The 54,396-nt window shown below is 70.5% G+C and carries 57 protein-coding genes, 1 tRNA gene and 1 pseudogene (2 of these 59 only partly in view); 43 read left to right on the top strand and 16 right to left on the bottom strand.

Annotation, left to right across the window (positions count from 1 at the left end):
* From JNB61_RS16050 to JNB61_RS16035, 4 genes are all read right to left on the bottom strand, one after another.
* A protein-coding gene (locus JNB61_RS16050; RefSeq protein ID WP_223214902.1) for a LuxR family transcriptional regulator crosses the window boundary here: on the bottom strand, positions 1 to 733 show its 5' portion. 1,502 nt of this gene lie to the left of the window's left edge; 733 of the gene's 2,235 nt are visible here — the first part of the coding sequence; the start codon lies at positions 731 to 733; its stop codon lies beyond the left edge, outside the window.
* 142 nt (positions 734 to 875) lie between these two features.
* On the bottom strand, positions 876 to 1,037 hold the full coding sequence (locus JNB61_RS16045; protein ID WP_159842293.1) for a hypothetical protein: 162 nt from the start codon (positions 1,035 to 1,037) through the stop codon (positions 876 to 878).
* 2 nt (positions 1,038 to 1,039) lie between these two features.
* Complete coding sequence (locus tag JNB61_RS16040) at positions 1,040 to 1,498, bottom strand: DUF6325 family protein (protein ID WP_220340270.1); 459 nt, start codon at positions 1,496 to 1,498, stop codon at positions 1,040 to 1,042.
* Between the two features lie 157 nt (positions 1,499 to 1,655).
* Positions 1,656 to 2,132: a winged helix-turn-helix transcriptional regulator gene (locus tag JNB61_RS16035; RefSeq protein WP_220340269.1), complete on the bottom strand. Its 477-nt coding sequence runs from the start codon at positions 2,130 to 2,132 to the stop codon at positions 1,656 to 1,658.
* Between the two features lie 103 nt (positions 2,133 to 2,235).
* Here JNB61_RS16035 and JNB61_RS16030 point away from each other — a divergent pair, with 103 nt between their 5' ends.
* The 5 genes from JNB61_RS16030 (at position 2,236) to JNB61_RS16010 (ending at position 5,713) form a co-directional block, all read left to right on the top strand.
* A complete protein-coding gene (locus JNB61_RS16030; protein ID WP_220340267.1) occupies positions 2,236 to 2,763 on the top strand; it encodes an SRPBCC family protein in 528 nt (175 codons plus the stop codon).
* Between the two features lie 9 nt (positions 2,764 to 2,772).
* Entirely contained in the window at positions 2,773 to 3,603 is an 831-nt protein-coding gene (locus JNB61_RS16025; RefSeq protein WP_220290788.1) for a zinc-ribbon domain-containing protein, read from the top strand.
* A 59-nt stretch (positions 3,604 to 3,662) separates the two neighbouring features.
* Positions 3,663 to 3,869 carry a hypothetical protein gene (locus tag JNB61_RS16020; RefSeq protein ID WP_220290786.1) on the top strand — a complete coding sequence of 69 codons (207 nt, stop codon included), beginning with the start codon at positions 3,663 to 3,665 and terminating at the stop codon, positions 3,867 to 3,869.
* Between the two features lie 75 nt (positions 3,870 to 3,944).
* Complete coding sequence (locus tag JNB61_RS16015; protein ID WP_220340266.1) at positions 3,945 to 4,178, top strand: hypothetical protein; 234 nt, start codon at positions 3,945 to 3,947, stop codon at positions 4,176 to 4,178.
* A 164-nt stretch (positions 4,179 to 4,342) separates the two neighbouring features.
* Complete coding sequence (locus tag JNB61_RS16010) at positions 4,343 to 5,713, top strand: MFS transporter (RefSeq protein WP_223214890.1); 1,371 nt, start codon at positions 4,343 to 4,345, stop codon at positions 5,711 to 5,713.
* 72 nt (positions 5,714 to 5,785) lie between these two features.
* Here the strand turns inward: JNB61_RS16010 and JNB61_RS16005 are convergent, their stop codons facing one another.
* Both JNB61_RS16005 and JNB61_RS16000 read right to left on the bottom strand, forming a co-directional pair.
* A complete protein-coding gene (locus JNB61_RS16005; protein WP_220290783.1) occupies positions 5,786 to 6,208 on the bottom strand; it encodes a hypothetical protein in 423 nt (140 codons plus the stop codon).
* Positions 6,209 to 6,212: 4 nt separating this feature from the next.
* Positions 6,213 to 6,965 carry a CDP-alcohol phosphatidyltransferase family protein gene (locus JNB61_RS16000; RefSeq protein WP_220340265.1) on the bottom strand — a complete coding sequence of 251 codons (753 nt, stop codon included), beginning with the start codon at positions 6,963 to 6,965 and terminating at the stop codon, positions 6,213 to 6,215.
* 20 nt (positions 6,966 to 6,985) lie between these two features.
* Here JNB61_RS16000 and JNB61_RS15995 point away from each other — a divergent pair, with 20 nt between their 5' ends.
* The 8 genes from JNB61_RS15995 (at position 6,986) to JNB61_RS15960 (ending at position 14,156) form a co-directional block, all read left to right on the top strand.
* Positions 6,986 to 8,017: a zinc-dependent alcohol dehydrogenase gene (locus tag JNB61_RS15995; protein WP_222855485.1), complete on the top strand. Its 1,032-nt coding sequence runs from the start codon at positions 6,986 to 6,988 to the stop codon at positions 8,015 to 8,017.
* Positions 8,014 to 8,409: a 6-pyruvoyl trahydropterin synthase family protein gene (locus tag JNB61_RS15990; RefSeq protein ID WP_220340264.1), complete on the top strand. Its 396-nt coding sequence runs from the start codon at positions 8,014 to 8,016 to the stop codon at positions 8,407 to 8,409. The genes JNB61_RS15995 and JNB61_RS15990 overlap by 4 nt, the downstream gene beginning before the upstream one ends.
* Positions 8,406 to 9,422, top strand: coding sequence for a glycosyltransferase family 4 protein (locus JNB61_RS15985; protein ID WP_220340263.1), 1,017 nt, complete (start codon positions 8,406 to 8,408; stop codon positions 9,420 to 9,422). Before JNB61_RS15990 ends, JNB61_RS15985 begins: the two co-directional genes overlap by 4 nt.
* Positions 9,419 to 10,255 (top strand): SAM-dependent methyltransferase, encoded by an 837-nt coding sequence (locus JNB61_RS15980; protein ID WP_220340262.1) that lies wholly within the window; start codon positions 9,419 to 9,421, stop codon positions 10,253 to 10,255. The genes JNB61_RS15985 and JNB61_RS15980 overlap by 4 nt, the downstream gene beginning before the upstream one ends.
* Positions 10,243 to 11,196, top strand: a complete 954-nt coding sequence (locus JNB61_RS15975) for a lysylphosphatidylglycerol synthase domain-containing protein (RefSeq protein WP_220340260.1) — start codon at positions 10,243 to 10,245, stop codon at positions 11,194 to 11,196. Before JNB61_RS15980 ends, JNB61_RS15975 begins: the two co-directional genes overlap by 13 nt.
* On the top strand, positions 11,193 to 11,936 hold the full coding sequence (locus JNB61_RS15970; RefSeq protein WP_159842318.1) for a RibD family protein: 744 nt from the start codon (positions 11,193 to 11,195) through the stop codon (positions 11,934 to 11,936). The genes JNB61_RS15975 and JNB61_RS15970 overlap by 4 nt, the downstream gene beginning before the upstream one ends.
* Entirely contained in the window at positions 11,933 to 13,573 is a 1,641-nt protein-coding gene (locus JNB61_RS15965) for a CDP-alcohol phosphatidyltransferase (RefSeq protein WP_220340258.1), read from the top strand. Before JNB61_RS15970 ends, JNB61_RS15965 begins: the two co-directional genes overlap by 4 nt.
* A gap of 88 nt (positions 13,574 to 13,661) precedes the next feature.
* Complete coding sequence (locus JNB61_RS15960) at positions 13,662 to 14,156, top strand: GNAT family N-acetyltransferase (RefSeq protein WP_220340254.1); 495 nt, start codon at positions 13,662 to 13,664, stop codon at positions 14,154 to 14,156.
* A 21-nt stretch (positions 14,157 to 14,177) separates the two neighbouring features.
* Here the strand turns inward: JNB61_RS15960 and JNB61_RS20550 are convergent, their stop codons facing one another.
* Complete coding sequence (locus tag JNB61_RS20550) at positions 14,178 to 15,560, bottom strand: alpha/beta fold hydrolase (RefSeq protein WP_308291282.1); 1,383 nt, start codon at positions 15,558 to 15,560, stop codon at positions 14,178 to 14,180.
* 268 nt (positions 15,561 to 15,828) lie between these two features.
* Here JNB61_RS20550 and JNB61_RS15945 point away from each other — a divergent pair, with 268 nt between their 5' ends.
* From JNB61_RS15945 to JNB61_RS15920, 6 genes are all read left to right on the top strand, one after another.
* Positions 15,829 to 18,015: a copper-translocating P-type ATPase gene (locus tag JNB61_RS15945; protein ID WP_220340296.1), complete on the top strand. Its 2,187-nt coding sequence runs from the start codon at positions 15,829 to 15,831 to the stop codon at positions 18,013 to 18,015.
* An 87-nt stretch (positions 18,016 to 18,102) separates the two neighbouring features.
* Positions 18,103 to 18,816 carry a DUF2510 domain-containing protein gene (locus JNB61_RS15940; protein WP_220290771.1) on the top strand — a complete coding sequence of 238 codons (714 nt, stop codon included), beginning with the start codon at positions 18,103 to 18,105 and terminating at the stop codon, positions 18,814 to 18,816.
* On the top strand, positions 18,813 to 19,652 hold the full coding sequence (locus JNB61_RS15935; protein ID WP_220340253.1) for a sulfite exporter TauE/SafE family protein: 840 nt from the start codon (positions 18,813 to 18,815) through the stop codon (positions 19,650 to 19,652). The genes JNB61_RS15940 and JNB61_RS15935 overlap by 4 nt, the downstream gene beginning before the upstream one ends.
* A gap of 9 nt (positions 19,653 to 19,661) precedes the next feature.
* A complete protein-coding gene (locus JNB61_RS15930; RefSeq protein WP_220340251.1) occupies positions 19,662 to 20,111 on the top strand; it encodes an FAS1-like dehydratase domain-containing protein in 450 nt (149 codons plus the stop codon).
* Positions 20,108 to 20,521 (top strand): MaoC/PaaZ C-terminal domain-containing protein, encoded by a 414-nt coding sequence (locus JNB61_RS15925; protein WP_220340249.1) that lies wholly within the window; start codon positions 20,108 to 20,110, stop codon positions 20,519 to 20,521. Before JNB61_RS15930 ends, JNB61_RS15925 begins: the two co-directional genes overlap by 4 nt.
* A 3-nt stretch (positions 20,522 to 20,524) precedes the next feature.
* Positions 20,525 to 21,661 (top strand): UDP-N-acetylmuramate dehydrogenase, encoded by a 1,137-nt coding sequence (locus JNB61_RS15920; RefSeq protein ID WP_220340247.1) that lies wholly within the window; start codon positions 20,525 to 20,527, stop codon positions 21,659 to 21,661.
* A 335-nt stretch (positions 21,662 to 21,996) separates the two neighbouring features.
* Here the strand turns inward: JNB61_RS15920 and JNB61_RS15915 are convergent, their stop codons facing one another.
* A complete protein-coding gene (locus JNB61_RS15915) occupies positions 21,997 to 23,199 on the bottom strand; it encodes a pyridoxal phosphate-dependent aminotransferase (protein ID WP_220290762.1) in 1,203 nt (400 codons plus the stop codon).
* A gap of 151 nt (positions 23,200 to 23,350) precedes the next feature.
* Here JNB61_RS15915 and JNB61_RS15910 point away from each other — a divergent pair, with 151 nt between their 5' ends.
* The 5 genes from JNB61_RS15910 to JNB61_RS15890 all read left to right on the top strand — a co-directional run bounded on the left by JNB61_RS15910 (position 23,351) and on the right by JNB61_RS15890 (position 27,492).
* Positions 23,351 to 23,689, top strand: a complete 339-nt coding sequence (locus JNB61_RS15910; RefSeq protein WP_220290760.1) for a hypothetical protein — start codon at positions 23,351 to 23,353, stop codon at positions 23,687 to 23,689.
* Positions 23,690 to 23,810: 121 nt separating this feature from the next.
* On the top strand, positions 23,811 to 24,704 hold the full coding sequence (locus JNB61_RS15905; RefSeq protein ID WP_220340246.1) for an ABC transporter ATP-binding protein: 894 nt from the start codon (positions 23,811 to 23,813) through the stop codon (positions 24,702 to 24,704).
* On the top strand, positions 24,701 to 25,567 hold the full coding sequence (locus tag JNB61_RS15900) for an ABC transporter permease (RefSeq protein WP_220340245.1): 867 nt from the start codon (positions 24,701 to 24,703) through the stop codon (positions 25,565 to 25,567). The genes JNB61_RS15905 and JNB61_RS15900 overlap by 4 nt, the downstream gene beginning before the upstream one ends.
* Positions 25,568 to 25,597: 30 nt before the next feature.
* Positions 25,598 to 26,860 carry a sensor histidine kinase gene (locus tag JNB61_RS15895; protein WP_220340244.1) on the top strand — a complete coding sequence of 421 codons (1,263 nt, stop codon included), beginning with the start codon at positions 25,598 to 25,600 and terminating at the stop codon, positions 26,858 to 26,860.
* Entirely contained in the window at positions 26,857 to 27,492 is a 636-nt protein-coding gene (locus tag JNB61_RS15890; protein ID WP_220290752.1) for a response regulator, read from the top strand. The genes JNB61_RS15895 and JNB61_RS15890 overlap by 4 nt, the downstream gene beginning before the upstream one ends.
* A gap of 74 nt (positions 27,493 to 27,566) precedes the next feature.
* Here JNB61_RS15890 and JNB61_RS15885 read toward each other — a convergent pair whose 3' ends face one another.
* A complete protein-coding gene (locus JNB61_RS15885; protein ID WP_220290751.1) occupies positions 27,567 to 29,162 on the bottom strand; it encodes an isocitrate lyase in 1,596 nt (531 codons plus the stop codon).
* A 112-nt stretch (positions 29,163 to 29,274) separates the two neighbouring features.
* Positions 29,275 to 30,939 (bottom strand): malate synthase A, encoded by a 1,665-nt coding sequence (aceB, locus tag JNB61_RS15880; RefSeq protein ID WP_374226644.1) that lies wholly within the window; start codon positions 30,937 to 30,939, stop codon positions 29,275 to 29,277.
* 207 nt (positions 30,940 to 31,146) lie between these two features.
* Between aceB and JNB61_RS15875 the strand changes: the two genes are divergently transcribed.
* A complete protein-coding gene (locus JNB61_RS15875; protein ID WP_222855484.1) occupies positions 31,147 to 32,625 on the top strand; it encodes a helix-turn-helix transcriptional regulator in 1,479 nt (492 codons plus the stop codon).
* A gap of 123 nt (positions 32,626 to 32,748) precedes the next feature.
* Here the strand turns inward: JNB61_RS15875 and JNB61_RS15870 are convergent, their stop codons facing one another.
* Entirely contained in the window at positions 32,749 to 34,140 is a 1,392-nt protein-coding gene (locus JNB61_RS15870) for an NAD(P)/FAD-dependent oxidoreductase (protein ID WP_220340243.1), read from the bottom strand.
* An 88-nt stretch (positions 34,141 to 34,228) separates the two neighbouring features.
* On the bottom strand, positions 34,229 to 35,758 hold the full coding sequence (locus JNB61_RS15865) for a PucR family transcriptional regulator (protein ID WP_220290748.1): 1,530 nt from the start codon (positions 35,756 to 35,758) through the stop codon (positions 34,229 to 34,231).
* Between the two features lie 93 nt (positions 35,759 to 35,851).
* Between JNB61_RS15865 and gabT the strand changes: the two genes are divergently transcribed.
* From gabT to JNB61_RS15840, 5 genes are all read left to right on the top strand, one after another.
* Positions 35,852 to 37,228, top strand: a complete 1,377-nt coding sequence (gene gabT / locus JNB61_RS15860) for a 4-aminobutyrate--2-oxoglutarate transaminase (RefSeq protein ID WP_220290746.1) — start codon at positions 35,852 to 35,854, stop codon at positions 37,226 to 37,228.
* A gap of 87 nt (positions 37,229 to 37,315) precedes the next feature.
* On the top strand, positions 37,316 to 38,677 hold the full coding sequence (locus JNB61_RS15855) for a flavin monoamine oxidase family protein (RefSeq protein ID WP_220340242.1): 1,362 nt from the start codon (positions 37,316 to 37,318) through the stop codon (positions 38,675 to 38,677).
* Positions 38,674 to 39,558 carry a universal stress protein gene (locus JNB61_RS15850; RefSeq protein WP_220290742.1) on the top strand — a complete coding sequence of 295 codons (885 nt, stop codon included), beginning with the start codon at positions 38,674 to 38,676 and terminating at the stop codon, positions 39,556 to 39,558. Before JNB61_RS15855 ends, JNB61_RS15850 begins: the two co-directional genes overlap by 4 nt.
* Positions 39,555 to 41,120 (top strand): APC family permease, encoded by a 1,566-nt coding sequence (locus JNB61_RS15845; RefSeq protein WP_220290740.1) that lies wholly within the window; start codon positions 39,555 to 39,557, stop codon positions 41,118 to 41,120. Before JNB61_RS15850 ends, JNB61_RS15845 begins: the two co-directional genes overlap by 4 nt.
* Positions 41,121 to 41,161: 41 nt before the next feature.
* The gene (locus JNB61_RS15840; protein WP_220290738.1) at positions 41,162 to 42,523 is read left to right on the top strand and encodes an NAD-dependent succinate-semialdehyde dehydrogenase; all 1,362 of its coding nucleotides are present in this window, start codon (positions 41,162 to 41,164) and stop codon (positions 42,521 to 42,523) included.
* A gap of 3 nt (positions 42,524 to 42,526) precedes the next feature.
* Here the strand turns inward: JNB61_RS15840 and JNB61_RS15835 are convergent, their stop codons facing one another.
* The gene (locus tag JNB61_RS15835; protein WP_220340241.1) at positions 42,527 to 43,150 is read right to left on the bottom strand and encodes a hypothetical protein; all 624 of its coding nucleotides are present in this window, start codon (positions 43,148 to 43,150) and stop codon (positions 42,527 to 42,529) included.
* A 63-nt stretch (positions 43,151 to 43,213) separates the two neighbouring features.
* On the opposite strand from JNB61_RS15835, the gene JNB61_RS15830 reads away from it, so the two are divergent.
* From JNB61_RS15830 to JNB61_RS15780, 11 genes are all read left to right on the top strand, one after another.
* A complete protein-coding gene (locus tag JNB61_RS15830; protein ID WP_220340239.1) occupies positions 43,214 to 43,651 on the top strand; it encodes a pyridoxamine 5'-phosphate oxidase family protein in 438 nt (145 codons plus the stop codon).
* A 174-nt stretch (positions 43,652 to 43,825) separates the two neighbouring features.
* A tRNA-Trp gene (locus JNB61_RS15825) sits at positions 43,826 to 43,898 on the top strand.
* A gap of 90 nt (positions 43,899 to 43,988) precedes the next feature.
* Positions 43,989 to 44,261: a preprotein translocase subunit SecE gene (gene secE / locus JNB61_RS15820; RefSeq protein WP_116197035.1), complete on the top strand. Its 273-nt coding sequence runs from the start codon at positions 43,989 to 43,991 to the stop codon at positions 44,259 to 44,261.
* A gap of 83 nt (positions 44,262 to 44,344) precedes the next feature.
* On the top strand, positions 44,345 to 45,463 hold the full coding sequence (gene nusG / locus JNB61_RS15815) for a transcription termination/antitermination protein NusG (protein WP_220340237.1): 1,119 nt from the start codon (positions 44,345 to 44,347) through the stop codon (positions 45,461 to 45,463).
* A gap of 269 nt (positions 45,464 to 45,732) precedes the next feature.
* On the top strand, positions 45,733 to 46,563 hold the full coding sequence (locus tag JNB61_RS15810; protein WP_220340236.1) for an endonuclease domain-containing protein: 831 nt from the start codon (positions 45,733 to 45,735) through the stop codon (positions 46,561 to 46,563).
* A 396-nt stretch (positions 46,564 to 46,959) separates the two neighbouring features.
* A complete protein-coding gene (rplK, locus tag JNB61_RS15805) occupies positions 46,960 to 47,391 on the top strand; it encodes a 50S ribosomal protein L11 (RefSeq protein ID WP_159842365.1) in 432 nt (143 codons plus the stop codon).
* Positions 47,392 to 47,405: 14 nt separating this feature from the next.
* Positions 47,406 to 48,098 carry a 50S ribosomal protein L1 gene (gene rplA, locus JNB61_RS15800; protein WP_109211513.1) on the top strand — a complete coding sequence of 231 codons (693 nt, stop codon included), beginning with the start codon at positions 47,406 to 47,408 and terminating at the stop codon, positions 48,096 to 48,098.
* A gap of 112 nt (positions 48,099 to 48,210) precedes the next feature.
* A complete protein-coding gene (locus JNB61_RS15795; protein WP_220340234.1) occupies positions 48,211 to 49,257 on the top strand; it encodes an NAD(P)H-dependent flavin oxidoreductase in 1,047 nt (348 codons plus the stop codon).
* Between the two features lie 115 nt (positions 49,258 to 49,372).
* Positions 49,373 to 50,173, top strand: coding sequence for an amino acid ABC transporter substrate-binding protein (locus JNB61_RS15790; protein ID WP_220340232.1), 801 nt, complete (start codon positions 49,373 to 49,375; stop codon positions 50,171 to 50,173).
* 71 nt (positions 50,174 to 50,244) lie between these two features.
* Positions 50,245 to 50,913 carry an amino acid ABC transporter permease gene (locus JNB61_RS15785; RefSeq protein WP_159842371.1) on the top strand — a complete coding sequence of 223 codons (669 nt, stop codon included), beginning with the start codon at positions 50,245 to 50,247 and terminating at the stop codon, positions 50,911 to 50,913.
* Positions 50,900 to 51,715, top strand: coding sequence for an amino acid ABC transporter ATP-binding protein (locus JNB61_RS15780; RefSeq protein ID WP_159842373.1), 816 nt, complete (start codon positions 50,900 to 50,902; stop codon positions 51,713 to 51,715). Before JNB61_RS15785 ends, JNB61_RS15780 begins: the two co-directional genes overlap by 14 nt.
* 5 nt (positions 51,716 to 51,720) lie before the next feature.
* On the opposite strand, the gene JNB61_RS15775 is transcribed toward JNB61_RS15780, so the two are convergent.
* On the bottom strand, positions 51,721 to 51,996 hold the full coding sequence (locus tag JNB61_RS15775) for an acylphosphatase (protein WP_159842375.1): 276 nt from the start codon (positions 51,994 to 51,996) through the stop codon (positions 51,721 to 51,723).
* 62 nt (positions 51,997 to 52,058) lie between these two features.
* Between JNB61_RS15775 and JNB61_RS15770 the strand changes: the two genes are divergently transcribed.
* Positions 52,059 to 52,436, top strand: a complete 378-nt coding sequence (locus JNB61_RS15770; protein ID WP_159842376.1) for an iron chaperone — start codon at positions 52,059 to 52,061, stop codon at positions 52,434 to 52,436.
* Between the two features lie 22 nt (positions 52,437 to 52,458).
* On the opposite strand, the gene lysE is transcribed toward JNB61_RS15770, so the two are convergent.
* The gene (lysE, locus tag JNB61_RS15765) at positions 52,459 to 53,199 is read right to left on the bottom strand and encodes an L-lysine exporter (protein ID WP_220340230.1); all 741 of its coding nucleotides are present in this window, start codon (positions 53,197 to 53,199) and stop codon (positions 52,459 to 52,461) included.
* A 71-nt stretch (positions 53,200 to 53,270) separates the two neighbouring features.
* Between lysE and JNB61_RS15760 the strand changes: the two are divergent.
* A pseudogene (locus JNB61_RS15760) lies at positions 53,271 to 54,161 on the top strand (LysR family transcriptional regulator ArgP).
* A 99-nt stretch (positions 54,162 to 54,260) separates the two neighbouring features.
* On the opposite strand, the gene JNB61_RS15755 reads toward JNB61_RS15760, so the two are convergent.
* Positions 54,261 to 54,396, bottom strand: the 3' portion of a protein-coding gene (locus tag JNB61_RS15755) for an NADP-dependent oxidoreductase (RefSeq protein WP_220290717.1). Its footprint extends 890 nt past the window's final position; 136 of the gene's 1,026 nt are visible here — the last part of the coding sequence; its start codon lies beyond the right edge, outside the window; it ends in the stop codon at positions 54,261 to 54,263.

Raw genomic sequence — 54,396 nt, 5'->3', positions numbered from 1 at the left:
CGCCTGTGCGCGCGACGAGGGCAGAGAGGTACAAGCCGGTGGGCCAGCCTTCGCATTTCGCGACGATGCCGGCGAGCTCGCTCGCGGCGACATCGGTGGCTCCGGCCTCGTCGAACAGCACTCGAGCATCGTCGACGTCGAGCGACAGATCCGCGGCCGAGACCTCCCAGACGACACCCTGGGCGCGCAGCCGCGCGAGAAGCGGAGGTGCCTGCCGGCCGGCGAGGACGACCTGCGAACCGGCCGGCACCCGCGCCAGGATCACTTCGAGGGCGTCCTGGCATGCCGTCGACGCGACCAGGTGCAGGTCATCGATGAACAGGACGAAGTCCTCGGGTGCGGAGGAGACGGCTGCGGCGAGCAGCGGGGCGGAGCGTCCGAGCGCGGTCGCGCCGATGCCGCGCATCTCGTCGACGACCGCCTCTGCAACCGAGGAGAAGCTGGCACACGCCGATGCGACGATCGGCAGCAGCGACGCGGGATCGTCGTCGGTGCGCTCCAGTGAGGCCCAGGCGACCCTCCGCGTCTCCGTGGCTGCCCACTCGGCGAGCATCGTGGACTTGCCATATCCGGCAGGAGCGGCGATCGAGACGACGCGGGCACCGCTCGCCCGGGCGTCGGCGATCTGGCGTCGTCTGCTGACAGCGTTGGTTCGCCAGGGTGGAACCCGGGTCTTGCTCTCGAGCAGCACCGCCTGCAGATCGCGTCCCCCCAGGAGCGACTCACGGAGCATGTCCGGCACGGTCGGCATCCTATGGGGGAAGGCGAAACCACCACAAACCGGCCGACGGCGAACGGCCGGGGAACGTCAGGTGCCCGTCGCATGACGAGGCCGCACGCACCTCGAGCGCGCGTGCGGCCCCCCTCGTGTCGCGTCAGCGGCGGTCGTGACGATCGTCGCGACGGTCCTGCCGCCGATCCTGACGCCGGTCCACGCCGTTCGAGACGACCTTCGCCGTGCCGACCACTGCTGCGGTGCGCGCGACGGGCGCACCGATCACTCCGCGGCGTCCCACGCGTCCGATTCCGATGGGCATCGTCATTCTCCTTCACTCGTCAGCGCAGCGATCAGGGCTTGCGTCGGGATCCGTCCCGACGCGATCAGCTGACCGCCGTTGCGCCGGACCGCGGCGGCGAACGGCGCCGCCCACGTGTTCTCCCAGACCAGGATCCCGGCGCTGCTGCCGGGCTCCATCGCCGCCGCGACGTCGAGGAGGTCCTGCTCGGCGAGCACCTCTGCGAAACCTGCGGCCAGCGCTCCCAGCGCGCCGAGGTCGTCGTGATCCTCGATCTCGTCGACCTCGATCGATCCGTCCTCGCCCTTGTGAACGATGACCAGATCGAGCACCCGGATGGTGCCGTCGGCTGCGAGAGCTGCGAGCTCCGCCAGGGCGTCGCCGGTGATCCTGCGCTCCCCGGCCGGGAACTCCACGACGATGTAGTCGATCGGTCCCAGCTCGTCGTCGGCGTCGTACGCCACGTCGGCGGTCGCGCTCATGTCAGTCATTCTTCGCCCCTCCTGTCAACTCCCCGATGCTGCGGCAGGGCGGCGCTCGCCGTGGCGTTCAGCGCATCGAAGTCGCAAGGACGATACGGCGGGCGTCGCGCGCGCCACATCATGCGAATCGCATGACTTCGCGGGACGGATGCTGCGCCTATGACGAGGCGCGGAACCCGCCGCGTCGTGCGGCCAGGTACTCCGCCGGCATGCCGGGCCCGATCTTGACCGCGACCTCGTCCGCCGGCACGGCGCCGCACGCGTCGCACGTCGTCGTCGCGTGGACTGCGTTGTCGCACACCGAGTGGCGGTAAAGGATCGGAGGATCGACCGGTGACGCCCACTCATCGCCCCACTCGGTGAGCGCGATCAGCGAGACAGCCAGCGCACGCCCTTTCGGCGTGAGCACGTAGTCGGCCCCGCCGGCACGCTCCATGATGCCGGCCGCGACGAACGACTCCAGTCGCGAGGTGAGGACGTTCGTCGCGATGCCGAGGTTGTGCTGGAAGTCGCCGAACCGCGTCACGCGCGCGAACAGTGCGTCGCGGATGATGAGCAGGCTCCAGCGTTCCCCGACCATCTCGAGGGAGCGTGCGATCGAGCACACCTGCGTGTCGTACGTCTTGCCGAGCATGTCCCCGAACATACCACTTGCGTGATGCAAGTAGCAGGGCTACGGTGACTTGCATCACGCAAGTCACCGACTCGAACGGGTCGCGAGCAAGGGAGCAGGAAGCATGACCGCGAGCTTCACAACGACGATCACCGTCGAGGCCTCGGCGCAGGACGCCTTCGACGCCATCAACGACGTCGCAGGATGGTGGGGTCGGACCACCGGTTCGACCACCGAGGTGGGCGGCGAGTTCGTCTACGTCGTCCCGGGCCTGCACTACACCGGATTCCGGGTCACCGAGCTGGAGCCGGGCCGGCGCGTGGCATGGCTGGTCACGGGCAGCCATCTGGACTTCGTCGCCGACAAGCAGGAGTGGAACGGCACGACCGTCCGATTCGACATCCTCGAGGAGGAGGGCGGCACGCGTGTCGTGTTCACGCACGACGGGCTGACGACCGACGACGACTGCTACGACATCTGCACCAACGCGTGGGGCATGTTCGTGAACGGCAGTCTCAAGGCGCGCATCGACACGGGCAAGGGGGCGCCCTACGTGTTCGGCGGTGACGAGGAGTTGACTGCTGCCGACCACGACGAGCTGCACAGCCAGGTCGCCGCCGCGGCCGCCGATCGTGTCGGGGGTGCCGCCTAGAGTGCGCCTATGCCCGAGCGCGTGGAACTGTGGTGGGCGAGACGCCAGTTCTCGAAGGGCGTCGAAGTGCCGTATCCGGTGGGAACCTACCGGTCGCAGTGGGCCGCGTATCCGGCGCTCGTTCGGCAGTATCACCCGGATCTGAACGCCGGCATCGCGCTGACCCAGGTTCCGCCGGCCGCCGATGTGCTGCTGCTCTGGCAGTGCGAGTCAGGTCACATGTTCGCCGCCACTCCGTCCGAGCAGCGCGAGCGTCCCGGTCGCGAGCGGCGTCGATCGGCGTGGTGCCCGGAGTGCTCGGTGCTGGCGAATCCTCCGCGCATGGCGGCGCGGGCCCCCGGCGCCGAGCGCGCGCCGCGGCGGAAGCCGCAGCGCACGCTGTGCGCCAAGACCCCCGAGCTGCCGACGGGGGAGCCGTTCGTCAGTGCGTGCGCGCCGAAGCCGGCGTCGGCGGTCGAGGCGCGGATGCGCACCGATGTCTTCGCGAAGCTCGCGGTCACGGCGGGCTTCACCGCGATCCGGACCGCGCGGCCCTTCTTCGAGCACCTCGAAGTGTGGCCCGACATCCTCCTTCCGGAGCTTCGGATCGCGCTCGAGTACGACACCGTCGGCAAGCACGGGCTGGAGCACGTGGGCAAGCGCGAGGAGGCGGACCGGCGCAAGGACCGCCTCATCCGCGCGTCCGGGTGGGAGGTGGTGCGGGTGCGGACCGGAAAGCTGCAGCCGATCGGTCCGCACGACATCGTGATGTCGTCGTGGACCACGCGCAGCGCGGAGCTCCTGGTCGACGCGCTGCGCAGCATCCGTGGTCCGCTTCTCGTCGACGCGTACCTCAGGTGAGTCCGCGCGTGCCGCGAGCGCGTGTCGGAGGTCGTCGTTACGGTGGTGGCGGAGGGGACATGAAGACGAAGAGACTCGCCCGCACTGCGTCGCGTCTGCCGCGCCGAGGCCACGTCCTGGTGACGGTGTCGGTGGTCGACGAGAACGGTTTCACGTCCCAGTACGAGACCGTCGAGGTGCCTGTCGGGGCGCTGCGCGAGGGTGTCGCCGCGATCCACCTCGCAGCGGTGGATGCCGCCGATGAGGCGGACAGTCGAAGCGCATAGTCCGAACGCATTCACCCTTGCGCCTCGGCTGCGCACGTCCTACCATCGAACATAGATTCGATGAAGGAGGGCATCATGCGGATGTTGGCACGTGAGGATGTTCAGGTCTGGTGCGAGCAGGGACGACCGGTCCGTCTCGTGGTCGACCGTGAGCGCTGGCGGATCATCGATTCCCCGACCCGGAGCGATGGCGGGCGGCTGTTCCAGAGCTGGCGCTTCACCGCGCGCAGCGACGTCGACCACCGCACGCGTGTCATGGATGTCGAAGAGGTCGACGGCCATTGGATGCTCGTCGCCGCTTGGGAGTGAGCAGGGCCCTGGGGTAGGCGCCCCATTGTCGAAACCGTGAAGATCGGCGGAACTTCACGTCCCGATGTCGGTCAACCCTCTTGAGACCTGAATCGTGCGTCAGGTAACGTCCCGCAGGGCGGTTCCCCCGAACCGCTACCGCGCTCTACAAGGAGGTACCGCGCATGGCATCACCCCAGACACCCCCGGTCTCGATGAAGCAGTCGAGCCTGAGGCGCGTGGTCACGGCGTCGATGGCGGGCACCGTCGTCGAGTGGTACGAGTTCTTCCTCTACGCCACAGCCGCGACGCTCGTCTTCAACAAGATCATGTTCCCGCCGTCGGACGACCCGTACGCCCCCATCATCGCGGCGTTCATCACCTACGCGGTCGGCTTCATCGCCCGACCGCTCGGCGGCATCGTGTTCGGCCACTTCGGCGACAAGTACGGGCGCAAGAAGCTGCTGCAGTTCGCGATCATCCTCGTGGGCGTGGCGACGTTCCTGATGGGATGCCTGCCTACGTTCGACACGATCGGCTACTGGGCTCCGGCTCTCCTCGTGGCGCTGCGCTTCGCGCAGGGCTTCGCTGTCGGCGGGGAGTGGGGCGGAGCCGTCCTGCTCGTCGCCGAGCACTCGCCGAACAAGACACGAGGCTTCTGGGCGTCGTGGCCGCAGGCGGCGGTGCCGATCGGAAACCTGGTGGCGACGGTCGTCCTGCTCGTGCTCAGCCGCACGCTCACCGAGGAGCAGTTCCTCGCGTGGGGCTGGAGGATCGGCTTCTGGCTGTCGGTCGTGATCGTCGCGATCGGCTACTACGTCCGCACGCGCGTGACCGACGCGCCGATCTTCCTGGAGGTGCAGAAGGAGGTCGAGCAGTCCAAGGCGCTGCGCTTCGGCGTGCTCGAGGTGCTCAAGCGCTACCCGCGCGGCGTGCTGACGGCGATGGGGCTCCGCTTCGCGGAGAACATCATGTACTACCTCGTCGTGACGTTCTCGATCACGTACCTGGCGGTGGCTCTCGAAGTCGACACGGCCGAGATCCTGGGTCTGCTCGTCATCGCGCACATCGTCCACATGATCGTCATCCCGCTGATCGGCGGCCTGACCGACAAGATCGGCCGCAAACCGGTGTACCTCATCGGCACGCTCGGCGCCGCCGCCTGGGGCTTCATCGCCTTCCCGATGTTCGATACGCGCAACCCGGCGATCATCGTCGCGGCGATCTGCCTCGGCCTGTTCATCCACGCGTTCATGTACGCGCCGCAGCCGGCGATCATGTCGGAGATGTTCCCGACGCGCATGCGGTACTCGGGCGTCTCGCTGGGCTACCAGGTGACGTCGATCGTCGCCGGCTCGCTGGCGCCGATCATCGCGACGGCGCTTCTGGCGAACACAGGTTCGTATATCCCGGTCGCCGTCTACCTCGCGATCGCCGCGGCGATCACCTTGATCGCGGTCATCTCGATGCGTGAGACGAAGGGCTCGTCGTTGCACGACCTCGACCGTCTCGACGAGGAGAAGCTCGCGGCCGAGCAGGTGCCCGCCGGCGCCTGAGCCCCATCCGGACCGCCTCGCCATCCGGTGGCGGGGCGGTCCGCCGTTCGCGTCGCAGAGTCGGCCCGGTGGCTATGCACTCGTGGGATGCCGACGCACCCCCGGCACCGGCTGCGGACGCATCACCATCGCGGTCGTGATCCCGAGGATGACGATGCCGATCGACTCGATGACCACGGTCTGCGGCACGAGCGTGAAGTCCCAGGTCTGGTGGATGCCGAACAGCCCCACGGTGAGGGCGAGGACGAGCGCACCCAGCGTCGCGATGAGGAACAGCAGGCTCAGGACCGTCACGAGCTGGAGCAGGCGACCGCGCAGGAGCAGCATCCCCGCAGCCAGGACGAGCCCTGCCACGCCGTTGAGGATGAACATCACCCCCAGGAAGCCACCGACGCCGTTCAACGCGAGATAGAAGTGGATGCCGCCTGCGCAGAGGAGGGCGATCGCGCTCAGGATGCGCATGGTCCACAGCGCCCGGACGCCGGATTCCGTCATGGTCCTACCTGCTCTCTTCCGGAGGGGAGATGGTCGACGCCTTCTCGAGGGAAACGAGCCGGGCGCCCGCCAGGTTCACACGCGCGAGCCAGATCACGTCGCGTCCGAAGGACTCGAGCGCCAGCAGAAGCGCCGCCAGAGCAACGACGGTGTTCACCGGGGCCGGCAGCAGCTGCGACGCGACGATGGCGAGCGCGACGCCGCATGCGGCGGTCACCACCTTTCGCCAGTACCGCGGGGGCAGCGTCCGCTGCATCCAGGGCAGGACGAACCCCAGGGCGACGAACGCATACCTGAGCAGGCCGATCGCGAGCACCCACCAGCCCACGTATCGCGCGTCGTACACGCACAGCACCAGCAGCAGGAACGCATCGACCTCCATGTCGAAGCGCGCGCCCAGGTCGCTCTCGCTGCGGGTCCGGCGGGCGACGTATCCGTCGACGCCGTCGAGGGCCAGCGCTACGGCGACGAGTGTGACCAGCAGTGCAGTCGAGACCTCGCCCGTGAATGAGACCACGACGAGGGCGGTCACGAGTCCTACGAGCATGGACCGTGTTGCGGTGACCGCGTTCGCCGGTCCGAAGCGCTCTACCCGTCCCTGGCGGATACCCCTCATCAGCAGCGCCGTCGACACCACGAGGTAGCCGATGCCTGCCGCCCACCCCGCCGCGGTCAACGGCGTCACCGAGCTGATCGCCGCCATCCCGGCCGATCCGGCCGCGACCCACCACCAGGGCACCCACTGAACTTTTCCCATGCGCGCTCCGTGTACTCCTCATGGCGGTCACGGGGAACACGACACAGGGACCCGCTGAGGTTCACCACGAGATTCCGGATGCTGCGACCGCATGGTGGTCGATCGGCCCGGGGCGGGGCGAGTTCCGCCGCGAACCGCTGCCCGATGTCTCCGACGGTGAGGCGTCGGTGCGCACGCTCTATACCGGCGTCAGCCGCGGCACCGAGTCGCTGGTCGCACGGGGCGAGGTGCCGGCGTCGGAGCGCGAGCGCATGCGCGCGCCGTTCCAGGAGGGGGAGTTCCCCTTCCCGGTGAAATACGGGTACCTCAACGTCGGAACCGTCGAACGCGGGCCCGTCGAGCTTCGCGGCCGCACGGTGTTCGCGCTGTTCCCGCACCAGTCGCGCTTCGTCGTGCCCGCCGACGCACTTCATCCCGTGCCGGATGGCGTCCCCGCGCGGCGGGCGGTGCTCGCCGGGGCGGTCGAGACCGCCGTCAATGTGCTCTGGGACGCCGCCCCGCTGGTCGGTGATCGGGTGGTCGTCGTCGGCGCGGGCATGATCGGCTGCGCGATCGCGCGCGTGGCGCGCAGCATCCCGGGTTGCGTCGTCACCCTCGTCGATGTCGACCCGGCGCGTGCGGCGACCGCGCAGGCGCTGGGGGTAGGTTTCGCGCTCGCGGCGGAGGAGGTCCCGCGAGCCGACGTCGTGATCGAGGCGAGCGGCGCCGGTGCCGGGCTGCAGCTCGCGCTCGGCATCGCCCCGACCGACGGCGAGGTGATCGTCGCCAGCTGGTACGGCAGTCGGCCGGTGTCGCTCGATCTCGGAGGGGACTTCCACTCCCGCCGCGTCGCCCTCCGTCCGAGTCAGGTCGGTGCGGTGGCCCAGCGCCGGAGAGGTTCCCGCACGGCGGGCAACCGTCTTGCGCTCGCACTGCGACTGCTCGAGGATCCGGCATACGACACGCTGCTCGGCGGCACCTCGTCGTGGCGGCAGCTGCCCGAGGTCACCGCAGGGCTCGCCGACGGCACCGCCGGCGAACTGTGCCACACGATCGATTGGAATGCCGAGTGAGCTTCAGCATCACCGTCCGCGACCACATCATGGTCGCTCACAGCCTGCGCGGCGACGTCTTCGGGCCGGCGCAGCAGCTGCACGGCGCGACGTTCCTCGTCGACGCGACGTTCCGTGCCGATGAGCTCGACGCGCACGGCGTGGTGGTCGACATCGGGCGCGCCGGCCAGGTGCTCCGCGAGATCGTGGGTGCGCTCACGTATCGCAACCTCGACGACGAGCCCGACCTGCAGGGCGTGAACACCACGACTGAGCGGCTGTGCCAGATCATCGGCGACCGCCTCGCCGCGCGTGTGCGCGACGGCGATGTCGGCGAGGCGAGCCTGAGCGGGATCGTCGTCACGCTGCACGAATCCCATGTCGCGTGGGCGTCCTACGAGGTGGCGTTGTGACGGATCCCCCGTCCCTCCGCTTCGTCGTCCCCGCGGGGGTCGACGATCCCCTGCGCGTGAGCGGGGGCAATGTGTACGACCGACACATCCGCGACGGGCTTCGCCGCCGCGGCTGGGACGTGGAGGTCTGCGAGGCGGCGGACGCGGGGGCCGCAGCATCCGTGCTCCGTGGTGCGCCCGACGGCTCGCGGGTGCTGGTCGACGGGCTGGTCGCGGGGTGGGCGCCGGCAGCGGTGGAGGAGGCGGCGAGGCGGTTGCGCCTCACGGTGCTGGCCCACATGGTGACGGCTTCCTTCCCGGACGCCACGGGTGCCGCGATCGAGGCCGAGCGTCGCGCCCTCGCATCGGCTCACGGTCTGATCGTCACGAGCGACTGGACGGCGGCGGAGTTGGCCCGACGGGAGCTGGCGGAACCGGGTCGCACCGCCGTCGCCGCCCCGGGGACCGTCGCCGCGGAACCCTGCCCACCGCCGGCCGACGAGGGGCAGCTGCTGTGCGTCGGCGTGATCGCCCCGCACAAGGGGCAGGACACGCTCCTCGCCGCGCTCGCCCGGCTGCGCCGCGAGGAGTGGAGCTGCACGATCGCCGGGTCGAGCGAGGCGTCCCCGCAGTTCGCGGCGCGGATCGCCCGGCAGGCGAGCGCGCTCGGCGGCAGGGTCCGGCTCACCGGAGTGCTCGACGACCGAGCGCTCGACGACGCCTACCGCCACTGTGCGCTGCTGATCGCGCCGTCCCGCGTCGAGAGCTCGGGCATGGCGATCGCCGATGCGCGGGCACGGGGCATCCCGGTGCTCGGCGCCGAGACCGGGGGCATTCCCGACGCGCTCGCGGCGGGTGGAGGAATGCTCGTCCGCCCGGATGACCCCGCCGCGCTCGCCGCCGCGCTGGACGCATGGCTGTCGGATCCTGCGCTCCGGGCGCGACTGCGCCGTGAGGCGCTCGCGGCGCGAGCGACCCTGCCGACCTGGGACGACACGGTGACCCGCGTCGCCGACGTGCTGGAGGCGGCATGACCTCGATCTCGACGACGACGGCGGACTGGCTCGCGCTGCGGGCGCCCGCCGACGACGACGCGCGCTCGGCCGACCTCGCACGCGAGCTCGCACGGCTGCTCGCACCGGGCTCGACGTCGGCGCCCCTGGTCCTGCACGACCTCGGCGCCGGCACCGGATCGATGACCCGCTGGCTCGCACCTCGGCTCCCGGGTCCGCAGCGGTGGGTGCTCCGCGACGGCGACGCCGACATCGTCGAGCACCTCGACCTGCGCACGGTCGTCGACGCGGCGGGCAGCCCGGTCGTCGCGGACATCGTCGTGGAGCACCTGGCCTCCCTCCCGATCGACGCCTTCGACGGTGCCGCGGCGGTGACCGCGTCGGCTCTCCTCGACGTGATCACCGAAGCCGAGGCCGCCCATGTCGTCGCCGCCTGCGTCGCGGCGGGCACGCCGGTGCTGTTCAGTCTCTCGGTCACCGGCGCGGTGCGCCTTCGTCCTGCCGAGCGGCACGGCGCGCTCGAGCGCGCCATCGAGTCCGCCTTCAACGAGCATCAGCGGCGCGAGGCTTCCGGGCGACGGATGCTGGGGCCTGCCGCGGTCGCCGTGGTCCAGGCGGCCTTCGCCGACGCCGGGTGGAACGTCCGCACCGCGGCGACCCCGTGGCGCCTCGCGCGTCATGACACCGCGCTGATGGGAGAGTGGCTGGACGGCTGGATCGGCGCCGCGGTGGAGCAGCAGCCGGAACTCGGGCCTGACGCCGCGGGGTACCGCGAACGTCGTCTCGCGGAGGCCGCGGCCGGACGGCTGCGCGTCACCGTCTCCCACGAGGATCTCCTGGCATGGCCGCGCTGAAGAGGATCCCCCCGCGCCTGCGGCCCGCGCTGCGGATCGCCGCTGCGCTGGCGGTCGTGGCGGGAACGGTCGCCGTCGTGGGCGTCGGCCCGTTCCTGCGCGGCCTGACGTCCATCTCGCCCGCCACCATCCTCGTCGCCGTCGCGCTCGCCGCTGTCGCCACGGCGGCCGCCGCGTGGCGCTGGCGCATCGTCTCCATGGGGTTCGGACTGACGCTCGGCTGGAGCGAGGCGCTCACCTCGTACTACCGCTCGCAGTTCCTCAATATGGTGCTTCCCGGCGGAGTCGTTGGCGACGTCCATCGGGCGTACGTCCAGGGGCAGCAGCACGAGCGGGTCGATCTCGCCGCCCGCGCGGTCGCCGCGGAGCGCGTCGCGGGGCAGCTCGTCCAGATCGTGCTCACGCTCGCGATCCTGCTGCCCCTGGGGCTGGCGTCTCGGCTCACGCCCCTGGCCTGGATCAGCGGTGCGATCGCCGGGCTGGCGATCGCGGTGGTCGGCCTCGTCGCGGCCACAGGGCGCGGGCGCGCTGTGCTGCGGCGGGAGTATCGCATGCTCCGCCCCGTCCTCGTGCGGCCGATCGCGCTGATCGCGATCGCGGCGGCGTCGGTGGTGGTGGTCGCCGCCCACGCCGCCACCTTCGTGGTCGCGGGGCTGGCGGCCGGCGTGCATGCCGGCGCGGACGAGCTCGCCGTGGTGGCGCTGATCGTCCTCGGCGCGGCCGCCCTCCCCGTCAACGTCGGCGGCTGGGGGCCGCGCGAGGCGGTCGCCGCCTCGGCGTTCGCGCTCGCGGGGCTCGGTGCTGGTGCGGGGGTCGCCGTGTCCACCGCGTTCGGCGTGCTCACGGTGGTCGCGGTTCTTCCCGGATCCTTCGCACTGCTCGCGGACCGCTTCCGAACACTGTCCGCAGGGGGCATCATCGGGGGGAGGAGATCCGCATGAGCGAGCGACCCTACGTCACCCTCAGTTGCGCGATGTCGATCGACGGCTACCTCGACAGCCTCGAGCCGGCTCGGCTAGCGATGTCCAACGCCGCCGACCTCGATCGCGTCGACGATGTGCGCGCGCTGCACGACGCGATCATGGTCGGCGCGTCCACGGTGCGCCGCGACAACCCCCGCCTGCTGGTGAGGGATGCCGCACGTCGCGCTCGGCGCCTGGCCGCGGGACGTCAGGAATCGCCGGCGAAGGTGACCGTCACCGCGAGCGGCGATCTGTCACCGGAGGCCGCGTTCTTCACGACGGGGGAGGGACCCCGGATCGTGTACTGCCCGCGCGATCGCGCCGCGGATCTCGGCGCACGGCTCGGCCACCGTGCAGTCGTCGTCGGGCTCGGCGACGGGTGCGTCACGATGGATGCCCTGCTCGACGACCTCGGCACCCAGCGCGGGGTGCAGAGCCTGATGGTCGAGGGTGGCGGCACGGTGCTGACTCAGTTCCTCGGCGCCGACCTCGTCGACGAGCTGCACCTGGTGGTCGCGCCATTCTTCGTGGGCGAGACGGGCGCCCCGCGCGTGGTGGGCCCGGGTGCCTTCCCGTGGACGGCGTCGCGGCGGGCGCACCTCGCCGACACCCGCCAGATCGGCGATGTCGTGCTTCTGCGCTACGCCCTGTCGGACCGTTTCGGGCTGCTGGACGCAGAGCCGACGGGAGCCGGACGCTCGGTCGCCGAGCGTCCGTGAGCGCGGGGGCCGGCGTGCGCGGCGTCCCGCCGGGGCGCCGGCGGCTCGCCCTCGGCGGGGCGATCGCCGCTCTCGTGGTGCTGCCCCTCGTCTCCGGGGCGCTGGCAACGGCGTCGATCGTCGGTCTCGTCCGCATCCCGGCCGAGTCGATCGTGGCGCTGCTGGTGCTCGCCCTGATTCCATGGCGGATGCTGCGCCTCGCCGTCGCGACCGCGTTCGGCGCGCTTGTGGCCGTCGCCGTCCTCGTGGCGGGCATCGATCGCGGCTATCAGGCGGCACTCGGCATCCACTTCGTGCCGCTGGACTGGCCCCAGCTGGGCGACGCGTACGGGGTCGTCGCGTCGGCGATCGGATCGGCGGCCGCAAGCGCTGTGTTCACCGTGGCCGTCATGCTGGTCGTCGCGGTGGGTGTCACGGCCGGCTGGGCCGCGTTGCATGTCGATGCCGCGCTGCGACACCGGGGCGATCACGGACGAGCCGCGCTCGCCACCGTCACCGTCGCGTGGATCGTGATGGCTGTGGCGGCGCCGCCGCTGCGCCTGCCGGATCCGGTCGCGGTGGCAGCATCCGCGTCGTCGCTCGGCTCTGCCGTGTCCCGGGCCGTGTCGGCGCTCGAGACGCGGGCCCGGGTCGCCCGGCAAGTCGCCGCCGACCCGTACGCGGGTGTGCCTGCGACAGACCTGCTGACGGCCCTCGAGGGCAAGGACGTGCTGTTCGTCTTCGTCGAGAGCTACGGCCGGGTCGCGCTCGAGGGCGACGACATCTCGGACGGCGTGCACGACGTGCTCCGCCGTGGCGAGGAGACGCTCGGGGGCGACGGCTACGCGTCGCGGAGTGCCTGGCTGACATCGCCGACCTTCGGCGGGGTGAGCTGGCTCGCGCATGCGACGCTGCAGACCGGGGTGTGGATCGACGCGCAGGCGGTGTACGACCTGGTGGTGCGCACCGACCGCCTCACGCTCAGCGCGGCGTTCGGCCGGGCCGGCTGGCGCACCGTCAGCGACGTGCCGTCGAACCGGCATCCGTGGGACGTCGGATCGTCGTTCTATCGGTACGACACGATGCTCGACGCGACGAACGTGGGCTACCGCGGCCCGTCGTTCGGGTACGCACAGATTCCCGACCAGTACACGCTCAAACACTTCGCCGACCAGGTGCTCGCGGCATCGGAGCGGCCGGTGATGGCCGAGATCGACCTGGTATCGTCGCACACGCCGTGGGCGCCGCTGCCCCGGCTCTTGCCGTGGGCCGACGTCGGCGACGGATCGATCTACGACGCCCAGCCGGCACAGAGCGAGCAGATGAGCGAGGTCTGGAAGGACCCTCGCACGGTTCAGCGCCACTACGGAAGATCGATCGAGTACGCGTTGGGGTCGGTGCTCTCGTTCCTCGAGAACGTCGACGACCCGAACCTCGTCGTGATCATGCTCGGCGACCACCAGCCGGCGGCGATCGTGAGCGGCGAGGACGCCGACCGCGACGTGCCGATCAGCATCATCGCGCGGGATCCGGCGGTGTTCGACGAGATCGCCGAGTGGGAGTGGACCTCGGGGCTGCGGCCGTCGGACGCGTCGCCGGTGTGGTCCATGGATGCCTTCCGCGACCGCTTCTTCGCGGCGTACCGGTCCGCCGGCTGACGCCCGGCTCACCCGGTGCCGTCGGCCCCTGCCGATCGCGATCGTGATGCACCTGTCCGCACGCCGCGGCCGCTGGCAGGATGACGGCATGACGTTCACTCTGCGCGTGCCGGGGCCGCGCGACGCGGCCGAGATCGCCGCGCTGCACGTGGCGACGTGGCGAGAGACGTACACGCACCTGTTGCCTGCCGGCTTCTTCGACGACGAATTCGTGCAGGGGCGACGGAGTATGTGGACCCGCATCCTCGACAACCCCCGCGCCGAGTGGCGCGTCTGGATCGCCGAGAGCGAGGGGCGCATCATCGGCTTCGCCACCTCCGGGCCGGGCCTTGAGTTCGACGGAGCGGCGCCGCCGCGCGAGCGCCAGCTCTACATGCTCTACGTCGCGGCCGCCGATCACGGCGGCGGAGCCGGGCAGGCGCTGCTCGACGCGGTGCTGGAGGGCGGGCCGGCGGTGCTGTGGGTTGCGAAGGAGAACCCGCGCGCGATCGCCTTCTACCGTCGCAACGGGTTCGAGTTCGACGGCGCCGAGCAGACCGACCCGATGGTGCCCTCGATCATCGACGTGCGCATGCTGAGGTGACCGGCCGTCGCACAGAGACGCTCAGCCCGAGAAATCCGAATCGTCTGTCCACGCCGCGATGTCGACGCCATGGTTGTCGGGCGATGTCAGTGTCCACCACTGCGGCGCGTGGGAGTCGTCGGCCATGCGCCCGCCCGCCGCGAGCGCCGCTGCCACCCGCGCCTCGACCTGGTCGCGCGGCACCGAGATATCGATGTGCGTGCGCCCGCGGCCGGCCTTCGGCGGCGCGAGCGGGTGGAACCACACGTGGGGATTCCGGCGCAGAGGGTCGATCGCGTCCTCGGCGCCGAGCGGTTCATAGCCGAGCGCCGCGCTCCAGAAGGGTCGGACGTGCGCGTCGGGTCCTTGCGCGACGGCGATGCCGACGACGGTGAGAACGGACGGGTCGGCCTCGAGGCCGAGGTTGCGGGCTGCCGATGAGACGGATGCCGCGAGCTCGGCATCCGTGCTGCTCAGCGCGCCGTCGCGCCGGCTGAAGGTCTTGACGAAGACGCCTTCGGGGCGGAGGTCGATGTCGGGGTAGTGCTCGAGCCGCTCGGCGATCGCGGCGACCTCTGCCACCAGACGCGCCCCGTGGGAGAGCGACTCGGCGCGGAAGAAGGCGTGGGCGCCCCAGTACAGGACCCGCCAGTCCTCGACGCCCGCGGACTCGTGGAAGGCGACAGGGCTGATCGTCTGGACCTCGGGGAGGATGGTGCCGTCGCCCAGCGGCGGCTGCGCCAGGATGATACGGGCCAGCTGCTGCGGGCGTGTCAGCTGCGGCCAGTGTCCCGTCGGCAGATCGACATACGTCACGTCGCGCAGGCGCGCGAACTCCCGCACCGGCGGGGCCCCGGCTTCGATCCAGCCCTGCAGGTCCGCGACGGTGTACTCGGTCGCGACAGCGGTGACGGGGATGTCGAGTCGGCGGTCGTCGCTCAGGCGTTGGATGCCGGATACCACCCCCGCTGGCGAGGGAATGGCATACGCGCGGAACGCGGCCATGCCACCCTCGCCGAGGTCGCGCAGATCGGCGTCCTCGAACTCGCTCCACGGCGGCAGGGGGAGTTCCCCGCCCTGCGTCGCGAAGCCGTCGAGCAGCGGGTCGCCGTCGGCGGTCGGGAAGCCGCCGATGAGGATCATCCGGGCGATGCGGTCGGAGCGCGCGTCGGCCGCCGCGTAGACGATGCCCGCTCCGGCCGAGTGCCCGACCAGCACGACCTTCTCGCCGGGTGCCTCGTCGATCGCGGCGACGACCGCCGCGACGTGGTCGGCCAGGGTGATCGCCGAGCGGTCGGCATCCGCCGACCCCATGCCGGGAAGGGTCAGCGGCACCGGCCGGTGCCCCGCTCGTTCGAGGGCCGGCGCCACCTCGTACCACGCCCATCCGCCCATCCACAGGCCTGCGACCAGGATGATGTCCATTCGTGCTCCTCGCGACTCCGGGATGACGTCAGTGTCGCGCGCCCCGCCGACATCCGCCACGGGCCGGCGGGAAATCGAGGTCTGAACGGAATAAGGGGGCCGCAGGATCGATTGCAGTTGATACCCCTAGGGGGTATAACGGAAACGTACTTCGGACGAGGAGAGCATCGTGACCGATCCGCATCGCCACCACGACCACGCCGCGCACGACCACGCCGCGAACGAGCACGCCGCCCACGGCGAGCACGAGCACTCACCGCATCAGGTCATGAGCCCCACCGCGACCGAAGCCACCATCGGGGCCGAGGGAGCAGCCCACGCACATCATGGCGCGCACGCCGATCACGCGGCCCACACCGACCACGGCGACCACGCCGCGCATGATGATCACGCTGACCACGGCGCCCGCTCCGACGATGCTGCGCACGCCGACCACGCCGCGCACATGGGCCACGGAGGTCACGCCGGTCACGGCGCCGACCACGTCGCGCGCTTCCGCCGGCTCTTCTGGATCAATCTCGCCCTGGCGGTCCCGGTCGTCGCGTTCTCGGGCATGTTCGCGATGGTGCTCGGCTACACACTGCCCGACGCGCCGTGGGTCCGCTGGATCTCGCCGCTCGTCGGCACGGTCATGTTCTTCTGGGGCGGCTGGCCCTTCCTGTCGGGCGCCGTGTCGGAGCTGCGTGCGCGCAAGCCCGGCATGATGCTGCTCATCGGGCTCGCGATCACGGTCGCGTTCATCGCCTCGTGGGGAGCGAGCCTCGGGCTGCTCCATCACGAACTCGAGTTCTGGTGGGAGCTGGCCCTCCTCATCGTGATCATGCTGCTCGGCCATTGGATCGAGATGCGCTCACTCGCACAGACGACGTCGGCGCTCGACTCGCTCGCGGCGCTGCTTCCCGACGAGGCCGAGCGCGTGGAGGGAGACCGCATCGTCGTGGTGGCTCCGTCCGCGCTGCGTCTCGGCGATGTCGTGGTGGTGCGCCCCGGGGGCAGCGTTCCGGCTGACGGGCGCATCGTCGACGGCGCCGCCGACATGGACGAGTCCATGGTCACCGGCGAGTCCCGTCCGGTCGCTCGCGGCGTCGGCGACCACGTCACCGCCGGCACCGTCGCGACGGACTCGGGGCTTCGGGTGGAGGTCACCGCGACCGGCGACGACACCACCCTCGCCGGCATCCAACGGCTCGTCGCCGAAGCACAGAACTCCACCTCGCGCGCACAGCGCCTGGCGGACCGGGCTGCGGGCTGGCTGTTCTGGTTCGCCCTGATCGCCGCCGCACTCACCGCGATCGTGTGGACCGCGTTCGGACTGCCCGACGAGGCGGTCGTGCGCACCATCACCGTGCTGGTGATCGCGTGCCCCCACGCACTCGGCCTGGCGATCCCGCTCGTGGTGTCGATCGCCACCGAGCGCGCGGCGCGCGGCGGCGTGCTGGTGAAGGACCGCCTCGCCCTCGAGAGCATGCGCATGATCGGCGCGGTGCTCTTCGACAAGACGGGCACCCTCACGAAGGGCGAGCCGACGGTCGTCGACGTGGCCGCGACGACCGGCCTCGATGCCGCCGGCGTGCTGGCGCTCGCCGCGGCCGCGGAGGCAGACAGCGAGCACCCGCTGGCGAAGGCGATCGTCCGCGCCGCCCTGGAGCGCGGTATCGCGCTCGCCTCCGCCTCCGGCTTCCAGTCGTCGCCGGCGGTCGGCGTGACCGCGACGGTCGACGGGCACGTCGTCCGGGTCGGCGGCCCGCGCCTGCTGGAGGAGGTCGGCGCCGGCGATATCGCGGCCGCCGGAACGTGGCGCGACCAGGGCGCGATCGTGCTCCACGTCGTGCGCGACGGCGCCGTGGTGGGCGGGCTGGCGCTCGCCGACGAGATCCGTTCCGAGTCGCGCGAGGCCGTCGAGGCGCTTCACAAGCTCGGCGTCGAGGTCGTGATGATCACGGGCGATGCCGAACCTGTCGCCCAGTCGGTGGCCGAGGCGCTCGGCATCCGTCGTGTGTTCGCGGGCGTCCGGCCCGAAGACAAGGAGCGGAAGGTGGCCGAGCTGCAGGGCGAGGGCCTCAAGGTCGCGATGGTGGGGGACGGCGTCAACGACGCGCCCGCTCTCGCACGGGCCGACGTGGGCATCGCGATCGGCGCCGGAACCGACGTCGCCATCGGATCGGCCGGCGTGATCCTCGCCTCGAGCGACCCTCGCTCCGTGCTCTCCGTCATCGAGCTGTCGCGTGCGAGCTACCGCAAGATGACGCAGAACCTCTGGTGGGCGGCCGGGTACAACCTCATCTCGGTGCCGCTCGCCGCCGGAATCCTCGCCCCGGTCGGCTTCGTCCTGCCGATGTCGGTCGGCGCGATCCTGATGTCGCTGTCTACGGTCGTGGTGGCCCTGAACGCCCAGCTGCTGCGTCGTCTCGATCTCGGCCCCGAGCGCAGCGCCCGCGTCGTCCTCGATCGCTGACCCCTGACACGGATGCTGCGACCCGCACGGCCGGGCCGCAGCATCCGTCGTCCGTGCCCCGAGAGGTGGCGGAGATAGGGTTTGAGGATGACGACGACTCCTCCCGGCTGGTATGACGACGGTCACGGCGCGATGCGCTGGTGGGATGGCGCGCAGTGGACGGAGCACGTCGCGCAGCCCGATGCGGAGACTTCGCCGGCGCCGACCGAGGCAGAGATCCTGGCCGGCGGGCTCGGGTTCGATCAGCCGCGCGCGGTCGACGCGAACGCGGCGGCCGGAGGCGGTTTCGCTGCGGCCACCGAGCCGCGCAGCAAGTCCAAGCTGTGGATCGTATGGGTCGTGCTCGGCGTCGTGCTGCTGGGCATCGTGATCGCCGCGGCCGTCGTCATCCCGCTGCTGCTCCTGTCGGCGTCGACCGCGAACAGCGCCGGCCAGTCCGACGACGAGCGCGCGGCGGTCGCGACCGTCGGCCTCTACGACGATGCGTGGCAGGAGGGCGACTGCGAGAAGCTCGTCGCCGCCACGACCGAGCAGTTCCGCACCAGCTCCGACCTCGGCGACTGCGCCGCCTTCGCCGATCAGGCGGCGGCCTTCAGCACCGGCATCGAGGACTACACGGTGAACATCACCGACGTGGAGACCGTCGGCGACGAGATCACCGTGACGACCAACGAGACCTACACGGCCCTCGTCGACGAGAACGGCGAGCCCGCCGAGCCCACCGAAGGCGCCCAGGTCTACGAATACACCTTGGTCGAGTCCGACGGCGAGTGGCTGATCGACTACCTGTACTCGGAATGACCCCGCCCGAGACGGCGCGCCCTCCTCGCGACGCCCGGTTCATCCTCGCCTGCGTCGGCATCGGACTGCTCGCCGGTCTGCTGTCAGGCCTTTTCGGAGTGGGCGGCGGCACGGTCATCGTGCCGTTCCTTGTGCTCTTCCTCCGCTTCGATCAGCGCCTCGCCGCCGGGACGTCGCTCGCGGCGATCGTGCCCACCGCGGCGGTCGGCGTCATCTCGTACGCCGTGCACGGCTCGGTCGCGTGGATCCCCGCGCTGCTGCTCGCCGCCGGCGCCGTGGTCGGGGCCCAGATCGGCACGTGGCTGCTCCCGCGCCTTCCGCTGACGGTGCTGCGGTGGGCGTTCGTCGGCTTCCTCGCCGCGGTCATCGTGAGCCTGTTCATCGTCATCCCGTCCCGCGACGCCGAACTCTCCCTCACGTGGCTGAGCGGCGCCCTGCTCGTTGTGCTGGGCGTGGTCACCGGCATCCTGTCCGGAATCATCGGCGTCGGCGGCGGCATCATCGTGGTTCCCGCGCTCATGGTGCTGTTCGGCACCAGCGACCTCGTCGCCAAGGGCACGTCGCTGCTCATGATGATCCCGACGGCGGTCTCGGGCACGGTCGGCAACATCCGCCGGCGCAACGTCGACCTCGTCGCGGCGGTGACCGTCGGCGTCGCGGCGTGCACCACGACCGCACTCGGGGCGTGGGCGGCGACACTCATCGACCCCTTCGTCGGCAACATGCTGTTCGCCGCGTACCTGGTGATCATCGCGGTGCAGATGGGCCTTCGCGCGTGGCGCGGGCGCGCTCGCCCGGTGACCGGCCCGGCCGAGCCGGGGGAGCCCGCTCGGTAGGATGGCCTGGTGCCAGTGAACCCCGAGCTCGTCGGCCGCGACTTCCCGCCGACGACCCCCTACCTCGTGGGCCGCGAGAAGGTGCGCGAGTTCTCGCGCGCCGTCTTCGCCGACGACGCCCAGCACACCGATCCCACCGCCGCGCAGGCTCTCGGCTACGCCGACGTGGTCGCGCCGCCGACCTTCGCGATCGTCGTCACCGACGCCACGCTCCAGCAGCTTCTCGGCGAGCCCGACTCGGGCATCGTGCTGCAGAACGTCCTTCACGCCGAGCAGAGGTTCCGCTACTCGCGTCCGATCGTGGCCGGCGACGAGCTGACCGCGAAGCTGTCGGTCACCGGCATCCGTGCGATGGGCGCCGCCGCGATGGTCACGAGCGAGTCGGAGATCACGGATGCTGCGGGCGGCCATGTCGTCACCGCCACGTCCGTCCTGCTCGTGGGGGAGGGCGACGAATGAGCGCGCCTCAGAACCTGACGGTCGGCGACGTCGTCGCCGAGCGCACCGTGCACCTCAGCCGTGAGTCCCTCGTGCGCTACGCCGGGGCCTCCGGAGACTTCAACCCCATCCACTACCGTGACGACGTCGCGGCCGCGGTCGGCCTGCCCGGCGTGCTCGCCCACGGCATGCTCACGATGGGCCTGGCCGTCGGCACGATCGAGTCCTGGGTCGGTGACACCGGCCGCATCCTCGAGTACGGCGTGCGCTTCACCAAGCCCGTCGTCGTCGACCCGGAGACCGGCGCCGACGTCACCGTCGTCGCGAAGGTCGGCGCCGTCGACGACGAGTCGGCGCGGATCGACCTGACCGTGTCGTTCGACGGGAACACGGTGCTGGTCAAGGCGCAGGCGCGCGTCCGGACCGTCTGACGTATGCCCGAAGTGACCTCGGTCCCACTCGCGCGGCTCACGACGCTGCGCACCGGCGGCCTGCCCGCGCGCATGATCGACGCCTTCACCACGGCAGAGCTCGTCGACGCGCTGCGTGAGGTGTGGGCCTCTGGCGATCAGTGGCTCGTGCTCGGCGGCGGGTCGAACCTGTTCGTCGGCGACGAGCCCTTCGACGGCACCGTGGTGCGCGTGCTCACGAACGGGATCGAACGGATGCCGTCGCCCGTGCCCGGACGCGTGCGGCTCAAGGTCCAGGCGGGTCACGACTGGGACGCCCTCGTCGCGTTCGCGGTCGCCGAAGGGCTCGGCGGCGTCGAGGCGATGTCGGGGATCCCCGGGACCGTCGGTGCCGCGCCGGTGCAGAACATCGGCGCGTACGGCCAGGAGATCGTGCAGACGCTGAGCGAGGTCGAGCTGCTCGACGAATCGACCGGCGAGGTCTCGACCGTGCCGGCCGCCGAACTCGGGCTGGGCTTTCGCACCTCGGTGCTCAAGCACCATTACGGCTCGGCGCCCGCACGGCGCGCGGTGATCCTCTCGGTCACGCTCGACCTGCCCGAGATCGGCCAGGGCGCCCGGCGCATCGCCGGCGACCAGCTGCGCACGGCGCTGCGGCTCGGCCCCGACGACGAGGTGACCCTCGCGTGGGTGCGCGACCGCATCCTCGAGACCCGCCGAGCCAAGGGCATGGTGCTCGACGCCGACGACCCCGACACGTACAGTGCCGGGTCGTTCTTCCAGAACGCGGTGGTCTCGGCATCCTTCGCCCGGACGCTCCCCGAGGCGTGCCCGCGCTGGCCGGTGCACCCCGACCTCGACCCGGTGCTCGTCATCCCGCTCGCGAACTTCGACGGCTACGTGCCGCCGCCCACCACCGTCGAGTCCGACGTGAAGGTGAGCGCCGGCTGGCTCATCGAGCACGCCGGCGTACGCAAGGGATTCAAGCTGCCCCGCTCGCGCGCGGGACTGTCGACCAAGCACGCACTGGCGCTCACGAACCGGGGGCAGGCGACCGCGGCAGAGCTCGCCGAGCTCGCGCGCTTCATCCAGGGGCGCGTGCAGTCCGAGTTCGGCCTCATCCTTCAGCCTGAACCCGTCCTGGTGAACGTCGAGCTCTGACCTCGGGCCGCGGCATCCGTTCTCCCTGGTGATTCGGGGCGCACGGCGATCGTTCGGGGCGCACGGCGCGCGCCCCGAATGCACGGGACGCGCCCCAAACCCGATGGTGGCCAGTGGGTGACGCGGAAGCCGGATGCCGACGGGCGGGCGGTACACGGATGCCTCGGGCCGCAGCATCCGTCCCCCTTCCGGTTCGGGGCGTACGGCGCGCGTTCGGGGCGCACGGGATGCGCCCCGAGCGCACCGGGTGCGCCCCAAACCCCCGGGACCTGACGACAGAGGACGAACGCGGATGCCTCGGCCAGAGGCATCCGCGTTCCGAAGTGCTGTGCGCGTTACGACGCGAACAGGCGCTGCAGGCGCTGCACGCCCTCGAGGAGCGCCTCATCACCCAGGGCGTACGACAGGCGCAGGTAGCCGGACGGACCGAAGGCCTCTCCGGGGACGACCGCGACCTCGGCCTTCTCGAGGATGAGGTCGGCCAGCTCGAGCGAGGTCGTGGGCGTGACCCCCGCCCACTCGCGGCCGAGGAGGCCGCGCACGTCGGGGTAGGCGTAGAAGGCGCCGAGCGGCGTGGGCACCTCGACGCCGTCGATCTTCGCCAGCTCGGCGACGATCGTGCGGCGGCGGCGGTCGAACGCCTGGCGCATCTGCTCGACCTCGTCCTGGGGACCGGTGAGCGCCGCCAGGGCCGCGCGCTGCGCGATGTTGTTGACGTTCGAGCACAGGTGCGACTGCAGGTTGCCGGCGATCTTGATGGCGTCCGCAGGTCCCACCATCCAGCCCAGGCGCCAGCCGGTCATGGCATAGGTCTTCGCGACGCCGTTGACGAGGATCGTCTGGGCCGCGGCATCCGGAACCGCCTCCACGATCGAGACGGCGCGCGTGCCTTCGTAGACGAGATTCTGGTAGATCTCGTCGGAGATGATCCAGATGCCGTGCTCGAGGGCCCAGCGGCCGATCGCCTCGGTCTCCTCGAGGCTGTAGACCGAGCCTGTCGGGTTCGACGGCGACACGAACACCAGAGCCGTCGTCTTGTCGGTGCGCGCTGCTTCGAGCTGCTCGACGGTCACCTTGTAGTCCTGGTCTGCGCCGGCGAACACCTCGACGGGGATTCCGTCGGCCAGGGCGATCGCCTCGGGGTACGTCGTCCAGTACGGTGCGGGCAGCAGCACCTCGTCGCCCGGGTTCACCACGGTCTGGAAGGCCTGGTAGACGGCCTGCTTGCCGCCGTTGGTGACGATCACCTGCGACGGATCGACCTCGAGGCCGGAGTCCCGGAGGGTCTTCGCGGCGATCGCCTCGCGCAGCACCGGGAGCCCTGCCGCCGGCGTGTAGCGGAAGTTCGCGGGGTTGTGCAGCGCCTCGGCGGCGGCGTCCACGATGAACTGGGGGGTTGCGAAATCGGGCTCGCCCGCCGCATAGGAGATGACGGGCCGGCCGGCGGCCTGCAGCGACTTCGCCTTGGCATCGACCTTGAGGGTCGCGGACTCGGCGATGGCGGAGAGCTTGCGGGAGAGCGGTGCGCGTTCGGTCACGCTTCGAGCGTAGTCGGCGTGTCACGACGTTTCAGCCGCCTGTCGCTCGCTCGCGGAGCGCGCATGTGCGCGATGCGGGCGCGACACGACGGAACGTCCGACTGGTAAGCGCCCTTCCGGATCGGCACGTTGCAGCGGTAGCCTGTGCGTCGTGGACGCCTGGATCTGGGGAGCCGTCGTGCTCGCCATCGTGCTCGTCATCGCCGGTGGGATCGCCTGGTGGCTCGCGCGCGGCTGTGCGCTGACCATCATCGGCGCCACGGGCGCGATCCTCGGCGGCCTCGTCGCCCTCATCAGCCTCGTGCTGCTGCTCGACCCCGACGTAGGGCTGCGCGTCTCGTTCATCGTCACCGTCGTCTCGGGGGTGTGGCTGCTCGCATGGGCGCTGGCGGGAGGCATCCGCGGTCAGCGACTGCTGCGCGCCGAGGAGCAGGCGGCGGGCGCGGCGGCTCCGGTCCCCGTGTCGGTGACGGCCGCACACGGCCACTGACCCGATCGCGTTCCGCTCCCCGCCGGGAGCCAGGGTGGATGACGGCATCCACCGAATGGGGGATGCCTTCTCCTGCGGATGACCGCTGGGGTCGGCATCCGTCCTCCGCGACGCTGGAAGCATGCAGACACAAGCGGTGCGGGTGCGGAACCTGCGCAAGACGTACGGTGATCGCACAGTCGTCGACGGGGTGTCGTTCGATATCGCGCGCGGCGAGACGTTCGCCCTGCTCGGGCCGAACGGCGCCGGCAAGTCGACCACCGTCGAGATCCTCGAGGGGTACCGGCGGCGCACGGGAGGCGAGGTCGAGGTGCTCGGCGTCGACCCCGCCACGGGCGGCCTGGACCTCAAGGCGCAACTGGGCATCGTGCTCCAGTCGACCGGCCAGTCCGGGCTCGTCACGGTCCGCGAGCAGCTGCGGCAGTTCGCCGGCTTCTACCCGGATCCGCGCGACGTCGACGAGGTGATCGCGGCGGTCGGCCTCGAGGCGCAGGCGAAGACGCGCATCTCGAAGCTCTCCGGCGGGCAGCAGCGACGCGTCGATGTCGCCCTCGGCATCATCGGACGGCCCGAGCTGCTCTTCCTCGACGAGCCCACGACAGGCTTCGATCCGCACGCGCGTCGCGAGTTCTGGGAGCTCATCCGGCGCCTTCAGGCTGAGGGCACGACGATCGTGCTGACGACGCACTACCTCGACGAGGCGGCGCAGCTCGCCGACCGCGTGGCGGTGATCGCCGCCGGGCGACTGCAGGCGATCGGTCCCGTCGCGGGATTCGGCGGCGAGGCTGCGCGGGTTCCGATCGTGCGCTGGGTGGAGAACGGGATGCTGCGGCACGAGCGCTCCGACGACCCCTTCACATTCGCGACCGCCTTGGCTGCGCGGCTGGGTGAGGCGCCGGCCGAGCTCGAGATCGTGCGGCCCAGCCTCGAGGACGTCTACCTCGAGATGGTCGGCGAGACGACCACCGATGCGGCCGCGGGTGTGGCCGCCGACAAGAAGGGAGCGGTGGCATGAGCGCCACCGTCGAGAAGCCCCGTGCGGCGGGCATCGGTCGGCGTCGCGCGCGTCGCAACGTCATGCGCGTGGGCGTCTGGCGCACACGATTCGAGCTGATGCAGTACTTCCGCTCGGGCGACACGCTGTTCTTCACGTTCCTCTTCCCGGTCTTCATGCTGGGCCTGTTCAGCGTCGCGTTCGGATCCGACGGCGACGTGCAGATCGCGCCCGGGGTGCCGCCGATCTCGATGGCCGAGCTGTACCTGCCCGGCATGATCGCCGCAGGCCTGCTGCTCTCGGGGTTCCAGAACCTCGCGATGGACATCGCGATCGAGCGGTCCGACGGCATGCTCAAGCGACTCGGCGGCACGCCGCTGTCGCCGGTGAGTTACTTCATCGGAAAGATCGGCCAGGTGCTGGTCACGGGGGTTCTGCAGTCCGCGCTTCTGCTGGTGTTCGCATCCACCGTGCTCGGCGTTGGACTGCCGACGGAGCCTGCACGCTGGGCGACGTTCGCGTGGGTGTTCGTCCTGGGCATCACCACGTCGGCCCTGCTCGGTGTCGCGCTGTCGTCCGTGCCGCGTACCGCGAAGAGCGCGACCGCCGTGGTCGTGCCGATCGCTCTTGCGCTGCAGTTCATCTCGGGCGTCTACCTCACGTTCTCGCAGCTTCCCGAGTGGCTGCAGAACATCGCCGGGCTGTTCCCGCTCAAGTGGATGGCCCAGGGCATGCGTGCCGTGTTCCTCCCCGACGCGTACGCGACACTGGAGCAGAACGGCGAGTGGAACCTCACCGGGGTCGCGATCGCCCTCGGCGTCTGGCTGATCGTGGGTCTGGTGCTCTCGCGCGTCACCTTCCGGTGGATCCGGCGCGACGCGTAACCTGCCGGTGAGCCGCGGGGAGGAGGGACCATGCTGACGAAGCGCGGATGGGACGCGATCGTGTCGATCGTGTCGGCCGTCATCGCCATCGCGCTGGTCTTCCTCTTCCCGCCGGCCACCGCCGTCCGCACGGCGATCGCGCTCGGGGCGCTCGTGCTGTTCGCGTTGGGGTACGCCCTGATCGGCCGCGACGCCGTCGAGCCGCCGCGCGCGGCGTGGCGATACCCCGCGTTCCTGTCGGTGGCAGCCGTCGCCGCAGGGATCGGTGCGGGGGCGGCGCCGTTCATGGCGATGCTCCAGACTCTGGCGTACCCCCTGGTGTGGGTCATCGGCGACTCCCGGCGTCGAGGGGTCGGCGGCTCGGCGGTCATCGCGGGGAGCGTCTTCGTCGGGGCGAGCTTCGGGTACGGCCCGAGCATAGACTCCCTGCTCGCCGGCGGGACCACCGCGGTCTTCTCTCTCTCGTTCGCGATCGCCATCGGACTGTGGATCGCGCGCATCGCCGAATACGGCGAGGAGCGCGAGCGACTGCTCGCCGAGCTGACCGCGGCGCAGACCCAGGTCGAGGCCCTCAGCCGCGAGCGCGGCGCGTCCGCCGAGCGCGAGCGTCTCGCCCGCGACATTCACGACACCCTGGCGCAGACCCTCGCCGGTCTCGTGATCTTCGCCGAACGGGCGGGCCGGCAGTCGAGGGAGGGGCAGACGGATGCTGCGGCCACCACGATCGCGGCGGTCGAGCAGGTCGCGCGCGACGCCCTCGCCGAATCCCGAGCCCTTGTCGCCCGCACGGCGGCCGTTCCCCGCGAGCCGGCCTTTGGCGCCGCGGTCGAGCGTCTCATCGAGCGTTTCCGTGCACACGGGGCAGCGCGCATCGCGCTGGACACCGCCGGGGTGGAGGGTGAACTCGACCGCGAGGCCCAGGTGGTGCTGCTGCGCTGCCTGCAGGAGGCGCTGTCCAATGTGACCAAGCACGCGGGCGCCGCGAAGGTGGCCGTGCGGGTGGCGGTCTCAGCCGGCGGCGCCGCGGTGCTCGAGGTGAGCGACGACGGACGAGGCTTCGATGTGTCGCCGCCGGGGCGCGGCTTCGGGCTGGAGGGAATGCGCGAGCGCGTGGCCCTCGCCGCCGGCGCGTTCGAGGTCGCCTCGGCGCCGGGCAGGGGCACGACGCTGACGATCAGGCTTCCCACGGTGTCGCATGACGCACCGGACGCCGCGGCGGAGTCGCTCCCCGTGCTGCCGACGACCGGCGATGCGGCGGACGAGGTCGTGCGGACGAAGGGAGACCGCGCGTGATCCGGCTGCTCATCGCCGACGACCACCCGGTGGTGCGCGCCGGTCTCGCGGGGCTGCTCTCGGACGAGCCCGGCTTCGAGGTCGTGGCCGAGGCATGCGACGGCGACGAAGCGGTGCGCCTCGCGGCGGCGACGCGTCCCGATGTCGTGCTGATGGACCTGCGCATGCCGCACGTCGACGGCGTCGACGCCACCGCCCGAATAGCCGGGGGAGAGGCCGGCGACCCGCCACCGCGGGTCCTGATCCTCACGACCTACGAATCCGACGACCAGATCCTCGCCGCGATCGAGGCAGGCGCCTCGGGATACCTTCTGAAGGCCGCACCGCAGGCCGAGATCGTGGCGGGAATCCGCTCCGTCGCCGCGGGGCAGTCTGCGCTCTCGCCACAGGTCGCCGTGCGCCTCGTCGAGCGGATGCGTCGCCCGGAGCCCGACGCGGTTTCGCTCACGGCGCGGGAGCTCGACGTGCTGCGGCTCGTCGCCACCGGCCACAGCAACAAACAGGTGGCGGTGGCGCTCGGCATCGGCGAGTCGACCGTCAAGACGCATCTGCTCAAGATCTTCGACAAGCTCGGTGTCGCGGACCGCACCCGCGCGGTGACGCTCGCGATGGAGCGCGGACTGCTCACGTAGTGTGGACGGCCGAGACGACGGATGCCTCGGCCCGGCGCGCGTGCGCCGGGCCGAGGCATCCGTTTCGATGCAGGTCAGCTGAACTGGTTCATCGTGTTGTGCTGGCCGCCCGCCTTGAGGGCGGCGTCGCCGGCGAAGTACTCCTTGTGGTTGTCGCCGATGTCGCTTCCGGCCATGTTCTGGTGCTTGACCGTGGCGATGCCCTCGCGGATCTCGCGCCGCTGGACGCCCTTCACGTACGCGAGCATGCCCTCGTCGCCGAAGTAGCCCTTGGCCAGGGTGTCGGTCGACAGGGCGGCCGTGTGGTAGGTCGGCAGCGTGATGAGGTGGTGGAAGATGCCGGCACGAGCCGAGCCGTCGCGCTGGAACGTGCGGATCTTCTCGTCGGCCAGGCGCGCGAGCTCCGTGTCGTCGTACTCGACGCTCATCAGGTCGCCGCGGTCGTAGGCCGAGACATCCTCGCCCTGCTTCGCGAGCTGGTCGTACGCCTGCTGACGGAAGTTCAGCGTCCAGTTGAACGAAGGGCTGTTGTTGTAGACGAGCTTCGCGTTCGGGATCACCTCGCGGATCGCGTCGACCATGCCCGCGATCTGCTCCACGTGGGGCTTCTCGGTCTCGATCCACAGCAGGTCGGCGCCGTTCTGCAGCGACGTGATGCAGTCGAGCACGACGCGCTCCTCGCCGGTCCCGGGGCGGAACTGGTAGAGGTTGCTCGCGAGGCGCTTCGGGCGCAGCAGCTTGCCGTCCCGCTTGATGACGACGTCGCCGTTGCCGAGGTCGGCGTCCGAGATCTCCTCGACGTCGAGGAACGAGTTGTACTGGTCGCCGAGATCGCCCGGCTCGTGCGTCACGGCGAGCTTCTGCGTGAGGCCGGCGCCCAGCGAGTCGGTGCGGGCCACGATGATGCCGTTCTCGATGCCGAGCTCGAGGAACGCGTAGCGCACCGCGTTGAGCTTCGCGATGAAGTCCTCGTGCGGAACCGTGACCTTGCCGTCCTGGTGGCCGCACTGCTTCTCGTCCGACACCTGGTTCTCGATCTGGATGGCGCACGCGCCCGCCTCGATCATCTTCTTGGCGAGCAGGTACGTGGCCTCGGGGTTGCCGAAGCCGGCGTCGATGTCGGCGATGATCGGCACCACGTGGGTCTCGTAGTTGTCGATCTGCGACTGGATGAACTCGACCGCGGTGTCGTCGCCGGCGCTGCGCGCGTCGTCGAGCTGTGTGAAGAGCAGATCCAGCTCGCGGGCGTCGGCCTGGCGCAGGAACGTGTAGAGCTCCTCGATGAGGGCGGGCACCGCCGTCTTCTCGTGCATCGACTGGTCGGGGAGCGGGCCGAACTCCGAGCGGAGCGCCGCGACCATCCACCCCGAGAGGTAGAGGTAGCGCTTGTTCGTGCTCTTCAGGTGCTTCTTGATCGAGATCAGCTTCTGCTGCCCGATGAAGCCGTGCCAGACGCCCAGCGACTGGGTGTACACCGACGAGTCGGCGTCGTACTCGGCCATGTCGCGGCGCATGATGTCGGCCGTGTACTGGGCGATCTCGAGTCCGGTCCGGAACCGGTTCTGCGCCCGCATGCGGGCCGCGGACTCGGGGTCGATGGCATCCCAGCTCGAGCCGTGCTGCTGCTTGAGCGCCCGGATGGCTTCGATGTCGTCCTGGTAGGCGGTCATTGTCGTCTCCTTCGAGTGGTAGGGGGTGTTCGTGTCCCGACTCATGGGGTTCCGGTCCCGATCTCCGTCAACAGCGGTGTTGTGCGACGGAGATCGGGACACGGATGCCTCGTCAGTCGGTCTCGACGAGGTACTTCGCGTAGGCGGGCAGCGTCAGGAACGCCGGGAAGTCCTGGCCGAGGGCGACCTCGCGGAAGATCTCGGCGGCGTCGTCGAACCGGTCGCCCTCGCGGCGGTCCGCCTCGTCCAGCACCTGGGTGATCAGGCCCTCGACGTGCTCGCGCGTGATCGGGGTGCCGTCCTCGGTGGTGCGGTCCTGGTGGATCCACTGCCACACCTGGCTGCGGCTGATCTCGGCGGTCGCGGCATCCTCCATGAGGTTGTCGATGGCGACGGCGCCCAGGCCCCGCAGCCACGCCTCGATGTACCGGATCGCCACCGACACGTTGCCATGCACGCCGGCCGCCGTGATCGGGCGCCCGATGTGGACATCGATCAGATCGGACGCCGCCACCTCGACCTCGGGCCGCTGGCGGTCGAGCTGGTTCGGGCGGTCGCCCAGCACCGCGTCGAACTCCGCGCGGGCCACCGGGATGAGGTCGGGGTGCGCCACCCACGTGCCGTCGAAGCCGTCGCCGGCCTCGCGCTTCTTGTCGGCGGCCACCTTCTCGAAGGCACGCTCGGTGACCTCCGGATCGCGGCGGTTCGGGATGAAGGCGCTCATGCCGCCGATCGCGAAGGCGCCGCGCTTGTGGCAGGTCTTGACGAGCAGCTCGGTGTACGCCCGCATGAACGGCACCGTCATCGTGACCTCGCTGCGGTCGGGCAGCACGAAGCGCGCCCCGCGGCCGCGGTAGTTCTTGATGATCGAGAAGATGTAGTCCCAGCGACCCGCGTTCAGGCCCGCGATGTGGTCGCGCAGCTCGAAGAGGATCTCCTCCATCTCGAAGGCGGCCGGCAGCGTCTCGATCAGCACGGTCGCACGGATCGTGCCGTGCGGGATGCCGACGTACTGCTCGCTGAACGTGAACACGTCGTCCCACAGCTTCGCCTCTTCGCTCGACTCGAGCTTGGCGATGTAGAAGTACGGGCCACGGCCGTTGGCGATGAGCTGCTTCGCGTTGTGGAAGAAGTACAGCCCGAAGTCCACGAGCGAACCCGACGCGGCCATCGTGCGGCCCGTGCGGTCGGTGAAGCGGATGTGCTGCTCGGGCAGGTGCCACCCGCGCGGGCGCATCACGATCGTCGGCGTCTCGGTCGCGGTGACCTCGTAGCGCTTGCCTTCGGGGCTCGTGAACGAGAGCTCGCCGCGGATGGCGTCGCGCAGGCTCAGCTGCCCTTCGATGACGTTCTTCCAGGTGGGGCTCGTGGCGTCCTCCTGGTCGGCGAGCCACACCTTCGCGCCGGAGTTCAGCGCGTTGATCGTCATCTTCGGGTCGGTCGGACCCGTGATCTCGACGCGGCGGTCCTCGAGGCCGGGGCCGGCGCCGGCGACCTTCCACTCCGCGTCCTCGCGGATGTGGCGGGTGTCGTCGCGGAACTGCGGGTCGTGCCCGTTGCCGATCTCGAAGCGGCGGCGCATGCGGTCGGCGAGCCGGTCGTGGCGGCGGGCGCCGAAGCGGTGGTGCAGCTCGGTGAGGAACGCGAGCGCCTCAGGAGTCAGGATCTCGTCGTAGCGGGGTGCGAGACGCCCGGAGATCTCCATCGAGGGCTCCTGGGTCTGGGTGGGGATGGGGCCGGTGCGCGTACGCATCGGGGTGGCGGTCGCAGGTGTCATGGTCCTGCCTTCCTGTGATCAGTGCGTGGAGTGTGTAGGGGATGGCTCTGCCCTGCGTGTGCGCCGGGTCGAGGCATCCGTTGATCCGCGTTCTGAGTGGATCGGCGGTAGGTCGTGAGACCACTCTGGTGTGAAGTTCAGGGTCCGACCCGACGAAATCGGGTGTGAAGTTTTCGTGTATTTCTGCTTTCGTGACAGAATCGCCGCATGACGACGACGTTGACCTCCGATGTGCGCGGTGAAGTCCCGCACGATGATGAGGTGGACCCCCTCACCATCGGCCGCCGCATCCGGCAGCTGCGGACCGACCGCGGCATGACGCTCGAAGAGCTCGCCTCCGCGGTCGACCGTGCCCCCAGTCAGCTGTCGATGATCGAGAACGGGCGCCGCGAGCCGAAGCTCACGCTGCTGCAGTCGATCGCGCGGGCGCTGGGCTCGTCGATCGATGCGATCCTCGAGTCCGAGCCGCTCGACGAGCGCGCGACCCTGGAGATCTCGCTCGAGCGCGCGATGCGCGGTCAGACGTTCCAGGCGCTCGGCATCCCGCCGTTCCGCATCGGCAAGACGGTGCCGACCGAGGCCCTCAAGGCGATGCTGGCGCTGCAGGGCGAGATCGAGCGACTGCGCGACGAGCGGGCCGCGACGCCCGAGGAGGCCCGCCGGGCGAACGTGGCGCTGCGCAAGCTCATGCGCACGCAGAACAACTACTTCGCCGAGCTCGAGCTCGAGGCCCGGCGCATCCTCGACGCGGTCGACCACCCTGGCGGCCCCCTGACGCAGCGCACAGCGTCGGACATCGCCGCGCACCTGGGCTTCACCCTGCACTACGTGCCCGATCTGCCGCAGACCACGCGGTCGGTCGCCGACATCAAGAACGGCCGGCTGTACCTCTCGAGCCGGCTCACGACGAAGGGCGACCCGCGCACCGCGGTGCTGCAGGCCCTGTCGAGCCGCATCCTCGGCCACCGCGAGCCCACTTCGTACGCGGAGTTCCTCCGGCAGCGCGTGGAGACGAATTACCTCACGGGGGCCCTCCTCATCCCCGAGGCGCACGCGGTGCCGTTCCTGCAGGAGGCGAAGAAGGACCGGTCCATCTCGATCGAGGACCTCCGCGACGCCTACTCGGTGTCGTACGAGACTGCCGCGCACCGCTTCACCAACCTCGCGACGGTGCACCTCGGCCTCCCCGTGCACTTCCTCAAGGTGCACGAGTCGGGCGTCATCACCAAGGTCTACGAGAACGACGACGTCAACTTCCCGACCGACCGCCTCGGGGCGATCGAAGGCCAGATGTGCTGCCGCAAGTGGACCTCGCGCGTCGTCTTCGACGTCGACGACCACTTCAACCCGTACTACCAGTACACCGACACCGGCAACGGCACCTACTGGTGCACCGCCCGCGTCGAGCTCTCGAGCGAGGGCGCGCACTCGATCAGCGTCGGCGTGCGCTTCGACGACACCCGGTGGTTCCTCGGCCGGGACACCCCGAACCGCGGTGTGTCGAAGCACTCCGTCGAGGTCTGCTGCCGCCGCGCGCCGGCCGAGCTCGAGGCGGCATGGCGCGAGCAGTCGTGGCCGAACGTGCGCACGCCCCGCACGCTGCTGGCGACGCTCCCGACTGGTTCGTTCCCCGGCGTCGACACCACCGACGTGTACGAGTTCCTCGAGGCGCACGCCCCGCGCTGAGCACTCCGCTCTCCGGGCTGTCTCCCAGATCAGGAGATCTGGCGAAGGCAGGATGTTTCCGCGCGCATCGTCCTGCGTAGGCCGCATCTCCTGATGCGGACAACGCGATGCGATCGAAAGCGGTCAGTGGCGGCCGGCGACGACATCGGCGACGTGCGCCGGCCACGCGGTGCGGTCGGAGGATCGGGATGCCTCGGCCCGGTCCGCCATCCGGTACGCGGCGTAGATCGCGTTCACGGCGGTCCACCGCAGGGGCTCGATCTCCCAGCGCCTGCTGCGGTGCCCCACCCACGGGAGCCGGGTGAGGGCGGTGTCGCGCCCGAGCACGAGGTCCGCGAGCGTGCGGCCCGCGAGGTTCGTCGCCGTGACGCCGGTGCCGACGTACCCGCCGGCCCAGCCCAGCCCCGTCGCGCGGTCATGCACGACGGCGGCCGACCAGTCGCGCGACACCCCGAGCACGCCCGCCCAGGCGTGCGCGATCGGCACGCCCTCGGCATCGGGGAAGAACTCCCTCAGCAGCCTTGTGAGCGAGGCGATCGTGCGCGCCTGCGTCGTGCCGTCGGCGTCGACGCGCGAGCCGTAGCGGTAGGGCACTCCGCGTCCGCCGAACGCGATGCGGTCGTCGGCGGTGCGCTGGGCGTACATGTACACGTGGGCGAAGTCGCCGAGCGTCTCGCGGCCGTCCCAGCCGACGGCATCCCAGATCCGGCCGGGCAGCGGCTCGGTCACGATCATGGACGAATTCATCGGCAGCCAGGTCCGGTGCTCGCCGCGGAGGTCGGCCGTGAAGCCCTCGGTGGCGCGCAGCACATGCGTCGCGCGCACCGTGCCGCGGTCGGTGATCGCCCGGCCCGGGGCGATCTCGCGCACGCGGGTCTGCTCGTAGACGGGCACGCCGAGCCGCTCGACCGCTTCGGCGAGCCCGCGCACGAGCTTCGTCGGGTGCACCCGCGCGCAGTGCGGGTGCCATGCGGCGCCGAGCGTTCCGGCGATGCGGATACGGGATGCTGCGGCCGCAGCATCCCACATCTCGACATCCGTGTGCGGCCAGGCCTGCTCCGTCGCGACGGACGCGCGCAGGCGCGCGAGCTGGGCGGGCGTGCGGGCGACGCCGAACTCGCCTCCCTTGACGATGTCGGCGTCGACACCCTCGCGCGCGGCGACGGCGATGACCTCGTCGACTGCATCGTTGAGCGCACGCTGCTGCGCGATCGCGGCGTCGCGGCCGTGCGTCGCGGCGTAGCGCTCGCGCCCCCCGGTGACCGTGTTGGTGAGCCACCCGCCGTTGCGACCGGACGCCCCGAATCCCGCGAACCGCTGCTCCAGCACGACCACGCGCAGGTCGGGTTGCGCGCGCTTGAGGTAGTAGGCCGTCCACAGGCCGGTGTAGCCGCCGCCGACGATGGCGACGTCGACATCGGTGTCGCCCGGCAGCGCGGCGCGCGGCGTGGGCGTGCCCCCGAGGCTCCGCCACCACCACGACGCGTCGCCGTTGGACACCGCGGGCTCACCCATGCGCCCATCCTGCCGTGCGGGGCGGGTCTTGGTGCGACGCAGATCGTCCCGTCGAGCCTTCGTCCGGGACGCTCTGACCGAGCGGGGGTCAGGAGTCGAGGGCGCGGAGCGCCGCCCACAGCTCGGCGCGGGTCGCGAACGACGCGAGGTCGCGGCTCAGCACGCGCTCGATCAGAGCGAGTCGGGTGCGCACGGTGTGGCGGTGCACGCCGAGGGACTGAGCGGATGCCTCGTGGGAGCAGTCCTCATCGAGCCACACCTTCAGCGTCTCGACGAGGTGAGTGCCCTGGGCGGCGTCGTGGTCGTACAGCGGGGCGAGCTCCGCATGAGCCAGCGCGCGGGCTTCGTCGGTGAGCGCGGACAGCACACCGGCGCGGGCGACCTCCGCGAACTGCGTCACGGGACGGATGCCGCGGTCCCGGGCGACGCGCGCCTGCCCGAGCGCGGCGGCGAAGGCGTCGTAGCCGGTCGGGTCCGACAGGCCGACGCGCACGTCGAAGCGGGCGACGAGCTCGTCGACGCTCGAGCGGTCATCGGCGGGCACGACCAGCACGAGGCCGTCCTCGCCCCGACCGAAGAAGAGGGCGCCGCGCCGCTCGTCGGCCCAGAGCTCGAGCAGCTCGGCGATGCCGTCGACGCGTGCGGCCGCGGCATCCGTGATCCCCACGAGAACGGGAGCGGAGGGGAGCGGGCCCCACAGCTCACGCGAGGTGCGGCGGGCGAGGGCGGGATCGCCGGTGAGCAGCGACTGCACGAGGCCGGCGCGCAGCGCGCTGCGCGCGCGGCCGAGGCCCTGCTGCTGCTCGAGCGCGAGGCCCGCCATCGCGATGACGGCGGTGACGACGACGCGTCCCTCCTGGTCGAGGTCTCCGGCCGCGATGGCGATGACGCCGCGGAGGTGCCCGCCGCGGCCGAGGGTCTGCAGGGTGAAGGGGGTGTCGCCGATGTGCAGCGAGGACCCGGCGCGCGCGCCGCGGTGAAGCACACCGGTGACCTCGCGCTGCAACGCCGCGGCGGTGTCGGAGTCCAGGCCGCCGGCGGGATGCTCCCGTGACAGCTCGCCGGCGGCGTCGAACATGCCCACCCACGTGTCGAGCTGCTTCGCGAGCTCGGCGACGGTCGCACCGAGCCCGTCGGGGCGCAGCGCCGCCAGGGCGATCGCGCGCTGCGCGGCCAGCGCCCAGCTGCGCCGTGCGTACGCCTCGGCGGCGATGGCCTCCGCGTTGGCCCGGGCCACGGCGATGAAGGGAGTGCGGTACGGCACCTCGAACAGTGGAATCCGCTCCTCGCGGCACGCCTCGACGAGAGCAGGAGGGATGCCGTCGCGCACGACCTCGGTGCCGAAGCCGAGGCCGACGATCCCTCGCGTCGCGAGCCGATGCACATACGAGCGGTAGACCGCGGCCGCGTCGGCGTCGTCGCCGTGGGGGAACTGGGTGCCGGTGGTGAGCAGGACGAGCCCCTCGGAGAGGAAGGGCGTCGGGTCGGCGAGATCCGAACTGTGCACCCAGCGGATCGCGCGGTCGAGAGCGGACGGCTCGTGGTCGTCGCCGGCGAGGGAGAGCTTGAGATCGCGCCGGGCGAGGAGGGCGCGAAGAGTGGGGGCGTCGGCGTCCATGATGCTCCGAGTGTACGGCTCGTACAGCAGGCCGGACAGAATGTACGCCCGGGAGGGTGCGGTGGCTCCCGGCCACCACATACGCTCCCCAGCATGAGCAGCGCAGCCGACACGCAGAGCACGATCCTCCAGGCCGAGACGCCTCTCGGCGGTCCGACGCTTCCGCAGGAGCGCCGCCTGGTCACCAGCATCCCCGGTCCCCGCTCGCAGGAGCTCCTCGACCGCAAGGCAGATGCCGTCGCCGCGGGTGTCGGTCACACCGCGCCCGTGCAGGCCGTGGCAGCCGGCGGGGGCGTCATCGTCGACGCCGACGGGAACTCGCTCATCGACCTGGGCTCGGGCATCGCGGTGACGACGATCGGCAACGCGCACCCGAAGGTGGTCGCGGCGGTGCAGGAGCAGGTCGCGCAGTTCACCCACACGTGCTTCATGATCGCCCCGTATGACTCGTACGTGTCGGTCGCCGAGGCGCTCAACCGCATCACCCCGGGTGACCACGCCAAGAAGAGCGCCCTGTTCAACTCGGGCGCCGAGGCGGTGGAGAACGCGGTCAAGATCGCCCGCAAGTACACCGGCAAGCAGGCCGTCGTCGCGTTCGACCACGGCTACCACGGCCGCACCAACCTCACGATGGCGCTCACCGCGAAGTCGATGCCCTACAAGAGCGGCTTCGGCCCGTTCGCATCGGAGATCTACCGCGCCCCGCTGTCATACCCCTACCGCGACGGGCTCGACGGGGGCCTGGCGGCCAAGAAGGCGATCTCGATGATCGAGAAGCAGGTCGGCGCCGACAACCTCGCCGCGATCATCATCGAGCCCATCCAGGGCGAGGGGGGCTTCATCGTTCCCGCCGACGGGTTCCTCCCCGCCCTCGTCGAGTGGTGCCGCGCGAACGACGTGGTGTTCATCGCCGACGAGATCCAGACCGGGTTCGCCCGCACGGGCGAGATGTTCGCGAGCGACCTGTTCGGCATCGTGCCGGACCTGATCACGACCGCCAAGGGCATCGCCGGGGGCCTGCCCCTGGCGGCCGTGACGGGCCGGGCCGAGATCATGGACGCCTCGCACGCGGGCGGCCTCGGCGGAACGTACGGCGGCAACCCCATCGCCTGCGCCGCGGCGCTCGCCGCGATCGACGTGTTCGAGAACGACGGGATGCTCGAGCGCGCCCGCGAGATCGAGACCATCCTGAAGGGCCGGCTGCAGGACCTGCAGGGCGCCGACCCGCGCGTCGGTGACGTACGCGGCCACGGCGCCATGATCGCCGCCGAGTTCGTCGACCCGGCGACGGGTGAGCCGGACGCCGCGCTCACCGCCGCCGTCGCGAAGGCGTCCATCGCACAGGGCGTCATCGTGCTCACCTGCGGCACCTACGGGAACGTGATCCGTTTCCTGCCGCCGCTGTCGATCACCGACGACCTGCTCCACGAGGGCTTGGACGTCGTCGCCGCTGCGCTGGCCGACAACTGATGACGGATGCTGCGGCCGCCGCGCTCGCCGCGGCCGCAGCATCCGTTCTCGTGCGCAATGAATGACCTGAGGAACGAAGGAGTCCGAATGACCGAGCTGACCCGCGACGTCGTCATCGTCGGCGCCGGCGCTGCCGGCACCACCGCCGCCAACGAGCTGAAGAAGGCCGGGCTGTCGGTCGTCGTGCTCGAGGCGCGCGACCGCGTCGGCGGGCGCCTCTGGACCGACGTCATCGACGGCGCCATGCTCGAGATCGGCGGACAGTGGGTCTCGCCCGACCAGGACGCGCTGATCGAGACCGTCGCCGAGCTCGGGCTCGAGACCTACAGCCGCTACCGCGAGGGCGACAGCGTCTATGTCGGCCCCGACGGCACGGCCACCCGCTTCACCGGCGACATGTTCCCTGTCGCCCCCGAGACCGAGCGCGTGATCGCGGAGATCACCGAGCGTCTCGACGCCATGGTCGCCGAGATCGACCCCGACCGCCCGTGGGCGCACGAGAAGGCGGCCGAGTGGGACGCGATCTCGTGGGATGCCTGGCTGCGGGCGCAGACCGACGACGACGAGGCGGTCCGCAACCTCGCGTTCGCGACCGGATCGGCCATGCTCACCAAGCCGACGCACGCCTTCTCGCTGCTGCAGTCGCTGCTCATGGCGGCCTCCGCCGGCTCGTACTCGCACCTCGTCGACGCCGACTTCATCCTCGACAAGCGCGTCGTGGGCGGCCTGCAGCAGGTTCCGCTGCTCCTGGCGGAGCGCCTGGGCGACGACGTGCTCCTCGGTCACGCGGTGCGGACCATCGAGTGGTCCGACGAGGGCGTGACGGTGCACGCCGACGGCGACCTCCGCGTACGGGCCCGCCACGTGATCCTCGCGCTCGCGCCGGTGCTGTACAACCGCATCTCTTTCGTGCCGGCGCTCCCGCGGCTGCAGCACCAGATGCACCAGCACATCTCGATGGGCTTCGTGATCAAGGTGCACGCCGTCTACGACCGCCCGTTCTGGCGCGAGCAGGGCCTCTCGGGCACCGCCTTCAGCCCGTACGAGCTCTCCCACGAGGCGTACGACAACACCAACCACGGCGACGAGCGCGGCACCCTCGTGGGCTTCGTGTCGGACCGCAACGCCGACGACGTCTTCCGTGTGTCGGCCGAGGAGCGCAAGGAGCGCATCCTCGAGTCGCTCTCGCACTACTACGGTCCTGAGGCGAAGAACCCGGTCGTCTACTACGAGAGCGACTGGGGCTCGGAGGAGTGGACGCGGGGCGCCTACGCCGCCAGCTTCGACATGGGGGGCCTGCACCGCTACGGCGCCGACCTCCGCACGGCGGTCGGTCCGATCCACTTCGCGTGCAGCGACATGGCGGGCGCCGGCTACCAGCACGTCGACGGCGCGATCCGCATGGGTCGCCTGGCCGCGGCGAACATCGTCGAGGCGGCCCGCGGATGAGCGCGCGCATCGTCGTCGGCTACACCGCCACGGATGCCGGAGCCGACGCCGTCGCCCTCGGCAGCCGTCTCGCCTCCGCCCTCGGCGCGGCGCTCGACCTCGTGCTGGTGCTGCCGGCCGAGGACCGCAGCGTGATCACCCCGCCGGACGCCGGATACGACCGCTACCTCGTGACCCAGGCTGAGACCTGGCTCGCCGAGGCGGCGGCATCGATTCCGGATGCTGTGACCCACACCTCGCACGTGCGCTTCGCGGATTCCTTCGCAGAGGGCCTGATCCTCGCCGCGCACGAGCTCGAGGCGTCCCACATCGTCGTCGGCGCAGCCAACGGCGGACTGCGCGGGCGGCACCGCCTGGGCACGGTCGCGAACGAGCTGCTGCATTCCTCCGACGTGCCCGTCGTGCTGGCACCGGAGGGGTCGCGCCGGCTGGAGGCCACCGCGGTGACCCGCATCACGGCCGCGATCGGCACCCGCCCGGGCGCCAGCGCCCTGCTCGATGAGAGCATCGCGCTGGCCACCGCGACCGGCGCCGAGCTGCGCCTGCTGTCCCTCGTCTCGGTGGACCTCCCTGCCACCGTCGACACCGGCGTCATCCGTGTCGCGGGTGCCGCCCATGCCGACGACGTGCTCGGCAAGGCGCTCGACACCCTGCCCGACGGTGTTCGGGCGCAGGTCGTCGTCGCCCGCGGCGACAGCATCGAAGACGCTGTCGCGCACCTCGCCTGGGAGCCGGGGGAGCTGGCCGTGGTCGGCTCCAGCCGCCTCGCGCAGCCCCGGCGCCTGTTCCTCGGCTCGACCGCGGCGAAGATGCTGCACGAGCTGCCCGTCCCGATGGTCGTCGTGCCCCGCACGCGTGGCCAGGAAGGCTCACCCGCATGAGCTCACAGAGTCGCGGCGCTGCGGCGCCGCTCGCCCCGGCCTCCGGTTCCCACGCCGGGGAGCTGTCCAAGAAGGGCCTGAGCGCCGGCGCCGTCGGCGTCGTGGGGGCCGTGGTCATCGGCATCTCCACGATCGCCCCGGCCTACACGCTGACCGCGTCGCTCGGCCCGACGGTCGCCGTCGTCGGCACGCAGGTGCCCGCGATCATCCTCGTCGGGTTCATCCCGATGCTGCTGACCGCGTTCGGCTACCGCGAGCTCAACCGCGCGATGCCCGATTCGGGCACCTCGTTCACATGGGGCGTGCGGGCCTTCGGCCCGTGGATCGGCTGGATGACCGGCTGGGGCCTCGTCGCGGCGACGGTGATCGTGCTGTCGAACCTCGCGGGCATCGCCGTGGAGTTCCTGTTCCTGCTGATCTCGCAGCTGACGGGCAACCCCGAGATCGCCGATCTCGCGTTCAACCCGCTGATCAACGTGGTCGTCTGCCTGCTGTTCATGCTCGGCGCCACCCTGGTGTCGTACCGCGACATGCAGACCACGCAGAAGTTCCAGTACGTCCTGGTCGGCTTCCAGGTCGTCGTGCTGGTGCTGTTCGCGATCGTCGCGATCGTCAAGGCCGTCTCGGGCGACGCGCCCGACCCCACGGCGTTCTCGTGGTCGTGGTTCAACCCGCTCGAGGTTCCGACCTTCAGTGCGTTCGCCGCCGGCCTCTCGCTGTCGATCTTCATCTTCTGGGGCTGGGACGTCGTCCTCACCATGAACGAGGAGACCAAGAACCCCGAGAAGACGCCGGGACGCGCCGCGATGCTCACCGTCGTGATCGTGGTGTCGCTGTACCTCCTGCTGTCGATCGGCCTCATCATGTTCGCCGGCGTCGGCGACGGTCCGCTGGGGCTTGCGAACGAGGACATCTCGGCGAACGTCTTCTTCGCCCTCTCCGACCCGATCCTGGGGCCCCTGGCGTTCCTCGTGTCGCTCGCGGTGCTGTCGAGCTCGGCGGCCTCGCTGCAGTCGACGGCGGTGGGCCCCGCCCGCACCCTCCTCGCGATGGGCCACTACGGCGCGCTTCCCCCGAAGTTCGCGAGGGTCAGCCCTCGGTTCTTCACCCCGGGTTACGCCACCGTGGTCTCGGCGATCGTCGCCTCGGTCTTCTACGCGGTCATGCGCGTGCTGAGCGAGAACGTGCTCACCGACACGATCCTGTCGCTGGGCATGATGATCTGCTTCTACTACGGCCTCACCGCGTTCGCGTGCGTCTGGTACTTCCGCAAGCAGTGGTTCGACTCCGTGCGCAGCTTCTTCTTCACGTTCCTGTTCCCGCTGGTCGGCGGCGCGATCCTCGCGGTGCTCTTCGTCACGACGCTCATCGACTCGATGGACCCGGCGTACGGCAGCGGATCGAGCATCTTCGGCCTGGGCCTGGTGTTCGTGCTCGGCGTCACGGTGATCCTCGCGGGCGTCGTGATCATGATCTGGCAGGCGATCAAGCGTCCGGCGTTCTTCCGCGGTGAGACACTCGGTGTCGACGCGCCCGAAAGCCTTCGACGCGCCCGTCGCTGACGGGCAGACTGTCCCCATCCACCCCGATCGGAGAGAACGCAATGACCGACTACGCCGTCGTGAACCCGGCCACGGGAGAGACCCTGGCCACGTATCCGACCATCACCGACGAGGCTCTCGAGACCGCGATCGCGGGAGCGGATGCTGCGTACCGCACGTGGCGCGACCAGCCGGTCGCCGAGCGCGCGGCACGGATCCGCAAGGTGGCGGAGCTCCACCGCGAGCGTCGCGACGACCTTGCTGCGATCATCGTGCGCGAGATGGGCAAGCCGCTGGAGGCCGCTCTCGGCGAGGTCGACTTCGCCGCCGACATCACCGAGTACTACGCGGACCACGCGGAGAAGATCACCGGCGACCAGCCGATCGACATCGACGGCGAGGGCACCGCGGTCATCCGCCGGTCGCCGCTCGGCGTGCTGCTGGGCATCATGCCGTGGAACTTCCCCTACTACCAGGTCGCCCGCTTCGCGGCGCCGAACATCGTGGTGGGCAACACCATCCTCCTGAAGCACGCGCCGCAGTGCCCCGAGTCGGCCGCCGCCATCGCGGCGATCTACGCCGACGCCGGGCTCGAGGGGGTGTACACGAACATCTACGCGACGAACGATCAGGCGGCGGCGATCATCGCCGACCGCCGGGTGCAGGGCGTCTCGGTCACCGGCTCGGAGCGCGCCGGCGCCGCGGTCGCGGAGATCGCCGGACGCAACCTCAAGAAGGTTGCTCTGGAGCTGGGCGGGTCGGACCCGTTCATCCTCCTCTCGACCGACGACCTCGACGCGGCGGTGCAGGCGGCCGTGGACGCGCGCCTGGACAACACCGGGCAGTCGTGCAACGCCGCCAAGCGCTTCATCGTCGTCGACGGGCTGTACGACGAGTTCCTCGAGAAGTTCACCGCGAAGATGTCCGAGGCGAAGGTCGGCGACCCGTTCGCCGATGACACCGTCCTCGGTCCGCTGTCGTCGCTCACGGCGGCGGAGCGCCTCGCGGAGCAGGTCGACCGGGCGGTCGCGCAGGGCGCGAAGCTCGTCGCCGGCGGCACGCGCGACGGCGCCTTCTACCCGGGAACCGTGCTCACCGACGTGACCAGCGACATGGACGCGTACCGCGAGGAGTTCTTCGGACCCGTCGGCGTCGTGTACAAGGTCGCCGACGAGGACGCGGCGGTCGCCCTCGCGAACGACACCAGCTACGGCCTCGGCTCGTACGTCTTCACGACCGATGAGGAGCAGGCCCAGCGCGTCGCCGACAAGATCGACGCCGGCATGGTCTACGTCAACGTGGTGCTGGCCGACGAGCCCGGGCTGCCCTTCGGCGGCGTGAAGCGCTCGGGCACCTCGCGCGAGATGGGTCTTCTGGCGGCGGACGAGTTCGTCAACAAGAAGCTGATCCGCATCGGCGCCTGACGATCAGCCCTCGCCGAGCGCCTCGCGCGCCTCGGCGAGGGCCTCGTCGGCCCACTGGACCTGCTGCGGCGTGCCCCAGCGGGTCGCGGCATCCCGTGCCGCCTCGAACTCGGCGATCGCCTCGGCCAGGCGTCCGGCCTCGAAGAGGCGCCAGCCGGCGTTGTTGTGCAGCGACACGTTCCAGCGCAGCGTGCGCTGATCCGAGGCGCCGTCGAGCGCCCTGAACGCCGCCGAGGTCCATGCCTCGGCCTGATCTGGCTCCGCGATCGCGAGCATGTGCAGCGCGTCGACCTGCAGGAATACGAGACCGGATCCGGATGCGGCATCCACCGCCGCGAGGAAGTAGGGCACTGCCGCGCCGGCGTCGCCCGCTGAGTTGCGTACGCGGCCGCGTTCGAGGGCCGCACGTGCCGCGACGGCGGCATCCTCGATCGAGACCGCGTCGAGGGTCGCGTCGGCGTCGTCGAAGCGCTCCTGCAGCCCCAGGGCCCGCGCGACCTGAGTCTCGAGCTCGGCGCGGGTCGCAGCATCCGTCTCCTCCTCCGCCGCCGCCCGCAGCCGCGCCTCGGAGGCTGCCGCGTCGGAGAAGTCCCACAAGTCGTCGAGCCGCGTCTGCGCGAGAGCCATGCGGGAATGCTAATCCCGGCGCCGGGGCTGTCGCCGACGAGGTGCGAGCGCGAGGATGGAGTCATGGCAGACACACCGGACCCCGTCGTCGCTCTCTCCGATGAAGAGTGCTGGGCGCGCCTGCGCACGCAGGAGCTCGGCCGCCTCGTCACCCACGTCGGCGACGTGCTCGACATCTTCCCCGTGAACTACGTCGTCGACGGGGAGAGCGTGCTCTTCCGCACGGCGCAGGGGAGCAAGCTGTTCGAACTGACGGTCAACGACGAGGTGCTCTTCGAGGTCGACGATCACACCGAGACCGACGCGTGGAGCGTGATCGTGCGGGGCCGTGCGCATCCGCTCGAGAGTTCCGGCGACGTGGAGCGGGCCGACGGCCTGGGGCTCAGGCCCTGGATCCCGACGCTGAAGTACACGTACGTCCGCGTCGAGGCGACATCGCTGTCGGGCCGCGCGTTCGAGCGCGGACCAGAGCCCGACCGCTACGGCGTGCAGCAGTACTGATCCATGGACGGACGCGTGAGGGGCCGCCTCGGTTCGCGGGGTCCTCGGGCATGCCGTACACTGGATCGTGCAGTCGAAATCTGCATTCTTTCGCCGTGCCCGGTACTCGGGTGCGGATCCTCAAGCCGCGGTGAGAGGGGAAGAGTGCGGGCTTCGCGCGGCCTCCGGGTCTCTAGGGCGGTAGCTCAATTGGCAGAGCAGCGGTCTCCAAAACCGCAGGTTGCAGGTTCGATTCCTGTCCGCCCTGCGCGTCAGCGCAACACCGGTCACATACTGGTGGTTGACAACACAGTGTGCCGACCCGTGTCGGCTCACGGAAGGTAATCAGGTGGCATCGATGGTTCAGGACGAGCCGAAGGGCGAAGTCGTCTCCGCAGAGGGAACGACCGCGCCCCGCGAGAAGAAGCCGAACGTCTTCGCTCGTATCGCCCTGTTCGTGCGCCAGGTCTTCGCCGAGCTCCGCAAGGTCGTCACGCCGACGCGCCAGGAGCTGCTGAAGTACACGGCGGTGGTGCTGGGCTTCGTCGTCGTGATGATGGCGCTCGTCTACGGCCTGGACGTGCTGTTCGTGTGGATCACGTCGTACGTCTTCGGGGTCCCCGGCGCCTGATCCCGGGCGCTCCCGGCTCGCAGCGGGGGCATGACACGGGCGGACCGCAGGTCCGGCAGCGGACGGAACGGAAGAGAACTCACGTGACTGAAAGATATGTCGACGACGCCGATTGGGCGACGGCCGCCGAGCAGTCGTCGGAGGACGACGAAGCTCAGGAGGGCAACGTCCTCGCGGCGGAGGAGCGGTCGGTCGAGGCCGCCGAGCACCTCGCGATCCACATCGTCGACGAGTCCGAAGAGGACGACGCCGACCTGGATGACATCGACATCGACGACCCGGAGGCGGACGCCATCGTGAACGACGCTCTCAACCTGGACGAGACGGCCGAGACCGAGGCTGCGGCCGAGGTCATCAACGACTCCATCGCGGAGGAGGTCGCCGAGCGCGAGGCCGAAGCCGCCGACGAGGTGACGCCGTACGACGGTCCCGACGTGAACGGCGATGAGGACGAGGCCGAGCTCGACGAGGACTTCGTCGCGGAGGTGGATGCCGCCGCCGCCGTGGTCGACGAGGTCGAGGCCTCCGTCTCCCCGGCCGATGCGGCCGAGGTTCCCGACGGCTACGCCGATGAGGACGAAGACCCCTACGAGGCGTTCCGCGCCGAGCTGCGCACCCTCCCGGGCAAGTGGTACGTCATCCACTCCTACGCCGGCTTCGAGCGCAAGGTGAAGGCCAACATCGAGCAGCGCAAGTCGACGCTCGAGGTCGAGGAGGAGATCTACCAGATCGAGGTCCCGATGGAGGACGTCGTCGAGATCAAGAACGGTCAGCGCAAGATGGTCACGCGCGTCCGGATCCCCGGCTACGTGCTGGTGCGCATGGAGCTCAACGAAGACACCTGGTCGGTCGTGCGTCACACGCCCGGCGTGACCGGCTTCGTCGGCAACGCCCACAACCCGACGCCGCTGCGCTTCGAAGAGGCCTTCAACATGCTGAAGAGCCTGGTCGAGGTCAAGGAGGTCGCCGGCGCCAAGAGCGGTGCGGCCAAGAAGGGCGCAGCCGCCGCTGCCCGTGTCATCCCGGCGGAGGTCGACTTCGAGGTGGGCGAGACCATCACGATCAAGGAGGGCTCGTTCGCGGGCCTGCCGGGCACGATCAGCGAGATCAAGCCCGAGAGCGGCAAGCTCACGGTCCTCGTCTCGCTCTTCGAGCGCGAGACCCCGGTCGAGCTGTCGTTCGACCAGGTCACCAAGCTCTGAGACCCGCCGAGCCCATCACCTAGACGAAGCGCCCCGCCGAACGGCGGGGCGCTTCGTCGTCTTCGGGTCCGGTCCGGTCCGGTCCGGTCCGGTCAGTATGGCGGAGATGTGCAGGATGACGGATGCCTCGACCCGAGGCATCCGTCATCGTGCACATCTCCGCACTGCTGTGCACCATCGGGTCCTCCCCAGAAGATGTCCTGGGACCCCTCATCCCCATGTGGCGTCGAAACTCCGGCGTGCGGCCGGACACGCGGCACGCTGGCTGGATGGAAGATGTCGTGCGCGCTGTCCGCGCAGTGGGTGGGGTGGCGCGCGTCGCCGCACTTCGGGCCCAAGGGCTCCCGCGCCGCGCGATCGAAGGTGCCGTCTCGTCGGGCGTTCTCGTGCGCCCGCGCAACGGGTGGGTCGCGGCGCTCGATGCGGACGCGCTCCTGATTGCGGCGGCACGCGCAGGGGTGGTGCTCACGTGTCAGACCCAGGCGCGACGGCTCGGACTCTGGGTACTGCGCGATGATCGCGCGCACGTCGCTGCGCCGCCGCATCACCACATCGGCGACATGAAGGCCGGCACGCGCGTCCACTGGGCGCGACCTCTGGTGCCGAGGCATCCCGATGCCCTCGTCGACCCGATCGAGAACGTGCTCGCGCTCGTCGCAACCTGTCTTCCCCGCGAGGAGGCACTCGCAATCTGGGAATCGGCGCTGCGGCAAGAGTTGGCGGCGCGCGATTCGCTTCAGCGGATGCCGCTGTCGGGTGCGGCGCGAGCGCTGCTTGAGCAGTGCTCGCCGGTCTCCGACTCGGGGCTCGAGACTCTGATTCCGGTGCGGCTGCATTTTCTGCGGCTGCCGATCCGGCAGCAGGTGTGGCTGGCGGGGCACGCGGTCGACTTCCTCATCGGCGACCGCCTCGTGCTGCAGGTCGACGGGGGCCACCACGTCGGAGCGCAGAGACGCAGCGACATCGCCCACGATGCGCGGCTGGCGCTGCTCGGCTACCACGTCGTCCGCGTCGACTACGTGCAGGTCATGACGAGATGGGTGGACGTGCACGATGTGATCGTGCGCGCCGTCGCGCAGGGCTTGCACCGTCCCTCGTGACCGGGACCGGCGATCGCGCAGAGATCATGCGTGCACGATTGCGGAGAAGCGCAGGATGACGGATGCCTCGGCCCGTGGCATCCGCGATCGCGCGGTGATCATGCGTGCACGATTGGGAGAAGCGCAGGATGACGGATGCCTCGGCCCGTGGCATCCGCGATCGCGCAGGGATCATGCGTGCACGATTGCGGAGAAGCGCAGGATGACGGATGCCTCGGCCCGTGGCATCCGCGATCGTGCACATCTCCGTAGATCTGCGCCCCGGAGCGGAGCAGGGGAGGGCATCGGGTAGACTAGAGCGGTTGCGCCCATCGCGCGACGAAATCCCACCACGTCCAGGGCCCGCCTGGCTCGTGGAAGCGCGCCCCGCGAGGGACGCTCGAACGAAGGAAAAGAATGGCACCGAAGAAGAAGGTGACCGGCCTGATCAAGCTTCAGATCAACGCCGGTGCAGCCAACCCGGCGCCGCCGATCGGCCCCGCGCTCGGTCAGCATGGCGTCAACATCATGGAGTTCTGCAAGGCGTACAACGCCGCGACCGAGTCGCAGCGCGGCAACGTCATCCCCGTGGAGATCACCGTCTACGAGGACCGCAGCTTCACGTTCATCCTGAAGACCCCGCCGGCCGCTGAGCTCATCAAGAAGGCCGCCGGCCTGCAGAAGGGCTCGAAGACGCCGCACACGGTCAAGGTCGGCAAGCTCACCAAGGAGCAGGTCCGCCAGATCGCCGAGACCAAGCAGCCCGACCTGAACGCGAACGACATCGAGGCCGCCTCGAAGATCATCGCCGGCACCGCCCGTTCCATGGGCATCACGGTTGAGGACTGAGGGGGATAGGAAACATGGCTACCAAGTCCAAGGCCTTCCAGGCCGCTGCCGCCAAGATCGAGGCGGACAAGTTCTACACCCCGACCGAGGCCGTCGCGCTCGCGAAGGAGACCGGCTCGGCGAAGTTCGACTCGACCGTCGAGGTCGCGCTCAAGCTCTCGGTCGACCCCCGCAAGGCAGACCAGATGGTGCGCGGCACCGTCATCCTCCCGCACGGCACCGGCAAGACCGCCCGCGTCATCGTGTTCGCGACGGGTCCGGCCGCTGAGGCCGCGATCGCCGCGGGTGCGGACGAGGTCGGCGGCGCCGAGCTCATCGAGAAGGTCGCCGGCGGCTGGACCGCGTTCGACGCGGCCGTCGCGACGCCCGAGCTCATGGGCCAGGTCGGTCGCCTCGGCAAGGTGCTCGGCCCCCGTGGCCTCATGCCCAACCCGAAGACCGGCACCGTGACCCCCAACCCGGCCAAGGCCGTCGAGGAGATCAAGGGCGGAAAGATCGAGTTCCGCGTCGACAAGCACGCCAACGTGCACTTCGTCGTCGGCAAGGCCTCGTTCTCTGCCGAGCAGCTGGACGAGAACCTGAAGGCCGCGCTCGAAGAGATCGTGCGCCTGAAGCCGTCGAGCTCGAAGGGCCGTTACATCCAGAAGGGCGCCGTGTCGACCACGTTCGGCCCCGGCATCCCGCTGGACGTCAACACCCTCGTCTGACGCTTCGACAAGCTCAGCGACCGGCAGGTCGCGGAAGGCCCCACCCGTCAGGGTGGGGCCTTCGTCGTAACCGCTCCGGCGCGCGAGCGACCGCGGGAGTAGCGTCTCAGGCATGTCGAAGACGCTCTTGGACCTGTTCGGAATCGACGCGCCGATCGTGCTCGGCCCCTTCGGCGGACTCTCGTCCATCGAGCTGACGGCCGCGGTGAGCGAACTCGGCGGACTCGGCTCGTACGGACTGTACGGCTACTCGGCCGACCGCATCAGTGACACGATCGCCGCGCTGCACTCCGCGACGCACCGCCCGTTCGCGGTGAACCTGTGGCTGCCGACGGGCGACGAGGTCACACCGGGCGAGGTCGACCTCAAGCCGGCGATCGAGGCCGTCGCGCCGCTGTACGACGAGCTGGGGCTCGCCCACCCCACGCCTCCGATCGAGTTCCTGCCCGATCTCGACTCCCAGATGACGGCGGTGATGGATGCTGCGCCCGCGGCGCTGAGCGTGGTCTTCGGGGTGCCGTCGGAGCACGTGGTGGCGGCCGCACGCAGCCGCGGCATCCGTGTGATCGGCACCGCTACCACGGTCGCGGAGGCCGTCGCGCTCGAGGCGGCCGGGGTGGACGCGATCGTCGCCACCGGCGCCGAGGCCGGGGGGCACCGCGTGTCGTTCCTGCGGCCGGCCGAGCAGTCCCTCGTCGGCACCTTCGCGCTGGTCCCGCAGGTCGTGGACGCCGTGGACGTCCCGGTGATCGCGGCGGGAGGCGTCGCCGATCGGCGCGGCGTCGCGGCCGCCTTCGCGCTCGGCGCGTCGGGCGTGCAAGTCGGTTCGGCCTTCCTGCGCACGCGGCAGTCGGCCGCCACCGACGCGCACCGTCAGGCGATCGCCGACGCCGCGGACGCAGAGACCGTTCTCACCCGCGCCATGAGCGGGCGCCTGGCACGCGGCATCCCGAATCGCGCCATGCGTGAGATCGAGACGACAGGCATCATCGCGCCGTTCCCCGCGCAGAACTGGCTCACCGGGCAGTTCCGCGCGGAGGCCGGCAAGCGGGGCGAGGGCGAGCTGGTGTCGCTGTGGGCGGGGCAGGCCGCGGGGCTCGCGCCGAGCGACGACGTGGCCGAGGTGTTCGCCGAGCTTGTCGCGGGCCTCCCGGGCTGAGCCTGTCGAGCAACAAAGCGACACGCGACGACCCTGTGCGGCCGAGACCGTGTTCTACTGGAAAGTCGGGCCTCACGCCCGCTCGCACGCAGCAACGCCATCACCAGGAACTCACATGTCACGTCGCATCACCGCTCTCGTCCTCACCGCCGCAGCCGCCCTCGCTCTCACCGCGTGCAGCAGCGGCTCCGCCGACCCCGTCCCCAGCGGCGATGGCGACGACTACGGCTTGGTGACCCCCGGCACCCTCACCGTCGCCACCGAGGGCACGTACCGCCCGTTCTCGTTCCACGACGAGTCCGGCGAGCTCGTCGGCTTCGACGTCGAGATCGCCGAGGCGGTCGCCGAGAAGCTCGACCTCGAGGTCGTCTTCCAGGAGACGCAGTGGGACGCGATCTTCGCCGGACTCGACGCCGGCCGCTTCGACGTCATCGGCAACCAGGTGTCGATCAACCCCGAGCGCGAGGAGAAGTACCTCTTCAGCGAGCCCTACACCGTGTCGCCCGGCGTCATCGTCGTGGCCGAGGACGACGACTCGATCAAGAGCTTCGAGGATCTCGCCGGAAAGACGACGGCGCAGTCGCTCACGAGCAACTGGTACCAGCTCGCCGAGGAGAGCGGTGCCACCGTCGAGGCGGTCGAGGGCTGGGCCCAGGCCGTCGCGCTGCTGCAGCAGGGGCGCGTCGACGCGACCGTCAACGACAGCCTGACCTTCCTCGACTACGAGAAGAGCGAAGGCCCGACGGGCCTCAAGATCGCCGTCGAGACCGATGAGCCGAGCCTCAGCGCCTTCGCGTTCACCAAGGACAAGGAAGCGCTGGTCGAGGCCATCGACGGTGCCCTCGCGGAGCTGCGAGAAGAGGGCGTGCTCGCCGAGATCAGCGAGAAGTACTTCGGCGCCGACGTCACCCAGTAGTAGCCCACGAGGCGCCGCCCGTCCTACCGTGGGCGGGCGGCGTCGTCGTCTGTCGCAAAGGGAGGACCCGCATGGATGGCACCACCTGGGCTCTGCTGGTGGACTCGTTCTGGCCGTTGCTGCTCGCCGCGATCACCGGGACGATCCCGCTCGCGCTCTCGTCGTTCGCCTTGGGGCTCGTGATCGCGATCGCTGTCGCGCTCCTGCGGCTGTCGGGCAATCCCGTGCTCTCGAACATCGCCAGGTTCTACGTGTCGGTGATCCGCGGAACGCCGCTGCTGGTGCAGCTGTTCGTCATCTTCTACGGGCTGCCGTCGGTGGGCGTGGTGATCGACCCGTGGCCGGCCGCCATCATCGCGTTCTCGCTCAACGTCGGCGGGTACGCGGCGGAGATCGTGCGGGCCGCGATCCTCTCGGTGCCGAAGGGCCAGTGGGAGGCCGCGCACACCGTCGGGTACTCGCAGGCCCAGACTCTGACCCGGATCGTGCTGCCGCAGGCGGCGCGCGTGTCGGTCCCGCCGTTGTCGAACACGTTCATCTCGCTCGTCAAGGACACGTCGCTGGCATCGACCATCCTCGTGACGGAGATGTTCCGCAAGGCGCAGCAGATCGCCGCCTTCACCTTCGAGGTCCTCGCGATCTATCTCGAGGCCGCGCTCATCTACTGGCTCATCTGCCTCGTGCTCTCCACCGGGCAGAGCGCGATCGAGAGGAGGCTCGACCGCTATGTCGCCCATTGATCCGACGGACGACGCGCTCGCCCCGCCGGCTCCTGCCGACGATCGCCCGCTCCTCGAGGTGTCGGGTCTCACCAAGACCTTCGGCACGAACCGCGTGCTCGACGGCGTCGACTTCGAGGTGCGTCGGGGCGAGGTCGTCGCGCTCATCGGCCCCAGCGGCTCGGGCAAGACCACGGTGCTCCGCTCGCTCAACGGACTCGAGACACCCGAGGCGGGAACGGTCGCCTTCGCCGACGGACCCCGTGTCGACTTCGCGGCGCCGGTCTCGAAGGCGGACCGGATCGCGCTGCGCGACCGCTCCGCGATGGTGTTCCAGCACCACAACCTCTTTCCGCACCGAACCGTCCTGCAGAACGTCACCGAGGGGCCGGTCCACGCGCACGGCGTGCCGAAGGCCGAGGCGGTCGCGCGCGCCGAGGCGCTCCTCGACCGCGTGGGGCTGAGCGAGAAGCGCGACGCCTATCCGTTCGAGCTCTCGGGCGGCCAGCAGCAGCGCGTGGGGATCGTCCGCGCCCTCGCACTGCAGCCGGCACTGCTCCTGTTCGACGAGCCGACGAGCGCCCTGGACTCGGAGCTCGTCGGCGAGGTTCTCCTCGTGCTCAAGGAGCTCGCGGAGGAGGGGTGGACGATGGTCATCGTCACGCACGAGCTCGCCTTCGCGCGCGAGGTCGCCGACGAGGTGCTCTTCTTCGACAACGGCATCGTCCTGGAACGAGGTGCACCGAAGGAGCTGTTCAGCCGTCCGCAGCACGAGCGCACCCGCCGCTTCATCGACAGGATCCTGCGACCCTTCGACGGCTGACGGGCTCAGCCGGTGGGGCGCACCTCGAACCCGCGCTCACCGGTGGTGGCGGCATCCGTCACCGTCGCCTGCTCCACCCGGGAACCCGGCGGGCCTTCCGCCATCCACGCGAGCACCTCGTCCACTTGAGCCGGCGTGCCCTCGACCTCGGCTTCGACCGACCCGTCGCGTCGGTTGCGCACCCATCCGGCCACGCCAGCCTCGCGTGCGACGATGCGCATGGTGTAGCGGTAGCCGACGCCCTGGACGTCGCCGCGGACGGTCACGTGCACGCGTCTCATGTCGCCATCTTGCCGCCGCACACGCCTTGCCGCGACCCGGTGGAGTCGGCCAGGATGCCGGCATGGGAACCGTTGACGAGTACCTCGAGAGCCTGGACCCGTCCGACCGAGCCGTCGTGTCGCACGTGTTCGACGTCGTGCGGGAGTCGCTGCCCGACGTGGAGCAGGGCCGGAGCTACGGGATGCCGGCGCTCTTGTACCGCGGGAAGGCGCTCATCGCGGTGATGCGGACGAAGAAGCACATCGGCGTGTACCCGTTCAGCGGCCGGGTGCCCGAGAGGGTCGCGGAAGGGCTGCCGTCGGGCGAACGCGAGGCGCTCGAGTTCGACAAGGGCACGATCCGGTTCCAGCCTGAGCGGCCCTTGCCGGACGACACGATCCGAGCGATCGTGGCGGCGCGGGTCGCCGAGATCGAAGATCCATCCTTGCGCAAGCGCTGAGTCCGGTGCCGCAGCCCCGCGGTCAGTGGGGCAGCACCAGTGAGGCGCCGAGCGCGATCATGACGACCGCGATCACCGCGTCGAGGATGCGCCAGGCGCGCGGCGTCGACAGCCAGCGGCCGAGCAGGCGTGCGCCGAAGGCCAGGCCGAAGAACCAGACGACACTGGCGGTCATGGCCCCGGCCGCGAAGAGCCAGCGGGAGTCGCCGTGGGTGTTCGCGACGGTGCCGAGCAGGAACACCGTGTCGAGGTACACGTGGGGATTGAGCCACGTGAGGGCGAGGCAGGTGAGAAGCACGGGAAGCAGGCGGGCGTGCGCGGCAGGGGTCGCGGCGGTAAGGACGTCGCTGCGCACCGCGGAAGCCGAAGCGCCGGCTTCCAGCGCCTCGCCGGCGTGGGTGCGGCCGGGCGGCACGGACTCGTGCCCGTCGTGCGCCGATGAGCCCGGGTCAGTCGCCTCGCCGCCGAGCGTCTGGCCCGACGGACGCCATGCGCGTCGCGCGGCCAGCAAGCCGTAAGCGACGAGGAACAGAGCGCCCGCCCAGCGCACCACGACGACGAGCCACGGCACAGCTTGCAGCACAAGCCCGACGCCCGAGACGCCGAGCGCGATGAGCACGGCGTCCGAGATCGCGCAGACGGCCGCGACCGCGAGCACGTGCTCGCGGCGCAGCCCCTGCCGCAGCACGAACAGGTTCTGCGCGCCGATGGCGATGATGAGCGAGAAGCCGAGTCCGAGGCCGGCGAGAACGGGGGAGAGCACGTTTCGACGCTACGAGCCGCAGCATCCGTAGTCCAGCTCATGCGTCTTCAGTAGCATTAGCCAGACTTAAGATGCGCATTCCGTTCGAACTGGCAGAGACACTGGCCGTCGTCGTCGACGAGGGCACGCTCGATGCGGCCGCGCGCCGGCTGCATGTCACGCCGTCGGCGGTCAGCCAGCGCATCAAGACGCTCGAAGAGCAGCTCGGCCGGCTCGTGCTGGTGCGCTCCAAGCCGGTGCGGCCCACCGAGGCGGGGATCTCGGTTATCCGGCTCGCACGACAGACGGCGCTGCTCGAGCACGATGCGCTGGCCGAGCTCGGCGCTGGCGACGACGAGGCCGCGCTCACGATCGTGCCGCTCGCGGTGAACGCCGACTCGCTGGCCACGTGGTTCCTCGAGCCTCTCGCACGGCTGGCGCAGCGGCATCCCGTCGTCTTCGACCTGCACCGCGATGACCAGGACTTCACCGCGGGCCTGCTCGAGTCGGGGACCGTGATGGGCGCGGTGACGTCACGCGCCGCGCCGGTCGCGGGATGCCGCAGCTCGGCGCTCGGCGCGATGCGCTACGAAGCGGTCGCGACCCCGGCCTACGTCGCGCGCTGGCTCGCCGGCGACCGGGTGGAGGCGCTGGCGAACGCCCCGCTCGTGGACTTCGACCGCCGCGACGACCTGCAGAACGCCTGGCTCGCCGATCAGGGCGTCGATCCCGCGCAGCCGCCGCGTCACTAGGTGCCCGCGTCGAACGACTTCGCCTCGGCGGTGCGCCTCGGGCTCGGGTGGGCGATGCTGCCGCGCTTCCAGTCCCACGACGCCCTCGAGCGCGGCGAGCTCGTGCTGCTGGGCGGCCCCCCGGTCGATGTCGGCCTGCACTGGCAGCAGTGGAACCTGCGCTCTCCGCTGCTCGACGCGATCGCCGACGCGATCGTCGCCGAAGGGCGCCGCGTGCTCGCGCCAGTCTGACGCGCTCATTTCGCTGTTCGTACGCCAGACCGGGATCGCGGCGGATGCCCGCCGCAGGCGAATTGATTCCCGTGCGCGATGCGGCGGGCAGAGTGGCGGTCAGCCGTCGCTCACGCGCAGCACGACCTTGCCGCGCGTGTGGCCCGCTTCGATCGCGCGGTGCGCGGCGGGCGCCTCGGCGAGGTCGAACACCTGCTCGATGTAGACCTGCACCGAGCCGGAGTCGAGGAGGCGG

It is taken from the genome of Microbacterium ureisolvens (assembly GCF_019511645.1).
GTDB lineage: Bacteria > Actinomycetota > Actinomycetes > Actinomycetales > Microbacteriaceae > Microbacterium > Microbacterium ureisolvens_A.
Note: the sequence above shows the minus strand (reverse complement) of the source record. Positions and strands in the feature narration are given on the sequence as shown.

What these genes read in the sequence shown, in the direction of transcription:
- JNB61_RS15835 (WP_220340241.1), bottom strand. Translation starts at nt 43,150, where the DNA reads ATGGCTCTCGCGCAGACGCGGCTCGACGACTTGTGGGACTTCTCCGAC.
- JNB61_RS16020 (WP_220290786.1), top strand. Translation starts at nt 3,663, where the DNA reads ATGAAGACGAAGAGACTCGCCCGCACTGCGTCGCGTCTGCCGCGCCGA.
- JNB61_RS15845 (WP_220290740.1), top strand. Translation starts at nt 39,555, where the DNA reads ATGAGCTCACAGAGTCGCGGCGCTGCGGCGCCGCTCGCCCCGGCCTCC.
- JNB61_RS16010 (WP_223214890.1), top strand. Translation starts at nt 4,343, where the DNA reads ATGGCATCACCCCAGACACCCCCGGTCTCGATGAAGCAGTCGAGCCTG.
- JNB61_RS15875 (WP_222855484.1), top strand. Translation starts at nt 31,147, where the DNA reads ATGACGACGACGTTGACCTCCGATGTGCGCGGTGAAGTCCCGCACGAT.
- secE (WP_116197035.1), top strand. Translation starts at nt 43,989, where the DNA reads ATGGTTCAGGACGAGCCGAAGGGCGAAGTCGTCTCCGCAGAGGGAACG.
- JNB61_RS16005 (WP_220290783.1), bottom strand. Translation starts at nt 6,208, where the DNA reads ATGACGGAATCCGGCGTCCGGGCGCTGTGGACCATGCGCATCCTGAGC.
- gabT (WP_220290746.1), top strand. Translation starts at nt 35,852, where the DNA reads ATGAGCAGCGCAGCCGACACGCAGAGCACGATCCTCCAGGCCGAGACG.
- JNB61_RS15975 (WP_220340260.1), top strand. Translation starts at nt 10,243, where the DNA reads ATGGCCGCGCTGAAGAGGATCCCCCCGCGCCTGCGGCCCGCGCTGCGG.
- JNB61_RS20550 (WP_308291282.1), bottom strand. Translation starts at nt 15,560, where the DNA reads ATGGACATCATCCTGGTCGCAGGCCTGTGGATGGGCGGATGGGCGTGG.
- JNB61_RS15830 (WP_220340239.1), top strand. Translation starts at nt 43,214, where the DNA reads ATGGCAGACACACCGGACCCCGTCGTCGCTCTCTCCGATGAAGAGTGC.
- JNB61_RS16035 (WP_220340269.1), bottom strand. Translation starts at nt 2,132, where the DNA reads ATGCTCGGCAAGACGTACGACACGCAGGTGTGCTCGATCGCACGCTCC.
- JNB61_RS15790 (WP_220340232.1), top strand. Translation starts at nt 49,373, where the DNA reads ATGTCACGTCGCATCACCGCTCTCGTCCTCACCGCCGCAGCCGCCCTC.
- JNB61_RS16000 (WP_220340265.1), bottom strand. Translation starts at nt 6,965, where the DNA reads ATGGGAAAAGTTCAGTGGGTGCCCTGGTGGTGGGTCGCGGCCGGATCG.
- JNB61_RS15810 (WP_220340236.1), top strand. Translation starts at nt 45,733, where the DNA reads ATGGAAGATGTCGTGCGCGCTGTCCGCGCAGTGGGTGGGGTGGCGCGC.
- JNB61_RS15925 (WP_220340249.1), top strand. Translation starts at nt 20,108, where the DNA reads ATGAGCGCGCCTCAGAACCTGACGGTCGGCGACGTCGTCGCCGAGCGC.
- JNB61_RS15945 (WP_220340296.1), top strand. Translation starts at nt 15,829, where the DNA reads ATGAGCCCCACCGCGACCGAAGCCACCATCGGGGCCGAGGGAGCAGCC.
- JNB61_RS15865 (WP_220290748.1), bottom strand. Translation starts at nt 35,758, where the DNA reads ATGGACGCCGACGCCCCCACTCTTCGCGCCCTCCTCGCCCGGCGCGAT.
- JNB61_RS16040 (WP_220340270.1), bottom strand. Translation starts at nt 1,498, where the DNA reads ATGAGCGCGACCGCCGACGTGGCGTACGACGCCGACGACGAGCTGGGA.
- JNB61_RS15895 (WP_220340244.1), top strand. Translation starts at nt 25,598, where the DNA reads ATGCTGACGAAGCGCGGATGGGACGCGATCGTGTCGATCGTGTCGGCC.
- JNB61_RS15840 (WP_220290738.1), top strand. Translation starts at nt 41,162, where the DNA reads ATGACCGACTACGCCGTCGTGAACCCGGCCACGGGAGAGACCCTGGCC.
- JNB61_RS15885 (WP_220290751.1), bottom strand. Translation starts at nt 29,162, where the DNA reads ATGACCGCCTACCAGGACGACATCGAAGCCATCCGGGCGCTCAAGCAG.
- JNB61_RS15940 (WP_220290771.1), top strand. Translation starts at nt 18,103, where the DNA reads ATGACGACGACTCCTCCCGGCTGGTATGACGACGGTCACGGCGCGATG.
- JNB61_RS15900 (WP_220340245.1), top strand. Translation starts at nt 24,701, where the DNA reads ATGAGCGCCACCGTCGAGAAGCCCCGTGCGGCGGGCATCGGTCGGCGT.
- JNB61_RS15795 (WP_220340234.1), top strand. Translation starts at nt 48,211, where the DNA reads ATGTCGAAGACGCTCTTGGACCTGTTCGGAATCGACGCGCCGATCGTG.
- JNB61_RS15770 (WP_159842376.1), top strand. Translation starts at nt 52,059, where the DNA reads ATGGGAACCGTTGACGAGTACCTCGAGAGCCTGGACCCGTCCGACCGA.
- JNB61_RS15960 (WP_220340254.1), top strand. Translation starts at nt 13,662, where the DNA reads ATGACGTTCACTCTGCGCGTGCCGGGGCCGCGCGACGCGGCCGAGATC.
- JNB61_RS15850 (WP_220290742.1), top strand. Translation starts at nt 38,674, where the DNA reads ATGAGCGCGCGCATCGTCGTCGGCTACACCGCCACGGATGCCGGAGCC.
- JNB61_RS15780 (WP_159842373.1), top strand. Translation starts at nt 50,900, where the DNA reads ATGTCGCCCATTGATCCGACGGACGACGCGCTCGCCCCGCCGGCTCCT.
- JNB61_RS16045 (WP_159842293.1), bottom strand. Translation starts at nt 1,037, where the DNA reads ATGCCCATCGGAATCGGACGCGTGGGACGCCGCGGAGTGATCGGTGCG.
- aceB (WP_374226644.1), bottom strand. Translation starts at nt 30,939, where the DNA reads ATGACACCTGCGACCGCCACCCCGATGCGTACGCGCACCGGCCCCATC.
- JNB61_RS15905 (WP_220340246.1), top strand. Translation starts at nt 23,811, where the DNA reads ATGCAGACACAAGCGGTGCGGGTGCGGAACCTGCGCAAGACGTACGGT.
- JNB61_RS15785 (WP_159842371.1), top strand. Translation starts at nt 50,245, where the DNA reads ATGGATGGCACCACCTGGGCTCTGCTGGTGGACTCGTTCTGGCCGTTG.
- JNB61_RS15970 (WP_159842318.1), top strand. Translation starts at nt 11,193, where the DNA reads ATGAGCGAGCGACCCTACGTCACCCTCAGTTGCGCGATGTCGATCGAC.
- JNB61_RS16025 (WP_220290788.1), top strand. Translation starts at nt 2,773, where the DNA reads ATGCCCGAGCGCGTGGAACTGTGGTGGGCGAGACGCCAGTTCTCGAAG.
- JNB61_RS15920 (WP_220340247.1), top strand. Translation starts at nt 20,525, where the DNA reads ATGCCCGAAGTGACCTCGGTCCCACTCGCGCGGCTCACGACGCTGCGC.
- JNB61_RS15870 (WP_220340243.1), bottom strand. Translation starts at nt 34,140, where the DNA reads ATGGGTGAGCCCGCGGTGTCCAACGGCGACGCGTCGTGGTGGTGGCGG.
- JNB61_RS15775 (WP_159842375.1), bottom strand. Translation starts at nt 51,996, where the DNA reads ATGAGACGCGTGCACGTGACCGTCCGCGGCGACGTCCAGGGCGTCGGC.
- rplA (WP_109211513.1), top strand. Translation starts at nt 47,406, where the DNA reads ATGGCTACCAAGTCCAAGGCCTTCCAGGCCGCTGCCGCCAAGATCGAG.
- JNB61_RS15935 (WP_220340253.1), top strand. Translation starts at nt 18,813, where the DNA reads ATGACCCCGCCCGAGACGGCGCGCCCTCCTCGCGACGCCCGGTTCATC.
- JNB61_RS15980 (WP_220340262.1), top strand. Translation starts at nt 9,419, where the DNA reads ATGACCTCGATCTCGACGACGACGGCGGACTGGCTCGCGCTGCGGGCG.
- JNB61_RS15995 (WP_222855485.1), top strand. Translation starts at nt 6,986, where the DNA reads ATGGCGGTCACGGGGAACACGACACAGGGACCCGCTGAGGTTCACCAC.
- rplK (WP_159842365.1), top strand. Translation starts at nt 46,960, where the DNA reads ATGGCACCGAAGAAGAAGGTGACCGGCCTGATCAAGCTTCAGATCAAC.
- JNB61_RS16030 (WP_220340267.1), top strand. Translation starts at nt 2,236, where the DNA reads ATGACCGCGAGCTTCACAACGACGATCACCGTCGAGGCCTCGGCGCAG.
- JNB61_RS16015 (WP_220340266.1), top strand. Translation starts at nt 3,945, where the DNA reads ATGCGGATGTTGGCACGTGAGGATGTTCAGGTCTGGTGCGAGCAGGGA.
- JNB61_RS15855 (WP_220340242.1), top strand. Translation starts at nt 37,316, where the DNA reads ATGACCGAGCTGACCCGCGACGTCGTCATCGTCGGCGCCGGCGCTGCC.